Consider the following 42,109-nt stretch of genomic DNA (forward strand, 5'->3'; position numbering starts at 1 on the left):
CCCACCCCCTCCACCGCCCCCTCCCGCAGCGCGTCCCTCTCGCCTTGGGCGGGTGGTGGGGGGGGAGGGGGTGGTGGGCGCGCGGGGCGTTGCCCGCGCGCCCGTGCAGGTGGGTTTCCGGCTCCTTGGGGGTGGTCAGACGGGGATGGTGGGGTGGTGGGTGCTGAGGAGGTGCCAGAAGCGGGGGGTGAGGGGTGGGGTGGGGGTGGTGGGGTGGGTGGTGGTGCCCCAGTGGGAGGGGATGTGGTGTTCCTGGTGGAGGACGGGGAGGACGGCGGCGAGGTCGGGTTCGGGGACGGGGACGAGGCGGGCGATCGGGCGGAGGTGGGGTTGCCAGCGGCCGGCCACGCACTGGCGGAGCAGGGCGTCGAGGGTCTCGCGGCGGCCGGTGGCCTCGACGAGTTCGGTGAGGCGCAGGCCGAGGACCTGGGCGAGGGCGTGGGTCTGGTCCGGGTCGCCGTCCCAGTCGCCGGTCAGTTCGGCCTGGCGGTAGGTGGGCAGGGGGATGCCGACCCGTTCGGCGACGGTTTCCGGGGGGAGTTCCCGGGCGAGGCGGTGGTCGCGCAGGCTGACGGGGTGGCCGGGCATCAGGGCGGCGGCCGGGCACCAGAGGGCGCGGGCCAGGGCGATGAACTCGGTCTCGCCGGGGCGCAGCACGCCGTCCTCCCAGGCGAGGACGTGGCCGGGCAGCAGTCGGACGCCGTGTGCGGCCATGCCCTCGGCGACCTGCTCGGGGGTCAGCCCGAGGCCGGTTCGGTGAGCCCGGGCGGCCTCCGGCGAGAACGGCACCGGGGCGGGGGCGGCGACGGGGGGCTTTCTGCGGCGCATGGCCGAACCGTAGGCGTGGCCTGCGGCGCGGCCCCAGCCGCCGAACGCACGAAGCGGGGGCGCCGGGCTCTCGGTGGTACTGGGCGATCGCACAGGGCGGGGGCGGGTGCGTCGTGTGACCAACCCCTCCGTGACCTCGGTTGACTCCCGGTTCGGGCGCGTGATGGGATCCTGGGGCCAAACGGAGGCATGGAGAGGAAGCCGGTGCGAGTCCGGCGCGGTCCCGCCACTGTCACCGGGGAGCACGCTCGGAAAGTGCCACGGCGGACCGTCAGGGGCCGTTGGAAGGCCCGGGGGTGCGTCGGACCCGGAAGCCAGGAGACTCTCGCCCCCGGTACGTCGATCCAGGGCGCGGACCCTGAGTGAGGACACCCACGCGATGCAGGCTGCCCCGCCCGGTTGGATCCCCGGCTTCTCGATGTTGTGCGCCCGCTGACCCGCGCCGCCGCCTTCGGCCTGGGCGCGCTCGTGGGCTACGCCGCCGACGCCCGGTACGCCGACCCGCGCCGCGGCCACCCCGTCGCCCTGTTCGGCACGGCCGCGGGGCGGCTGGAGCGGCGGCTGTGGCGCGACGACCGGGCAGCAGGAGCCGGGTACACCGCGGTGTGCGTGGGTGCGGTCGCGGCCGGCGCGCTCGCCCTGGACCGTACGGTCGGGCGCCGTCCGCTGGGCCGGGCCGCGTTGGCGGCGGCGGCGACCTGGACGGTGCTCGGCGGCACCTCGCTGACCCGGGAGGCCCGCACCGTCGGACGCTCGCTGGCCGCGGGCGACCTGACGGCGGCCCGGGAGCGGCTGCCGCACCTGTGCGGGCGGGATCCGAGTGCCCTGGACGGGCAGCAGATCGCCCGGGCGGTGGTCGAGTCGGTGGCCGAGAACACGGCGGATGCCGTGGTGAACGCACTGGCCTGGGGTGCCCTGGCGGGCACGCCGGGGCTGCTGGCGTTCCGCGCGGTGAACACCCTGGACGCCATGGTGGGCCACCGCTCGCCCCGCTACGCCCGCTTCGGCTGGGCCTCGGCCCGGCTGGACGACGTGGCGGGCTGGCCGGGCGCCCGGCTGACGGCCCTGCTGACGGTGGCCGCCGCGCCCGAGCCCCGGACCGCCTGGCGGGTCTGGCGCCGGGACGGCTCCGCGCACCCGAGCCCGAACGCGGGCCAGGCCGAGTCGGCCTTCGCGGGGGCGGTCGGGGTCCGGCTGGGCGGGACGTTGCGGTACGGGGAGCGGGTGGAGCACCGGCCCGTCCTGGGTGCGGAGTTGCGGCCGGTGACGGTGGACGACATCGAGCGGGCCTGCACGCTGTCCCGGCGGGTGGGCGCGCTGGCGCTGGGTACGACGGTCGCGGGGCACGTCCTGCTGCGCATGCTGATGAGGAAGAGGGGTGGGGCATGACCAACGCACTGCTGGTCGCGGGGACGACCTCGGACGCGGGCAAGAGCGTGGTGACGGCCGGGATCTGCCGGTGGCTGGCCCGCCAGGGCGTGCGGGTGGCGCCGTTCAAGGCGCAGAACATGTCGCTGAACTCCTTCGTCACCGCCGACGGGGCCGAGATCGGCCGCGCCCAGGCGATGCAGGCGCAGGCCGCCCGGGTGGAGCCGGAGGCGGCGATGAACCCGGTGCTGCTCAAGCCGGGCGCGGACGGCCGCAGCCAGGTGGTGCTGCTGGGCAGGCCGGTGGCCGAGGTGGGCGCGCTGGACTACCGGGAGCGCAAGCCCGTCCTGCTGGAGCGCGCGCTGGAGTGCCTGGCCGATCTGCGCGCCCGCTACGACGTGGTGGTGTGCGAGGGCGCCGGCTCCCCCGCCGAGATCAACCTGCGCGACCGGGACATCGCCAACATGGGCCTGGCCACGGCCGCCGCGCTGCCGGTGGTGGTGGTCGGGGACATCGACCGCGGCGGGGTGTTCGCGGCGATGTACGGGACGCTGGCGCTGCTGTCGGCGGAGGACCAGCGGCACGTGGCCGGCTGGTTCGTCAACAAGTTCCGCGGTGACGCCCGGCTGCTGGCGCCCGGGCTGGAGATGCTGCACGAGCTGACCGGCCGTCCGGTGCTGGGCACGCTACCGATGCTGCCGGGCCTGTGGCTGGACGCCGAGGACTCGCTGGACCTGTCCACCGTGGTGGACCGGGTGGACGGGCGCGGGCCGCTGGGGGCGGACGTGCTGCGGGTCGCCGTGGTGCGCTTCCCGCGCCTGTCGAACTTCACCGACCTGGACGCGCTGGCCCAGGAGCCGGGCGTGCTGGTGCGCTGGGCGACCCGGCCGGAGGAGCTGGCCGACGCCGACCTGGTGGTGCTGCCCGGCACCCGGGCGACCGTGGCGGACCTCGCCTGGCTGCGCGAGCGCGGCCTGGAGCCGGCGTTGAAGGCGCGGGCGGCGGCCGGGCGGCCGGTGCTCGGGGTGTGCGGCGGCTACCAGATGCTGGCGCACTCGATCGAGGACGAGGTCGAGTCGAAGGCCGGTGTGGTCGACGGACTCGGGCTGCTGCCGACCCGGGTGCGCTTCGGCGTCGAGAAGGTGCTGGCGCGGCCGGTCGGCGAGGCGTACGGGCAGCGGGTGGAGGGGTACGAGATCCACCACGGGGTGGTGGCCGTCGAGGGGGGCGTTCCCTTCCTGGACGGTTGCCGGGTCGGCTCGGTCTGGGGCACCACCTGGCACGGCGCGCTGGAGAACGACGGCTTCCGCCGTGAACTCCTGCGCGAGGTCGCCGACTTGGCGGGCCGGGCGTTCGTACCGGCGCCGGACACCTCGTTCGCCGTGGCGCGCGAGTCCCGGCTGGACCGGCTGGGCGACCTGATCGAGGAGCACGCGGACACCGACGCGTTGTGGAAGCTGATCGAGGGCGGGGTGCCGGCGGCCGGATCGCTGCCGTTCCTCCTGCCCGGAGCACCTGGGAGTGACGCATGAGTGAGGTCCGCTATCCGTTCACCGCGATCGTCGGGATGGCCGACCTGCGGCTCGGGCTGCTGCTGAACGCGGTCTCCCCGGCCGTGGGCGGCGTGCTGGTGCGCGGCGAGAAGGGCACCGCCAAGTCGACCATGGTGCGCGCGCTGGCCGGGCTGCTGCCCGCCATCGCCGTCGTGGACAGCTGCCGGTTCGCCTGCGACCCGGCCGGGCCGGACCCGCAGTGCCCGGACGGCCCGCACGCCACCTTTGGGAGCCACCAACGGCCTTCCCAGCTGGTCGAGTTGCCGGTCGGCGTGGCCGAGGACCGGATCGTCGGCTCGCTCGACCTGGAGCGCGCGCTGGCCGAGGGCGTCAAGGCGTACGAGCCCGGCCTGCTCGCCAAGGCGCACCGCGGCGTGCTGTACATCGACGAGGTGAACCTGCTCCAGGACCACGTGGTGGACCTGCTGCTGGACGCCGCCGCGATGGGCCGCTCCTACGTCGAGCGCGAGGGCGTGTCGGTACGGCACGCGGCGCGGTTCCTGCTGGTCGGCACCATGAACCCGGAGGAGGGCGAGCTGCGGCCGCAGCTGCTCGACCGCTTCGGCCTGACCGTCGAGATCGCCGCCACCCGGGAGCCGGCCGAGCGCGCCGAGGTGGTCCGGCGCCGGCTCGCCTACGACGCCGATCCGGCCGGGTTCGCCGACCGGTTCGCGGCGGAGGAGCGGGAGCTGGCCGAACACATCACCGCGGCGCGGGAGTTGCTCCCGAAGGTCGAGCTGACGGATGTGGCGCTGCGTCAGATCACGGCGGTGTGCGCCGCGTTCGAGGTGGACGGGCTGCGCGCGGACATCGTGATGGCCCGCACCGCGGTCGCGCTGGCCGCCTGGGCCGGGCGGACGGAGGTGCTGGAGGAGGACGTCCGCAAGGCCGCCCAGCTGGCCCTGCCGCACCGGCGCCGCCGCAACCCCTTCGACGCCCCGGGGTTGGACGAGGAGCAGCTGGACCGCACGCTGGAGGAGCACGCCCAGCCGGAGGAGCCGGAGGTCGAGCCGGATCCGGAGGGTGACGGGCCGGAGCCCGACGGGGACGGTCCGGACGGGGGCGGTGACGGCGGCCCGGGTGACGGCGGCCCCGACGGCGGCGGCGCGCCCGAGCCGGCCGACGGCGCGGCCCCGGAGCCCGCGGCCACGGACACCGAGGCGCCCGAGCCGCAGCCCGTACCGGCCCAGCACCCCTCCCCCGCCCGGGAGTCGGCACCGGTCGCGGCCGGGGACCCGTACCGGACGCGGCTGTTCACCGTGCAGGGCACCGGCCACGGCGCCCAGGGCCGGCGCTCCCCCGCCGAGACCACCGGCGGGCACACCGTCCGGGCCCGCCGCCCGCAGGGTGCGCTCAGCCGGCTGCACCTGACCGCGACCCTCCAGGCCGCCGCGCCGCACCAGGTGGCGCGTGGGCGGGCCGGCCGGGCGCTGGTGCTGCACAAGGACGACTTCCGCGAGCAGGTGCGCCAGGGACGGGAGTCCAACCTGGTGCTGTTCGTGGTGGACGCCTCCGGCTCGATGGCCGCCCGGCAGCGGATGACCGCCGTCAAGGGCGCGGTGCTGTCGCTGCTGATGGACGCCTACCAGCGCCGGGACAAGATCGGCATGATCACCTTCCGCGGCGCGGACGCCGAACTGGCCCTGCCGCCCACCTCCTCGGTGGAGGTCGGCGCCGCCCGGCTGGAGACCCTGCCCACCGGCGGGCGCACCCCGTTGGCGGCCGGCCTGCTGCGCGCCCACGAGGTGCTGCGGGTCGAGCGGCTGCGCGACCCGAACCGGCGCCCGCTGCTGGTCGTGGTGACCGACGGCCGGGCCACCGGCGGGCGGGACGCGCTCGCCCGCTCCCAGCGGGCGGCCACCCTGTTCGCCGCCCAGGGCACCGCGAGCGTGGTGCTGGACTGCGAGTCCGGGCCGGTCCGGCTGGGCCTGGCCCGCACCCTGGCCGGGCTGCTCGGCGGCAGCGCCGTCAGCCTGGACGAGCTGCGCGCGGAGGGCGTGGCCTCGCTCGTCCGCGCCAACCGACCCGTCTCCACCTCGATCCGAAAGGCGGCCTGAGCCGACATGCCCAAGGGTGTCCCCGAGAGCGTTCCCGACGACGGCCTGACGACCCGTCAGCGCCGTACCCAGCCGATCACCGCCGTGCACACCGGCCCCGGGAAGGGCAAGTCCACGGCCGCCTTCGGCATGGCGCTGCGGGCCTGGAACCAGGGCTGGTCGGTCGGGGTGTTCCAGTTCGTGAAGTCCGCCAAGTGGAAGGTCGGCGAGGAGAACGCGCTGCGCGTGCTCGGCGCCTCCGGCGAGGGCGGCACCGTCGACTGGCACAAGATGGGCTCCGGCTGGTCCTGGATCCAGCGCTCCGCCGAGCAGGAGATGACCAGCGAGGAGGCGGCCAAGGAGGGCTGGGAGCAGGTCAAGCGCGACCTCGCCGCCGAGACCTACCGCTTCTACGTCCTGGACGAGTTCACCTACCCGATGCACTGGGGGTGGATCGACCCGGAGGAGGTCGTCGCGGTGCTCCAGGACCGCCCCGGCAGCCAGCACGTCGTCATCACCGGCCGGTACGCGCCCGAGGCGCTGACCGGGGTCGCCGACCTGGTCACCGAGATGACCAAGGTCAAGCACCCCATGGACGCCGGCCGCAAGGGCCAGCGCGGTATCGAGTGGTGACCTCTTGAACAACGTCCCCCGCCTCGTCGTCGCGGCGCCCTCCTCGGGCGCCGGCAAGACCACCGTCGCCACCGGCCTGATCGCGGCGCTCGCCGCGCGCGGGCTGGCGGTGTCGCCGCACAAGGTCGGCCCCGACTACATCGACCCGGGCTACCACGCGCTCGCCGCCGGGCGCCCGGGCCGCAACCTGGACGCCTTCATGTGCGGGCCGGAGCGGATCGCGCCGCTGTTCCTGCACGGCGCGGCGGGGGCGGACGTCGCCGTGGTCGAGGGCGTCATGGGCCTGTTCGACGGGGCCTCCGGGCGCGGGGAGCTGGCCTCCACCGCGCACGTCGCCAAGCTGCTGCGGGCCCCCGTGGTGCTGGTGGTGGACGGCTCCTCGCAGTCCCGCTCGGTGGCCGCGCTGGTGCACGGCTTCGCCTCCTGGGACCCGCAGGTGCGGCTCGCCGGGGTGATCCTCAACCGGGTCGCCTCCGACCGGCACGAGCACCTGCTGCGCGAGGCCCTGGAGGAGGGCTCCGGGGTGCCCGTGCTGGGCGCGCTGCGCCGCTCGGCGGCCGTGGCCACGCCGTCCCGGCACCTCGGGCTGATCCCGGCGGTGGAGCGCTCGGCGGAGGCCTTGCAGGCCGTTGCCGACATGGGCTCCCTGGTGGCGGCTTCGGTCGATCTGGACGCCGTACTGGAACTCGCCCGTACCGCACCGGCGTTGGACGCCGAAGCATGGGATGCCTCGGCGGAGGTCACGCCGGTCGGCGGGCGGCCGCGGATCGCGGTGGCCGGCGGTGCGGCGTTCTCCTTCTCGTACGCGGAGAACGCCGAACTGCTCGGCGCGGCGGGCACCGAGGTCGTCCCGTTCGACCCGCTGCACGCCTCGATGCTGCCCGAGGGCACCGCCGGACTGGTCATCGGCGGCGGCTTCCCCGAGCTGTACGTCCGGGAGTTGAGCCGGAACGCCGAACTGCGGCGGGCCATCGCCGACTTCGCGGCGGCGGGCGGCCCGATCGCCGCCGAGTGCGCCGGACTGCTCTACCTGGGGCGGGAGTTGGACGGCCTGCCGATGTGCGGCGTGCTGGACAGCGACGCCCGGATGACCGAGCGGCTCACCCTCGGCTACCGGGAGGCCGTCGCCCTGCACGACTCCCCGCTCGCCCCGGCGGGCACCCGGCTGCGCGGGCACGAGTTCCACCGGACGGTCTGCGAACCGGGCGCCGGCGAACACCCCGCCTGGGGCTGGCGCCTGCCGACCGGGCCGCGGACGGAGGGGTTCGCGGGCGGCAACGTCCACGCCTCGTACCTGCACCTGCACTGGGCCGGGGCACCCGGGGTGGCGGAGTCGTTCGCGGGAGCGGCGGCGGTGTTCAATTCCGGGGCGTCCTGAGGGCTTTGCTCCCTAGGATGCGCGCATGGATGTGATCGTTCTCAACGGCGGCTCCAGTTCCGGGAAGTCGAGCATCGCCCGGCGCTTGCAGGAGCTGCTCCCGGAGCCGTGGCTGCACCTCGGCGCGGACACCATGGTGGAGGCGCTGCCGCCGTGGCTGCTCGGCGGCGAGGAGGGCATCGGCGGCCTGACGGACGGGGACGGCACGGTCGAGGTCGGGCCGGCCTTCGCCCGGCTGGACGCCGCCTGGACGCTCGGCGTGGCCGCGATGGCCCGGGCCGGGGCCCCGGTCCTGGTCGACGAGGTGTTCCTCGGCGGCGCCGCCTCCCAGCAGCGGTGGCGCGCGGCGCTGGACGGCCTGGAGGTGCTCTGGGTCGGCGTGCGCTGCGACCCGGCGGTGGCCGCGGCCCGCGAGGCCGCGCGCGGCGACCGGGTCGCCGGGATGGCGGCCGTGCAGGCGTCGGCGGTGCACGAGGGCGTCGCGTACGACCTGGTGGTCGACACCTCGCGGGCCTCGGTGGCGGACTGCGCCGACGCCGTCCTCGCCCGTGTCGCGGCCGCCGGATGAGCCCCGCGCGGGCGGCCCGTTGCGGTTGACTGTCCGGGGACACCCCCTTCCCACGGAGGCACCCCCATGGCCAGGCAGTACGAGTACAGCGCCGAGCTCCACTGGACCGGCAACCGGGGCACCGGCACCAGCGACTACCGGGCCTACTCCCGCGACGTCGAGGTGTCGGTCGAGGGCCTGCCGGGCATCCTCGGCTCCGCCGACCCCGCCTTCCACGGCGACCCGGCCCGTTGGAACCCGGAGCAACTGCTGCTGGTCTCGCTCGCCCAATGCCACCTGCTGTCGTACCTGCACCAGTGCGCGGTGAACGGGGTCGTGGTGACCTCGTACGCGGACCGGCCGGCGGGCACCATGACCGTGACCCAGGAGGGCGTGCGCTTCACCTCGGTGGTGCTGCACCCGCGGGTCGAGGTCGCCGAGCCGGGGATGGTGGAGCGGGCCCTCGGCCTGCACGGGGCGGCGAACCGGGGCTGCTTCATCGCCAACTCGGTGAACTTCCCGGTGCGGCACGAGGCCGAGGTGACGGTAGGGGTCGCGGGGTAGCCGCGGGTCAGAGCGTGAGGGTCTGCCAGCCGCGGGTGATCTGCTCGTGGACGGCCGCCTGGTCCGGCGTGGTCGACCGGGCCACCGCGAGCGCCGCCAGCAGCGCCGTGCCGTCCGCCGGGCGGGCGGCCGGGTCGATGGCCAGGGCACGGGCGACGACGGCCGCGAGCCTCGGGTCGAGGGCCTGGACCGCCGCCAGGGCGGCGGGCTCGGGCCCGCTCTCCACGATCCGGCGGATCACCGCGCCCGTGTTGGTCGCCGCGAACGGGCTGACGCCGTACGCGGCGCAGACCACGCAGCACGCCCAGGCCCACACGTCGGCCGCCGGGCCGGGCCGCTCGTCGCCGAACTGCTCCGGCGCCATGTACGTCAGGGTGCCCGGGCCGCCGCCGGTGGCGGTCAGCCGGGTGCCGTCCACGATCGCCGCGATGCCGAAGTCCAGCAGGCGCGGGCCGGCCGTGGTCAGCATGATGTTGGCGGGCTTGAGGTCCCGGTGCACCAGGCCGAGCCGGTGCACCCCGGAGAGCGCCACGGCCAGCGCCAGGGCCAGGGCGTTCAGCGCCTCGGCGGAGCGGATCGGGCCCTGTTCGCGCAGATGGGCGTCGAGCGGGCGCCCGTCCAGCAACTCCATGGCCAGGTACGGGCGACCGGCGTCCACACCGGTGTCGAGCACCCGGGCGGTGTAGGCGCCGGGGACCATCGCCAGCACCTCGGCCTCGCGCTGGAAGCGGCGCAACAGGTCGCCCTCGGCGAGGAGTTCGGGGTTGATGGTCTTGAGCGCGACCTGGGTCGCGGAGCCCTGGCGCTGGGCGAGGTAGACCGTGCCCATGCCGCCGGAGCCGATCCGGCCGAGCAGCTGGTAGCCGCCGATCGTCCGGGGCTCGTGCGCGCCCAGCGGACTGCCGACGGGCGGGGCGGACGCCACCGGCGGCACCACGGGCGGCATCGGCGGGGCGGGCGGGGCGGGCGGGGCCGGCGGGGTGGACTGCGGGGGGACGTAGGGGCCCTGCGGCGGCTGGGCGGTGGGCGCGTACGGGTTCTGCGCGTCCAGGTACGCCTGGAACGCCTGGGCGGCACCGGCCTCCGGGGCACTCCCCGGCTGCGCACCGACCGCCTTGGGCCGGCCGCTCACGAAGAAGGCGACGAGCTGGAACACCAGGGCCGGGAGGACCAGACCGGCCGGCAGGACGAACACCGCGAGCGCCGCGCGGAGGACCAGCAGGCCGACGACCCGGGCCTGGGTCGCGCCCGCCGACCAGATCTGCGGAGGCAGGTCCGCGGTCAGCAGCCTGCGCTGGGTCAGGTAGCACAGCAGCAGGCAGAGCAGCAGGCAGACAACGAACACGGCGATGTACACGGTCTGCGCCGTGTCGAAGTGCAGACCCACCGAGTAGCCGAGGTACCTCGAGTTGACGGGGTCGAACGGCTCGCCCAGCCCGATGTGCGTCATGTTGCCCACGACGTTGTAGGACAGCAACACCACCACCCCGGCGATGCCCAGCAGGCCCAGCACCAGCTCGCCGACGGTCGCGCCGATCCCGCCCGGCGCACCCCCGCCCGCGTCCGCGCCGGTGGCGGCCAACGCCCTTCGGCGCGCGGCCGTTTGGGCACGCACCAGCACCGGCAGCGTCGCCAGCCGTAGCAGCAGCGCCGCACCGATCATGAGCAGTGCGACGACTTCGAGCACACTCAGCATGCTTCCCCCTGGCTGATCGAGCACACGGAGTATAGGGCCGATGCGGCCCGCGGGCGGAGCTACCGGTCCAGCAGGGCGCCGAGGTAGCGGTCGATCTCCGCGCGCAGCTCCTCCGGCATCGGCACGTGCCAGTGCCCGCTGCCCGCGGTCGCGTTGAACAGCACTCCGTCGCACCAGCGGATCAGCCGGCGGGCGTCGCCCTCGGGGTCGGTGGAGCCGGCGGCGGCGAGCAGGACGGCGCCGAGCTCGGCGAAGCGGGCGCCCAACCGGTCGTAGACGACGCGCAGTTCGGGCCGGCGGGTGGCCTCCAGGGCGAGTTCCAGGCGGGCCAGGGTGAGCCTGCGGCCGCTGGTGAGCGCCTGGAACAGCACCTCGGCGCCGACCTCGGCCAGCATCGCGCGGGCCGGTGCGGCCGCTCGGGGGCGCTCGCCCTCGGTGAAGACCGGGTGGTCGACGGTCTCCCGCTCGACGATCCGGGTGAGCACGAGTTCCAGCAGGGCGGCCCTGGTCCGGGCGAGGTTGGAGGTCGAGCCGGCGGGCAGGCCGGCGGCGTCGTCCACGGCGCGGTGGGTGAGTCCGCGCAGGCCGGCCTCGGCGATCAGGTCGATGGCGGCGTCGGCGATCAGGGTCGGGCGCGGGGGCGTCATGGGTCCGATCATGGCCTTTCCTCGGGGGCTACCCAACTCACTACAGCCGTAGTTTACGGCCCACTACATGTGTAGTACGGTGCCGAGCAGTGGCCACTACAGCTGTAGTGGCCGAGAGCGTGGGAGAACAGGAGCCCCCATGGGCCAGCACCAGGCGATCGTCATCGGCGGCGGCATCGGCGGCCTCACCGCCGCCCTCGCCCTCCACCGGCAGGGCGTCCCCGTCACCGTCCACGAACGCGCCGCGAACCTGGAACCCGTCGGCGCCGGACTCGCCCTCGCCCCCAACGCCCTGCGCGCCCTCGACCTCCTCGGCGTCGGCCCCCGGCTGCGCGCCCGCGCCACCGACCACCCCGCCGTCGGCATCCGCCACCCCTCCGGCCGCTGGCTCGTCCGCACCACCGGCGCCGCCGTCCGGGCCCGCTTCGGCGACTCCGTCGCCGCCGTCGCCCGTGCCGAGGTCATCGCCGCCCTGGTCGACGCGCTGCCCGAAGGCACCGTCCGCACCGACTCCCCCGCCACCGTCACCGACCCCGGCGACCACCACCGGCCCGCCGTCGTCCGCACCCGCGAGGGCGACCGGGCGGCCGCCCTGGTCGTCGCCGCCGACGGCATCCACTCCGCCACCCGCAGCCTGCTCTTCCCCCACCACCCCGGCCCGCGCTACAGCGGCTTCACCACCTGGCGCGCCGTCGTCACACCCGGGGCCCGTCTTCGACCGGCCGCCGCCGGCGAGGTCTGGGGCCCCGGCCGCCTCGCCGGGATCGTCCCGCTCGCCGAGGACCGGGTCTACGTCTACGGCGCCGCCCTCGCCCCGGCCGACGCCCGCGCCGCCGACGAAGCGGCCGAACTCCGGCGGCTCTTCGGCGACTGGTGCGCCCCCGCCCCCCAGCTGTTCGCCCTCGCCGAACCGGACCGGCTGCTCCGCAACGACGTCCGGGAACTCGCCGACCCCCTGCCCGCCCACCACCACGGCCGGGTCGCCCTCCTCGGCGACGCCGCCCACGCGATGTGCCCCTTCCTCGGCCAGGGCGCCTGCCAGGCCATCGAGGACGCCGTCGTCCTCGCCTCGCTGCTCACCCCCGCCGGCGACCCCGCCACCGCCCTCCCCGCCTACACCGCCGCCCGGCTCCCCCGCACCACCGCCGTCGTCACCGCCTCCCGCCGCACCGGCAGCCTGGTCGCCCTCCGCACCCCCGCCGCCACCCTCCTGCGCACCACCGCCCTCACCCTGGCCGGCCTCCTCCCCACCCGCACCCTCCTCGGCCGCACCGGCACCCTCTACGACTGGCAGCCCCCCGCCCTCCACCCGGCGGCCTGAGGGTCGGAGCCCGAGTTCGCCCGGCCCCCGGCAGTCGCCCTCGTACTCCCACTGCGGCAACCCGACACCTTTTAGCCGAAGCGCACCCGCCACTCGTCGCCGACCGGCGGCGGCGCGACCTCATCGCCACGCTCGGGGCTCACGGGGCGACCACCTCACCGTGATCGTCGCCGGGCAGCGGCCTCGTCAGCTCCGCGGTCAACTCCGGGTCGGCGAGGATTCTGGCGGTGGCACGCCATTCCGCTATCACGCGGTGCAGGTTGGCGTGTACGTCGAGCTCCACGACATCACGCGTCGCCTCGACGAGGTCGACGACGAACTCCCGCACCTCCTCGGCGGAGAGGTGCCTGACCCAGGGGAACACGGCGGGAAGCGCCAGCAGCACGGCGCGCGCGCCCTCGTCGCTGCCGATCAGCGCCGTGAAGAGGCGCGTGGTGACATCGGCGGTCTCCTCTCGCAACACCCGACCGGGTTGTCAGCGGGGATCGGGAGGATGGGCGGCATGACGGACTCAGGGCAAGCCATCGCCAACTACTGGGACGCGGCCGCGGCGGTCTTCGACGAGGAGCCGGACCACGGGTTGCGGGCGCCGGTGGTGCGGGAGGCGTGGGCGCGACGGGTGCGGGGGTGGTTGCCGGGCGGGGCGGTGGAGGTGCTGGATGTCGGGTGCGGGACGGGGTCGTTGGCCGAGTTGGTGGCGGCGGACGGGCACCGGGTGACGGGGGTGGACCTGGCGCCGCGGATGGTCGCGCGGGCCCGGGCGAAGCTGGCGGCGGCCGGGCTGGCCGGGCGCTTCCTGGTGGGGGACGCGGGCGCGCCGCCGCTGCGGGAGGGCGGCTTCGACGTGCTGCTGTCGCGGCACCTGGTCTGGACCCTGCCCGACCCGGAACGGGCGCTGCGCGCCTGGGTGCGGCTGCTGCGCCCGGGCGGGCGGCTGGTGCTGGTCGAGGGGCGCTGGCGCGAGGCGGGCGAGCAGGCGGCCCCGTACGTCGCCGGGGCGGAGCGGCTGCCCTGGGGCGGCGGCGTGGGCGCCGACGAACTGGCCGCGGCGGTCCGCCCGTTGGTCGCGGAGCTGCGTGTCGAGCCGCTCAGCGGGGACGCGGCCCTGTGGGGCGGTCCGGTGCACGACGAGCGCTACGCACTGGTCGCAACCACCTGACGGATCTTCACCAGCCGCTCCCGAAGGTCCCGTTGATCGGGTCGCTGCGGTGGCAGGCGGGGCAGCGGAGGCGGGTGTAGATCGCCACCGTGCCCATGCAGACGTCCTCGCGGCCGTCGAGCGGGGAGGCCGACCGGGCCGGCTCGCCGCAGTCCGCGCAGCGGCGGTGGGGGCGGGCGGTGATCGAGCAGGCACGGCAGACCAGGTGGGTGGGGTGCTCGGCGTGGACGACGACGGGCTGCGGGCCGCCGTGCAGCAGGTGGTCGCACCAGGTGCAGGACTCGTCCTCCTGCGCGGCGAGCATCCGCTCCCTGGTCTCCCGCTGCCACTTGGCCGCGTTCTGCAGCGGCACCTGCACCGGCGGCCCCCACCCGGCGGCGGCGAGCCACTGGGCGCCCTCCGCCCCGGCGGCCCGCAGCTGGTCGTCGACGGCGATGTCCCTGGGGGTCCTGTGCTTCATCGGGTCTCTCCTCCGGCGCGTCGTCCCGATGGGTTAACGCGGCCGGGAGGTGGTGGTCACGCGAACGACCCGGCGGTCAGCCCAGCGGCTCGGTGTCGCCGTGGGCGACGAGGAGCTTGCGGAGCAGGGTGTCGAGCTGGGCGCGCTCGTCGGCGTCGAGGGCGGTGAGGAGGCTCTCCTCGTTGCTGATGTGGCCGGGGAGGGCGGCGTCGATGAGGTCCTTGCCGGCCGGGGTGAGGCGGACCAGGACGGCGCGGCGGTCGGTGGGGCAGGGGTTGCGCTCGACCAGGCCCTTGGCGGAGAGCTTGTCGACCCGGTTGGTGATGGCGCCGGAGGTGACCATGGCGGACTTGAGCAGGGCGCGGGCGTTGAGTTCGTAGGGCTCGCCGGAGCGGCGGAGGGTGGCGAGGACGTCGAACTCGGAGGGGTCCAGCCCGCAGGTGAGGAAGTACTCGCGCAGGGCGTTGTCGACCCGGACGTTGAGCCGCCGCAGCCGGCCGATCAGGGCCATCGCCTCCAGCGGCAGGTCGGGGCGGTTCCTGGCCCACTGCTCGGCGATGTCGTCGACGGTGTCGCGCTGCTGCATGCTCTGTCATCTCCCTCGGACGGCCGGGCTGCTGCCGGTGCAGATATCTTAACATTCACATACTTGACGTTCGCCGATCCCGGGCGTAGAAATATCTCAACGTTCAGATAGTCAACGTTGAGGGGATTGGGAACCGCCATGGACCGCAAGCGCGCAGGGATCGCCGTCACCGCCGCACTCGCCCCGGCCGCCTGGGGCACCACCTACCTGGTCACCACCCAGCTGCTGCCCGAGGGCCGCCCGCTGCTGCTCGCCGCGCTGCGGGCCTTGCCCGCCGGGCTGCTCCTGCTGCTGATCGGCCGCAAGCTGCCCAAGGGGCGCTGGTGGGGGCGCGCGGCGGTGCTCGGGATGCTCAACATCGGACTGTTCTTCCCGCTCACCTTCGTCGGCGCCTACCGCCTGCCCGGCGGCGTGGCGGCCACCATCGGGGCGATCCAGCCGCTGCTGGTCGCCGGGCTCTCGGTCGGGGTGCTCCGGGTCCGGCCCGGGCGGCGGGCGCTGCTCGCCGGACTGGTCGGGGTCGCCGGGGTGGCGCTGCTGGTGCTCAAGAGCGGCGCGAAGCTGGACGGCATCGGCATCGCCGCGATGGTCACCGCGATCGGCCTGATGGCCACGGGCACCGTGCTGACCCGCCGCTGGAGCCGCCCGGAGGGCGCCACCATGATCGACCTCACCGCCTGGCAGCTGCTGGCCGGCTCGGTCTTCCTCGTCCCGCTGGCGGCCCTGGTCGAGGGCGCGCCGCCGGCCCTGAGCACCGCCAACCTGGCGGGCTTCGCCTACCTCGGGCTGCTCAGCACCGCGCTCGGCTACGTGCTGTGGTTCCGCGGCATCGAGCGGCTCGGCGCCGGTCCGGTGTCCTTCCTGGGGCTGGTCAACCCGGTGGTGGCCACCGTCGGCGGCCTGGTGGTGCTCGGCCAGACGCTCACCCCGTGGCAGGTGCTGGGGCTGGTGCTGGCACTCGGCGCGATGCTGATCGGCCAGGCCCCGGCCCGCCGGACCACGCCGGTCACCGCGCCGATCCCCGCCCCGGCAGCCGCCTCGGCCCGCGTCCCCGCCACCGCCCCCGAGCGCCGGGCACCGGCGGTCGCCCGCTGAGGGCCCGCACCCTGCGCTCCCGTCCCCGCCCCGTCGGCCACCGGCCGGCGGGGCACGGACGTACCCGGGCTCAGCCCGTGGCGCGGATGTAGATGTCGGCGGCGCCCGGCAGCCCGCCCGGGACGGCGGCCACGTAGATCCGGCGGGCCGACGGGGCCCGGGTGGGGACGGCGGACGGGCTGGTGGTGGGCGTCCAGGTCGGGGTGGGGACCGGGTCGCGGGTGCTGTCCTCGGGGACGTGCGCGGTACCGCCCGCGCCGCCGGTGCCTCCGGAGCCGTCCTCGGCCCCGTCGTCCGTACCGCCGTCCGCACCGGCCTCCGGGACGCCGCCCCCGGAGCCGTCCGGGTCGGGATCGGCCGGGGCGGGATCCGCCGCGACGGCCATCGGCGCGACGCCCGCCCCGGGGGCCACCACGGCAGCGGGGGCGGAGGCCGACGCGGACCCCGACGGCACGGGCGAGGGCGCTCCCGACTCCCCCAGCGACCCCGCCACCCCCACCGACCCCGCCGACTCCACCGCAGGCTCCGGCAGCTCCGGCGCCTCGGACGGCTCGTCGCCCCCGAGGGCGGCCGCGAGGTCCGGCGGCAGCGGGGCGGCGGGTCCGGGCGCCGGGAGGTCGTAGGCGCGCAGGAAGTCGCCGAGCCCGGGCTCCTTGCCGCCGCCGAGGCGGTAGTGGAGGTAGGCGACGGGCGCGCCGTCCGAGGTGCGGGTGTAGACGGCCCCGACCGGGACGTAGTAGCGGCCCGCGCCTGGGTGCTGGGAGGGGTGGAGGCCCGCCAGCCGTTCGGCGCGGTCCCGGTCGGTCTCCCGCCCGACCCGGCCGACGGTGAGCGCGTTGACGCCGCGCACCATCAGGGCGGCGCCGGCGGACACGCACAGCACGAGTCCGACGGCGACGGTGCGCCGCAGGACCGGTCGGCCGTGCAGGGCGGGCCAGGAGTCGGTGACCACGCGCTCGGGTGGGATGCCGTCCACGGTTGCTCGTTCCCCCGCTTCGATCAGGACGTCCGACCGGCACCTCGGGTCGGGACGTCGCACTCTGCTCGACGTGGGACGCTAGCGGAGAGTTCCTCAGCCCAGGTAGGCGGGGGCGACGGCGGCCTTGGTGACCAGCCGCGGGGCACCGGAGCCGTCGGCCGGGACGGTCCACAGGTCGGCGCCGTAGTCGCCGGGCAGGGCGTACACCAGCGTCCCGGTGTCGGACCAGAGCGCCTGGTCGTCGATGTTGCGCTGCTCGGCGGTGGCGGTCTCGGTGCCGGTCGCGAGGTCGAGGACGTACAGCCGCCAGGGGGCGTCGGGCGACAGGCCGGGGACGCGCTTCTTGTACGCGATGCGGGTGCCGTCCGGGGAGAGCGAGGGGCACTCGACGTTGTCGTGCAGGGTGGTGAGGGTGCGGGCGGCGAGGTCGCCGCGGACGAGGTGGGTCTGCCCGGAGCTGGCGAGGGTGGCGTAGAAGGTGTTGTCGTCGGCGAAGGTGACGCCCCAGATGTTGACGTCGTGCGCCTGGTACGGGTGACCGTCCTTGACGACGGCGAAGTCCTCCAGGTTCTCCCGCAGGTTCCAGTCCCGGACGTCGACGATCGAGGTGCGGGTGGAGAAGTCCGAGCCCGCGTAGGAGTCCCCGCTGACGAAGACGGTCCAGGAGGCGAGGTGCCCGGACGGCGAGACCCGGGAGCGGGTGGGGATGCCGGCGGCGGGGAAGGAGCGCCGTTCGTGCAGGTGGTCGTCCAGGACGACGGCCCGGTAGGTGTCGTCGAGCGCGCCGTGCTGGGCCTGGAGGCAGATGCCGGTCCCCGCGGCGGCGTGGAAGCGCAGGCACTGGGTGCCGGAGGCGGTGCGCGGGCCGTCGGGGTGGTCGGCGGGGACGCTGGTGATCTCGTCCCGGTGCGGCCCCCAGGCCATGTTGCGGAAGAGCAACTGTCTTCCGCTGGTCGGAACTCGGAGCGAGACCGGGCCGGGTTCGACGGCCGGCCCGCCGGCCTGGGCGCGGTCCCGTTCGGAGCTGCGGTCGGCGGCGTAGAGGACGGCGCCGGTGCCGACCGCACCGAGCACCAGGACGGCGATCAGCAGCACGAGCACCCGGCTGCGGTTGTTCCAGGGGTTCACGTTCTGCGGGTTCACGTTCTGCGGGGTCACGTTCTGCGGGGTCACGGACTCTCCTCCACGCTCTGCTCCACGACGACGGGTTCCGAACGGCGCAGCACCACCGCCGCGCCGGCCACGCACAGCGCCAGGGCGCCCGCGGACCAGGCGAGGGCGGTCGACCCGCCCACCGCGCTCCACAGCGCGCCGAACAGCAGCGAGCAGGCGAACCGGGCCAGCGCCTGCCCGGTGCCGACCAGGGCGAGCCCGGCGCCGCGCTGTTCGGCGGGGACGGCGTCGGCCGCGGCGGCGGCGAGCACGCCGTCGGTGGCCGCGTAGAAGGAGCCGTGCAGCAGCAGCACGCAGAGCACGGCGGGCAGTCCGCGCAGCGGCGAGAGCAGCAGCCCGTACCCGAGCAGCAGGACCCCGTGGCCGAGCAGGAAGAGGCGGCGGCGCCCGATCCGGTCGGCGAGCGCGCCGAACGGGACGGCGAGCAGCAGGAAGGCGGCCGCGGTGCCCAGCGGCAGCAGCGGGAACAGCGTGACGGACAGGCCGAGCCGGCGCTGGATCAGCAGGTAGAGGAAGGAGTCGCTGACCGTGGTGAGCCCGAGCAGGACGGCGCACAGGGTGAGCCGGCGCAGTCCGGGCAGGCGCAGCAGGGTGAGGCTACTGCGCAGCGAGGGGGTGGCGGTCGACGGCGCCTCGCCGGTCTGCCGGTTCGGCACGAACAGCAGCAGGATCAGCACGCCGAGCGCCGCGACGCAGGCGCTGACCGTGAACACCGCGTCGTAGCCGTGCCGTTCGCCGCCGTCGGCGAGCAGCGGGCTGCCGGCCAGCCGCAGCACCAGGAAGGCGGTGAGCGGGCCGAGCAGGGCGCCCGCGGTGTCCATCGCCCGGTGCACGCCGAACGCCCGGCCGCGGTGGGCGGGTTCGGTGGCCAGCGAGATCATCGCGTCCCGGGGGGCGGTGCGCAAGCCCTTGCCGGTGCGGTCGACGGCGATGACGGCGCCGATCAGCGGCACGGTGTGGACGAACAACAGCAGGGGCCGGCACACCGCGGAGAGCCCGTAGCCGACGGCCGCGACGGCCTTGTGCCGGGCGGCCCCGTCGCGGCCGCGGCGGTCGGCGAGGTGGCCGCCGACCAAACGGACCAGGGCGCTGAACCCGTTCTGGATGCCGTCGAGCAGGCCGAAGCCGAGCGGGGAGAGGCCGAGTCCGGTGAGCAGGTAGAGCGGCAGCACGGCGTTGACCATCTCCGAGGAGACGTCGGTGACCATGCTGACCGCGCCGAGGGCGAGGACCGCCCCCGGCACCGAGCGCAGGGCGGCGCCCCGCCGCACCTGGCCGGTGGCCGGTGCGACGGGGGCCTTCGAGCTGCGGGAGTCCGCGACGTACACGGGCGTCAGTTCCAGATGCCGGTGATGTCGGAGGCCCCGGCGGAGTTGCCGGCGTGGGCGTTGACGCCGGCCAGGTCCTCCAGGGTGTGCAGCACGTCGTAGTGGTTGTACCGGGTGGAGGTGGAGCTGCCGGGGGCGACGTGGGCGCCGTAGACGAGGGTCGGGATGCGGTTGCCCGACAGCTTGTTGTCCTCGTCGAAGGTCACCACCAGCAGGCTGTTGTTGCTCTTGGCCCACTGGGCGTAGGCGTCGAGGTTGTTCTGCAGCCAGGTGTCGCCGGTGCCGACCGAACAGTCGTGCATGTCGTCGCAGAGGTCCGGGGTGACGAAGGAGACCTTCGGCAGGGTGGTGAAGTCGGTCGGGAAGGCGTCCATGCCGTAGGCGGTGGAGGTGGGCACGTTGCCGAAGCCGAACCACGGGTTGTGCTTCTGGGCGTAGTTGTCGACCCGGCAGTCGGTGGCGCCGACCGAGGGCAGGCCCTCGTTGTAGCTGGCCCAGGTCTGGTTGGCGGCGAGCAGCTCGGAGGCGAGGTTGGGCTGCTGCATCGCGCCGACGTCCACGCAGCTGTCGTCCGTGACGCCCTGGGCGCTGCCGGAGAACAGCATGTAGTAGTTGGGCTGGCTGGGGTGGGTGAGCGCGTAGGACTGGGTCAGCGTCGCGCCGCCGGCCGCCAGGGTGTTGTTGAAGTACGGCGCGTTGGAGCTGCCGATCACCTGCGAGTAGGCGTGGTTCTCCATCATCACAACCACGATGTGGTCGGGCGAGGGCAGGGCGGCGGCGGTGTCGGCGGCCGCGTCGCCGCTCGCGGCCCACAGGCCGAGCGAGCCGGCGACCAGGCCGAGGCCGGTGGCGAGGGCGGTGATCGGGCGGAGCCTGCGGCGACGGGCGGGGCGCGGGCCGGCCGTGGGGGTGCCGGGGGTGCGGGGTCGTGCGAAGGCCATGGGGTCCTCCGGGGGTCGGGGCTTCCGGGGCGGGAGCGCCGAGAACAGTAGGATCGCGGCGTGTCGTGTACCGCACAAGAGAAGTGAAGAACAGACGAACAGCTGCGAGGCGGTCCCGGTACGGAGCAACCGGACGCCGGACCACACCGTGCAGGGCAGCTGCCGGGAACCACGGCGCAGGTCACACCCGCCGCGATTGACCCCCCTCCACCGCCCGTGGTGGGATCACGGGGGCCCGCGAGCACCGGGCCGGGGACGGCAAGGAGTGCGGTACGTGATCGGACTGGTCGCCATCTACGGGCCGGGCCGCCCGCTGACCGACGAGCTGCAGGAGCTCTGGCCGGAGAGCAGCCACGCCTACCGGGCCTCGCGCGGCAACTGCTTCCAGGGGCCGGAGGCGATGCAGTTCGCCCTCGACCGCCACCGCCAGGTGATCGCCGTCGGATCGCTCGCCGCCGTCGTCGGACTGCTGACCGACCCCCGCGTCGACGTCCCGCGCGGCGCCGAGGTGCTCTGCGTGGACCCTGGCCGGCGCTGGGTGATCCCGCTGACCCACTCCGACTCCGCAGTGGAGCTGGCCGAGGAGGTGGCCGGCGCCCTCGGCGTCACCCCGGTGTTCACCGGCCCGCAGCCCGACCCCGGGAGCCCGGCCGACGCCGGGAACCCCCTCGACGTGCTGACCCCGCACGCCGTCCGGTACCGCCGGGCCGGTGCCGGCGAGGCCGCGGAGGCGGCGGCGGACGGCCGGCCGGTACGGCTGGTCACCGAGGTGGCGTACCCGCTGCCCGCACTGCCCCCGAACGTACGGCCGGACGCGCCCGAGGACGCCCCCGTCCTGCGGGTCACCGACCGCGAGGACCCGGACGGCGAGGACCTCCTCGTCGTCCCGCGCACCCTGGTCGTCGGCATCGGCGCGGGCAGCGGCACCGGATCGGCCGACGCCATGCGCCTGCTGACGGACGTGCTCAAGGAGACCGGCTACCTGCGCTCGGCGATCGCCCGGATCGCCACCGTGACCGGCAAGGCCGACCACCCGGCGGTGCGATGGGCCGCGCGCTGCCTGAACGTGCCGGTCGACGAGCACCCGGCCGAGGCCCTGGCCCGGCTCACCGTGCCGAACCCGTCCGCGGCGGTCGGCACGGCCGTCGGCACCGCGAGCGTCGCCGAGGCGGCGGCCCTGGCCGGCGCCGACGGCGGCGAACTCGTCGTCCCCAAGCGGAAGTCGGCCACGGCCACGATCGCGATCGCCCGGGCGGCGGTGCGCGGCCGGCTGGCGCTGATCGGCCTCGGGCCGGGCGCCCACGACCTGCTGGTGCCGCGCGCGCTGGCCGAGCTGCGCCGCGCCTCGGTGGTGGTGGGCCGGCCGGCGGACGTCGAGGCGGTGGCCGCGCTGCTCCGGCCGGGGACGCGACAGGTCGTACTGCCGGAGCCCGGGACGGTGCGGAACGCCCGGGGCGCGGTACTGGACCGGGCCGGGGTGGCGACCGACCGGGCCGGCCGGGCGGTCGACCCGGCCGGGGCGGCCGCCACCCTCGCCGCGCACGGGCACGCCGTCGCGCTGGTCGCCCTGGGCGACGGCGCCGGGCTCACCGTGCCCGCCGGGGCGTACGAGCTCCTACGGGTGCCCGGCCTGCCCGGCGCGCCCGGCCTGCCCGCCGACACGGACGGGGTCCCCGCATGACCGCCACCGACCCGACCGCCACCACCGCCACCGCCACCGCCACCACCACCGCCACCGCCACCGCCACCGCCACCGACCCGGCCACCACGGACCCGGCCGCCGCCGAACCCGACCTGCGCCACCACGGCGACGCCGAGGTGCGCGCCGACGGGAGCGGCCTGGTCGACCTCGCCGTCAACGTCCGCACCGGCACGCCGCCCGCTTGGCTGCGCGAGCACCTGGCCGCCACCCTCGGCACCCTCGCCGCCTACCCCGACCAAGGCGCCGCCCGCGCGGCGGTGGCCGCCCGGCACGGGCGCCCGGTCGAGGAGGTGCTGCTCACCTCGGGGGCCGCCGAGGCCTTCGTGCTGCTCGCCCGAGTTCTGACGGCACGTCACATCGTCATGGTGCACCCACAGTTCACCGAGCCGGAGGCCGCACTGCGGGACGCCGGGCACCGGGTGCACCGGGTGCTGCTCTCCCCCGGGGACGGGTTCCGACTGGGCGCCGTCCCCGAGCAGGCGGACCTGGTCGTCCTCGGCAACCCGACCAACCCGACCTCCGTCCTGCACCCCGCCGAAGCTGTCGCCGCGCTCGCCCGCCCCGGGCGCACCCTGGTGGTGGACGAGGCGTTCATGGACACCGTGCCCGGGGAGCGCGAGTCCCTCGCCGCCGCCCGGGACCTCCCCGGCCGGGTCGTCGTCCTGCGCAGCCTCACCAAGACCTGGGGCCTGGCCGGACTGCGGATCGGCTACGCGCTCGGACCGGCGCCGCTGATCGCCGCCCTCGGCGCCGCCCAGCCGCTCTGGCCGGTCTCCACCCCGGCACTGGCCGCCGCCGAGGTGTGCAGCGGCCCGGCGGCGCTCGCCGAGGCGGACCGGGCGGCCGCCGAACTCACCCTGTGGCGCGACTACTTGGTGAAGGGCCTGGCCGCCTTCCCGACCGTACGACTGCACGGCGAGCCGGCCGCCTCCTTCGTCCTGGTCCGGCTGCCGGGCGCGGCGGCGGTCCGGGCGCGGCTGCGCGAGCTCGGCTTCGCCGTCCGGCGCGGGGACACCTTCCCCGGCCTGGGCGAGGACTGGCTGCGGATCGCCGTCCGGGACGAGGAGACCACCGACCGCTTCCTCAGCGCCCTGGAGGCGGCGCTGCGTCCAGCCTGACCGGGTCGCCGGTGCGGATCGCCCCCGGCGCCAGCACCTGGGCGTACACCCCCGCGCAGGGCAGCGCCGGCATGCCCGCCAGCGGGACCAGCCGGTTGCGTGCGGCCGGGCCCCGCAGCGCCTCCGTCCGGCGCGGCAGCGGGCCGTGCCGCAGGGTGGGGACGGCGCAGCGCGGGGTGGGTGCCACGATGCGCAGCCGTAGGCTCTCCCCGACGGTCAACTCCCGCCCCACCCAGGCGTTCTCGACGAATCCCTCGCCCTCGGTGCGGAGCACCAGGTTCGGCCGGTAGCGCTCCGCCTCGACGCCGAAGGCGAGCAGTGTGGAGCTGGTGATCAGGTGCAGCGGGGCGAAGTCGAAGAACCCGCCGTCCGGTGCGGCCCGCCCCAACTCGTTGACGGTCACCGGCACTTCCGCCTCGATCCCGCGCGCCAGCACCTCCTCCGGGACGGCCCGCTCGACCTCCGCGCCGGGCGGGCGCTCGGCGATCAGGGCGAGCTTGCGGCCGAAGGCCTCGGACAGCTCCGCCTCGCCCGCGGCGCGCCCGTCCGGGCCGGTCACCGCCACCCGGCCGTCCGCCGTGGCCGTCGCCGAGTAGTCGAGCAGCCCGGCCCAGCGGTGGGGGTTCTTGGCGCTGGCCACCCGCCCGGTCTCCAGGTCGAGCAGGGCGCGCGCCCGGTCCCCGGCCAGGCCCCTCGTGGACACCTCGGCCGCCGGGAGGTCCTCCCCCAGCAGCGACTTGACCGGGTAGCGCTGCAGCCGCTCGACCCGGCCGACCAGCTCGCCCGCGGATCCGCCGCTCAGCACTCCGCGTCCTCCGCCCACTCCCGCAGGGCCGCGAAGTGCAGGTCCCGCAGCCCCGCCCGGGGGTCGACCCAGAGCGGCAGCGCCTCGGCCGGGTGGTGCGCCGCGATCCACTCGATGTCCTGCGGCCCGAGTTCGTCGTCCAGCCAGACGAACGGCCGCCCGGCGGCCCAGGCCACCAGGTCCCTGGTCTTCCAGTGCAGCCCGTCCGGGTCCTCCCCGCCCTCGCCGAACAGGTCGGTCCAGCGGACGTACGGGAGCTCGGGCAGCCCGAGGCGCGGGCCGATGAAGGTGTTCGCCTCGTCCATCCAGGTGGTCGCCCAGACCAACTCGTACGGCAGCGAGAGCAGTTCCGGCCCGTGCGCCGGATTCAGCCACACCCGCAGCGGCTCGACCTGCTCCCGCGGCTGCGGAGCGTGCCGGGCGACCCAGGACTCGGGCAGCAGCCGGTGGGTGCCGTAGCCCTCGGGGCAGCGGGAGTCCGGTGCGGCGTAGGGGTTGAGCGGCCCGTCCACGTCGATCAGGAGCAACGGCGACCCGGTCATGCGGCGGCCGCCCAGTCCCGCAGGGTCGCGAAGTCGCCGGCGAGCATGCCGACCCGGGGGTTGACGTGCAGGGTGAGCGCCGGGCCCGGGTGGTGCGCCGCGATCCACTCGGCGTCCTGCGGCCCGAGTTCGTCGTCGACCCAGACGAACGGCCGCCCGGCGGCCCAGGCCACCACGTCCTTCGTCTTCCAGTGCAGCCCGTCCGGGTCCTCGCCGAACAGCTCCGTCCAGCGGACGTAGGGGAGTTCGGGCAGCCCGAGGCGCGGGCCGATCAGGGCGTTCGCCTCGTCCATCCAGGTCGTCGCCCACACCAACTCGTACGGCAGCGCCAGCAGTTCCGGCCCGTGCGCCGGGTTCAGCCACACCCGCAACGGCTTCGCCTCGCCGTCGGCGGAGCGCCTGGTCTGCCGATCGGCCCACCAGGTGGGCATCAGCTCGTGCGTCCGGTAGCCGTCCGGCCGCCGCAGCCTCGGCGCGGCGTAGGGGTTGAGGGGTCCGTCCACGTCGAGGAGGAGCAGCGGCTGTCGAGTCATGCCGTGAATTCTCCGGCGGGCGACCGGGATTGACCAGTGGTTTACCCCGCCTGCGGTCGGCGCCACAGGCCGCGGGCGGCCAGCAGCGGCAGGACCCCCTCGCCGAACCAGTAGGCCTCCTCCAGGTGCGGCATGCCCGACAGCACGAACTCGTCGATCCCCAGCTCGTGGTACTCGGCGACCAGGTCGGCGACCTCCCGGTGGCTGCCCACCAGCGCGGTGCCCGCCCCGCCGCGGAGCAGCCCGATGCCGGCCCACAGCCCCGGGTGCACCTCCAGCCGCTGCGCCGAGCCGCCGTGCAGCGCGAGCATCCGCCGCTGCCCCTCCGACTCGCTCTCGGCGAGGGCCCGTTGGGTCTCCCGGACCCGCCCCGGGTCCATGCCGGCGAGCAGCCGTTCGGTCTCCGCCCAGGCCTGCGCGGAGCTGTCCCGGGTGATCACGTGCAGGCGGATCCCGAACCGCACCGTCCTGCCCCGGGCGGCGGCCAGCTCACGGATCCACCCGATCTTCTCCCGCACCTGGGCGGGCGGTTCGCCCCAGGTCAGGTAGACGTCGGCGGAGCGGGCCGCGACCTCGCCGGCCGCCGGGGAGGAGCCGCCGAAGTACACCGGCGGCACCGGGTCGGGCAGCCGGGTCAGGCGCGCCCGCTCGACCCGCAGATGGGGGCCGTCGTGGTCGACGGTCTCCCCCGCCCAGAGCCGCCGGGTGATGTCCAGGAACTCCCCGGTGCGGGCGTAGCGGGCGTCCTTGTCCAGGAAGTCCCCGTAGGCCCGCTGTTCGGCGGACTCGCCGCCGGTCACCACGTTGAGCAGCAGCCGCCCGCCGGACTGCCGCTGGTAGGTCGCGGCCATCTGCGCCGCCAGCGTGGGGCTGAGCTGCCCGGGCCGGAACGCCACCAGGTACTTCAACCGCTCGGTCACCTGGGTCAGCATCGCGGTGGTCAGCCAGGCGTCCTCGCACCAGGCACCGGTCGGCGTGAGCGCCCCCTCGAAGCCCAACTGCTCGGCGCTGCGGGCGATCTGGCCCAGGTAGCCGATGCTCGGCGGCCGGTCGGAGCCGGCCGTCCCGGGCGTCGAGCCGTGCCCGCCGCCGACGATCTGCCGGCTGTCGCCGTTGGTGGGGAGGAACCAGTGGAAGGTGAGAGCCATGGAACGGACACACTCCTGCGGCCGGTGCGGTCTGGGGTCGGTCGGTCCTGCTTGGGTCCTGCTGCTGAGAACTCACCGACAACGACGACAGCCGGCCGCCCACACCCGCGCCAGGTCCACGTGCAGTCGGCGCACGAGGAGGCGGGGACGGGGAGCGGTCATGCGCTCGATTATGCCCGACCCGGCGAACACCGGGCAGGGCAGAGCCCGTAGGCCCTCCCCCGGGCGGGGAAGGGCCTACGGACGGTGCACGCCAGGGGCGGGGATCAGACCTGGCCGGCCTTCTCCAGGGCCGCGCAGCAGGTGTTGATCAGCAGGCGGGTGACGACGTACGGGTCGACGTTGGCGTTCGGGCGACGGTCCTCGATGTAGCCCTTCTGCTCCACCTCGACCTGCCACGGGATGCGGACGGACGCGCCGCGGTTGGAGACGCCGTAGCTGTAGACGTTCCACGGGGCGGTCTCGTGCTTGCCGGTCAGGCGGGACTCGATGTCGGCGCCGTACTGGGTGACGTGGTCCATCACGATCTCCTGGGAGGCGCCGAGCGACTCGCAGGCGGTGATGATGGCGTCGTAGCCCTCGCGCATCGCCTTGGTGGAGAAGTTGGTGTGGGCGCCCGCGCCGTTCCAGTCGCCCCGGGCCGGCTTGGCGTCCAGGGTGGCGTCGATGCCGAACTCCTCGGCGGTGCGGTAGAGCAGGTAGCGGGCGATCCACAGGTCGTCCGAGACGGTCAGGGCGTCGACCGGGCCGATCTGGAACTCCCACTGGCCGGGCATGACCTCGGCGTTGATGCCGCAGATCGCCAGGCCGGCGTCCATGCAGCGGTCCAGGTGCAGCTCGACGATCTCGCGGCCGAAGACCTCCTCGGCGCCGACGCCGCAGTAGTAGCCGCCCTGCGGGGCCGGGAAGCCGCCCTCGGGGAAGCCCAGCGGGCGGGAGCCCTTGAAGAAGGTGTACTCCTGCTCGATGCCGAAGATCGACTCCTGCACGGTGTACTTCTCCTCGACCTCGCGCAGCAGGGCGCGGGTGTTGGACTCGTGCGGGGTGCCGTCCGTCTCCAGGACCTCGCACAGGACGAGGATGTTGTCGCCACCGCGGATCGGGTCCTTGGTGACCTTCACCGGGTCCAGCACGCGGTCCGAGGCGTGGCCCTCGGCCTGGTTGGTCGAGGAACCGTCGAAGCCCCAGGTCGGGATCTTGTCGGCGTTGGGCAGGACGCGAGTCTTGGAACGGAGCTTCGCGGTCGGCTTGGTGCCGTCGATCCAGATGTACTCGGCCTTGATTGCCACGGCGTGTCCCTCGATTGCTGGGTGGTGGATGCCCGCGTAGCGTCGCAAGCCGCCGTTTCCCGGTTGTTCCTCTCGTGTAACGCGCATGTGAACCAACCGTCCGCATCGGCACGGTCACGGTGCGGGAGTGCCGGGCGTGGCACCCCGCACCGCTGCGGGTGCTCAGCCGCGACGGGCGTGCGCGGCCCGGCGGCGCCGGGTGGCCCACAGCGCGGCCGCACCGCCCGCGACCAGGGCGGCGGCCCCGGCGGCCAGCGGGCCGGTGGCGCTGCTGCCGCCGGTGCTGGCGAGCCGCTCGGGCTTCTCCACCGCCGCCTGCGGCACGGCGGCGCGCGAGGTGCCGGCGTCCGCGACCGGCTGGGCGGCGGGCGCGGACGTCGGCACGGCGCTCGGGGTGCCCGGCGTGCTCGGAGTGCCGGTGGCGGCGGGGCCGGACGGCTTCTCGCAGCTGACCGAGGCGACGGTGATCTTCCCGGTGACCTTGGCGACGTTCAGGTTGAGCGGGTTCACCTCCACCTGCACCTCCAGGGCCGAGGCGGCGGCGGTGGTCGTGGTGGTGCTCTTCCTGGAGAACTCCACCGACACGCTGCCGACCAGCGGCACGTCCACCTTGGTCGGGCCGTACAGCCCGACGGTGACGGGCTTGCCCAGCACGGTCAGCTTGGCGGGGGCGACCACGTTCGCGGTCGGCTGCCCGTCGACCGGGCAGGTGGCCTCGGCGCTCATCGCCTCCAGGCCGAGCAGCGCGGTGGCGGGCAGGCCGGGGGCGTGCACGTCGGCGTTGACCAGCTTGACGGAGGCGGTGGCGCCCTTGGCGTCGACCCGGGTGACGGACGTGCCGATGTCCGCCTTGACCAGCTCGACCGGGCCGTTCTGGTCGACGCCCGCGACCTTGGCGGTCAGCACCGAGCCGTCCCTCTGCTCGGGCGTCTCCACCTTGTTGAGCGCGATGTCCACCGGGACGTCGACCGCCTTGTTCAGGAAGCTGACGTCCAGGGCGACCTCGGCGGTGACGGCACGGGCCTTGCCCGACGAGGGAGCGGTCGTGGCCGGCGCGGAGGCGGTCGACCCGGTCGTGGCCGGCGCGGCCTGGACGGGCCCGGCGGTGAGCAGCGTGCTCACCGCCACGGCGGCGGATGCGGAAACGATTCGGCGAGACGGCCGGGACAGCTGGGAAGACCGGAAGGACCGGGAAGACATGGCGAGACCCCCACACAGGTGAAACGATGAGCCGCCAGTCTTCTCAAACGATCCGTCACATGAGCCTCACGGAACGTCATTTCACTCGTTGGGGTGAGATTGACGTCCGGCACTGACCGGGATCTGCTACGGGAGCAACTCCCTTACGGCAGCCGCCAGTCCACCGGCTGCGCCCCCTGCCGCACCAGCAGCTCGTTGGCCCGGCTGAACGGCCGCGAGCCGAAGAAGCCGCGGTCGGCCGACATCGGGCTCGGGTGCACCGACTCCACCGTCGGGATGGTGCCCAGCAGCGGCCGCAGGTTGCGGGCGTCGCTGCCCCACAGGATCGCCACCATCGGACCGCCGCGCGCCACCAGCGCCCGGATCGCCTGCTCGGTGACCGCCTCCCAGCCCTTGCCCTTGTGGGCCCGGGGGTTGCGCGGCTGGGTGGTCAGCGCCCGGTTCAGCAGCAGGACGCCCTGCTGCGTCCAGGGCGTGAGGTCGCCGTTGGACGGCTGCGGCAGGCCGAGGTCGGTGCCGTACTCCCGGAAGATGTTGATCAGGCTCGGCGGGATCGGCCGGACGTCCGGTGCCACCGAGAAGCTCAGGCCGACGGCGTGGCCGGGCGTCGGGTACGGGTCCTGCCCGACGATCAGTACCCGGACGTCGGCGATCGGCTGCTGGAACGCCCGCAGCACGTTCGGTCCGGACGGCAGGTAGGTGCGGCCCGCCGCGATCTCGGCGCGGAGGAAGTCGCCCATCGCGGCGATCTGCCCGGCGACGGGTTCAAGTGCGGTGGCCCAGCCGGGCTCGACGATCTCATTCAGTGGACGCGGTGCCATGGTCGTCACCCTATCGGCCGATACCGACAGGGCGTCACCACGGAGGGTCACCGCGAACGATCACCGGGAGCAGCCACCGGGCCGCCCACCGCCTCGCCGACCGCCGCGCCCGGTCACCCCACCGGCCGCCCCCGCAGCACCACCGTGCGCGGGTCCGCGAGCACCCGGACGTCCGCCCGCGGGTCCTCCTCGTAGACCACGAAGTCCGCCGGAGCGCCCTCCTCCAGCCCCGGCCGCCCGAGCCACTCCCGTGCGCCCCAGCTCGCCGCCGACAGCGCCTCGGCCGGGCTCAGCCCCGCCTTCACCAGCTCCGCCACCTCGTCCGCGACCAGCCCGTGGGCGAGCGAACCGCCCGCGTCGGTGCCGACGAACACCGGGATGCCCGCGTCGTGCGCGGCGCCCACGGTGTCGTAGCGGCGCTCGTGCAGCCGCCGCATGTGCGCCGACCAGGCCGGGAACTTGGCCTCCCCGCCCGCCGCCAGCTGCGGGAAGGTGGCGATGTTGACCAGGGTCGGCACGATGGCCACCCCGCGCTCGGCGAAGGCCGGGATCAGCTCCTCGGTCAGCCCGGTGGCGTGCTCGACGCAGTCGATCCCGGCCGCCAGCAGGTCCGGCAGCGACTCCGCCGCGAAGCAGTGCGCGGTGACCCGCGCGCCCTCCTCGTGCGCCGCCGCGATCGCCTCGGCCAGCGCGTCGCCCGGCCAGCAGGCGGCGAGGTCGCCGCGCTCGCGGTCGATCCAGTCGCCGACCAGCTTCACCCAGCCGTCGCCCCGCCGGGCCTCGGCCCGCACGTAGGCGGCGAGGTCCCCGGGCTCGATCTCGTGGGCGTAGTTGCGGATGTAGCGGCGGGTGCGGGCGATGTGCCGGCCGGCCCGGATGATCCGGGGCAGGTCCTCGCGCCCGTCGATCCAGCGGGTGTCGGCGGCCGAGCCGGCGTCGCGGATCAGCAGGGTGCCCGCGTCACGGTCGGTGAGCGCCTGCTTCTCGCTGGTCTCGGCGTCCACGGCGCCGTGCGCGTCCAGGCCGACGTGGCAGTGCGCGTCCACCAGGCCGGGCAGCACCCAGCCCGTCACCGTCCGGACGTCCCCGGCGGTCGGCGGTCGGGTGAAGCTCACCCGGCCGTCCACCACCCAGAGTTCGTCCCGGACCTCCTCCGGACCGACCAGCACCCGGCCCCGGACGTGCAGCACCGCACCTTCAGTCATGGCCGCACTCTACCGACGGGCGCGTTCCCTGCCACCGGCACGCATGCGGCAGACTCGTTGCCGCACCCACCACCCGCCCCGTGAAAGGCCATGAAGCCGTGAGAGAGCGCAGCGAGCGAACCGTCAAGAGGAGCGCGTGGGCGAACGCCCTCGCCGAGCGAAGCGAGGCGGGCGCGTGAGTTCCTTCCTCGACCTCCCCCCGCTCAGCGCCGCCGGGTTCGCGGCGATCGAGGACCAGGTCGCCGCGCTGCTGCACACCGGGGCCGACGTCATCGTCACCCAGGGCGAGGCCCTGCTGCCGCTGGAGGCCGCGATCCGCGGCGCCGCGCACCCCGGCTCCACCGCGCTCAACATCGTCACCGGCCCGTACGGCCAGACCTTCGGCAACTGGTTGCGCTCCTGCGGGACGACGGTGGTCGACCTCGCGGTGCCCTTCGACAGCGCGGTGAGCCCCGAGCAGGTCGGCGAGGCGCTGGAGAGCCACCCGGAGATCGACTTCGTCTCCCTGGTGCACGCCGAGGCCGCCACCGGCAACACCAACCCGGTCGCCGGGATCGCCTCCGTGGTCCGTGCGCACGGCGCCCTGCTGATGCTCGACGCGGTCGCCTCGGTCGCCGCCGAGCCGCTGCTCACCGACGAGTGGGGCATCGACCTGTGCGTGATCGGCGGCCAGAAGGCGATGGGCGGCCCGGCCGGGGTCTCCGCCGTCTCCGTCTCCGAGCGCGCCTGGGAGCGGATCGCCGCCAACCCGGCCGCCCCGCGCCGCTCCTACCTGTCCCTGTTGGACTGGAAGGAGCGCTGGACGGACGCCGGCCGCACCGTACTGCCGCACGCCCCGGCCCAGTTGGAGATGCTCGCGCTCGGCGCCTGCCTGGACCGGATCGCCGCCGACGGCCTGCCCACCGTGATCGCCCGGCACCGCGCCGCCTCGGCCGCCACCCGGGCCGGCGCCCGCGCCCTCGGCACGCTCAGCCCCTACGTCCACCAGGACGCCGCCGCGGCTCCGGTCGCCACCACCCTGCGCACCCCGGCCGGGGTGCACGCCGCCGAGCTCGCCGCCGCCCTCGACCCGGCGCTGCCCGTCCAGCCCGGCGGCGGGGCGCTGGCGGCCTCCATGCTCCGCGTCAACCACTACGGCACGGCGGCCTCGCTGGACACCGTCCGGGCCTGCCTGACCGCCCTCGCCACGGCCACCGGGGGCGACGCCGACGCGGCGCTGGAGGCGGCCGGGGCGGCGTGGAAGGCCGCCGCCTAGGAAACGCCGAACGGCCCCCGAATCACTTCGGGGGCCGTTCTCCCGGCTGCGCTCAGTGCCCGCCCGCGTCCACCACCTCGACGCCCCGGATGTTCCGCTCGATCTCCTCCGCCGGCAGCGCGACGGACAGCGCCCAGTAGTAGATGAGCAGCGAGAACACCACCACGACCCCGATGTCCCACCACAGCGGCAGGTTCCCCTGGGCGCCCACGCCGAAGGTGCCCTGCCAGGAGACGATCCCCATCCCGACCAGGTAGACCGGCAGCCACTGCCCGGCCTTGAAGTCCATCCGCGGCGCGTTCGGCACCCCCTTCGAGGCGGCGTACGCCGAGTACCCGCCGAGCAGCGCGTACCCGATCAGGATCGCCAGCCCGAGGCGCCACAGGGTGTCCCAGCCGGACCAGTAGATGACCAGGCTCGCCACCGCGAAGGCGATCGGCGAGATGACCGTGCCGGCCGGCAGGTGGTACGAGCGCTCCATCCCGGGCAGCCGCTTGCGCAGCACCCCGAAGGCCAGCGGCGCGCCCGCGTACATCAGCACCACCGCCGAGGTGATGAAGCCGACCAGCTTCTGCCAGCTCGGGAACGGCAGGAAGCAGACCACCCCGGCGACCCAGGCGATCAGCAGCCCGAGCCAGGGCACCGAGTTGCGGTCGGTGTACTGCAGGGCCTGCGGCGCGTAGCCGTTGCGGCTGAGGCCGTAGGTGACCCGGGAGCTGGAGGTGATGTAGACCAGCCCGGTGCCCGCGGGCGAGATCACCGCGTCGATGAACAGGATCGTCGCCAGCCAGCCGAGGCCGATCAGCGTGGCGAGGCCCGCGAACGGGCCGCTGATCCCCGGGTAGTCGAGCTTGGCCCAGCCCCCGGCGAAGGTCTCCGGCGGCAGGGCGCCGATGAACACCACCTGGAGCAGCACGTAGATGATCGTGCCGATCACCACCGACCCGAGGACGGCCCGGGGGATGTCCCGGCGGGGGTTGCGGCTCTCCCCCGCCCACTGGATGGCCTGCTCGAAGCCGAGCAACGCGAAGATCACGCCGCTGGTGCTGATCGCGGCGAGCACGCCCTTGGCGCCGTCCGGGGCGAAGCCGTGCACGGTGAAGTTGGAGCCGTGGAAGTCCTGGATGCCGAGCGCGAAGATCGCCAGGATCGGGATCGCGACCTTCCACACGGTGGCCACGCTGTTGGTGTGGGCGAGGAGCCGGACGCCGAGGAAGTTGATCGCGACGAACACGCCCATCAGCACGGCCGCGACCAGGAAGCCCGTCCCGGTCAGCGTCAGGTCCTTGTTGAGGAAGCCGTCCGCCCAGGTCCAGTGCCGGGCGTAGTTGATCATCGCCTGGACCTCGATCGGCGCGATGGTCGCGGCCTGGAGCCAGGTGAACCAGCCGAAGGACATCCCGGCGAAGCCGCCGAAGGCGTAGTGGGGGTAGCGGGCCGTGCCGCCGGCGACCGGGAACAGTCCGCCCAGCTCGGCATGGATCAGCGCCAGCAGGACGATCGCCACCGCGCCGATGCCCCAGGACAGCAGCGCGGCGGGCCCGGCCGCCACCGCCGCCTTCTGCGCCCCGAACAGCCAGCCGGAGCCGATGATCGCGCCGACCGAGGCGAAGAGCAGCCCGGCGACGCCGACCTCGCGCTTCAGCCCGCCGTGCCCCGTGGGGGGCGATGCCGTCGTCTTGGAATGGGCCATGGCGCCACGCCTCTCACCTCGGGGAATCCCCCCGACAGTGCCGCAGCGGCATCCGCACCCACCGAGAAACGCGCCGCGCCCCACGCCCCCTCACCCGAACGGCCGGAGCGGACGGCACCTGGCCGCCGGTCGGCGCGGCACCATCCGCCCGGCCCGGCCCCGCCCCAACGGTTTTCGGTCACTCCCCCCGACACAGTTCCCCGGGCGTTCATCCGACCGGCACGCGGAACTCACCGGGGACCGGCAGGCTCCGCCCAGAGCCGAAGTTGGCTAGACAACTTACCGCCGAGGAGGAGACCGTGACCGAGCTGCCGCCGTACTGGCTGCGCGACAACTGCCCCTGCGCCGACTGCCGGGACCCGCGCAACGGCCAGAAGCTGTTCCAGATCGACGACCTCCCGCCGGACCTCGCGATCGCCGCGAGCACGGAGACCGACGGCCACCTGGAGGTGCTCTGGTCCGACGGCCACCGCTCCCGCTACCCGCTCGCCTGGCTGGCCGAGCCGGCGGGCGGCGACGGTCGCACCGAGCAGGACAAGCGGCTCTGGACGGCCGCCGACTTCGCCCACGGCATCCCCGAGGCCGACTGGGAGGCCTACCTCACCGACCCCGCCGAGCAGGCCGCCGCCCTCGCCGCCGTCCGGCGCAGCGGCTTCGCGGTGCTGCGCGGGGTGCCCACCGTGGAGCGGCAGGTGCTGCGGGTGGCCGAGAGCTTCGGCTACGTGCGGGTCACCAACTACGGCGAGCTGTTCGACGTCCGGGTCGAGCCGGACCCCAACAACCTCGCGTTCACGAACAGGACGATCGCCCCGCACACCGACAACCCGTACCGCGACCCGGTGCCGACCCTCCAGCTGCTGCACTGCCTGGAGAACTCGGCGACCGGCGGCGACTCCGGCCTGGTGGACGGCTTCCAGGCAGCCGCGATCCTCCGGGACGAGGCCCCCGAGGACTTCGCGACGCTCACCCGCACCCCCGTCCCCTTCGTCTTCCGCGACCGCCGCACCGAACTGCGCGCCGACCGCCCGCTGATCGACGTGGACCCGCTGGGCCGGATCCGCGAGGTCCGGTTCAACAACCGCTCGATCGGCACGCTCCGCGGCGACGACCGGGAAGCCTTCTACGCCGCCTACCGCCGGTTCGCCGCGATCACCCTGCGCCCCGAGCTCCAGCTGACCTTCCGGCTCGGCCCGGGCGACTGCCTGGTCTTCGACAACACCCGCCTGCTGCACGCCCGTACGGCCTTCCAGCAGGACGGCCACCGGCACCTCCAGGGCTGCTACGCGGACCTGGACTCCCTGCACAGCACCCTCGCCGTGCTGCACCGCCGCACCGCCGCCCTGGACGAACTGGCCGGGCTGTTCGCGGGCGAGGGCGCCGGGGAGTACCTGGGCGAGGCCGTCACCATGGCCGAGCACATGCTCCAGGCCGCGGCCGCCGCCGAGGCCGCCGGGGCCCCCGGCCACCTGGTCGCCGCGGCCCTGCTGCACGACGTCGGACACTTCTTTGATGAGCACGGCCACGGCCCGCTGCACGGACGGGATCTGATGGAAGGTCAGGACAACCGGCACAGCCACACCGGCGCCGACCGGTTGGCCGCCTGGTTCGGCCCGGAGGTCACCGAGCCGGTCCGGCTGCACGTGGCCGCCAAGCGCTACCTGTGCGCGGTCGAGCCCGGCTACCGCGCCCGGCTCTCCGAGGCCTCCGAGTACACCCTCACCGTCCAGGGCGGCCCGATGGACGCCGAGGAGGCCGCCGCCTTCGCCGAACTCCCGGGCGCCGTCCACGCGGTGGCCGTGCGCCGGTGGGACGAGCAGGCGAAGGAGCCGGGCCTGCGGACGCCGGACTTCGAGCACTACCGCCCGCTGCTCGCCTCGCTCATGCGCTAGGACGCGCAGGACGCGCAGGACGCGCAGGACACGTAGGACGCGCAGGAACCCCGAACGACGCCCGGGAGCTCAGTCCAGCTCCCGGGCGTGCCGCGAAAGCGCCGACGTGGCCAGCGAGTTGTGCACGCTGAACGCCACCGTGCCGGGCAGGTAGCGGTCCTGGGACCACTCCACCGGTGTGCCGGTCGGGTCGGTGGTGCGCCGTCGCTCGCGCAGCAGCGGGCCGCCCCGGCGGCAGCCGAGCAGTCGGGCGTCCTCGGCGTTGGCCGCGACGATGTCGATGGTGTGGTCGGCGTCGGTGAACAGGATGCCGTGCTCGCGCAGCACCTCGGTGTGCGAGACGACGTCCGGCGGCAGCTCGGCGACGATCTCGCCGACCCGCGGCGGGTAGATCGTCCGCTCGACCATCACCGGGGTGCCGGACAGCGTCCGCAGCCGGACCGTGACGTACACCTCGGCGCCGGGCTCCAGCCGCAGTTGCTCGCGCTCGGCCGCGTCGGCCGGGCGGCGCACCAGGGAGTCCAGGATGCCGCCGGGCTCCTCGCCCATCGAGTACGCCCAGTGCGTGAAGCTGAGCAGTTCCGAGAAGCTCTGCACCCGGGCGCCGCCGAGCACCACCCGTCGGGTGCCGCGGCGGGAGGTGACCAGCCCGTCGGAGCGCAGCACGGCGAGCGCCTGGCGGACGGTGCCGCGGGAGACCCCGTACTGCTCGGCCAGCGCGCCCTCGGCGGGCAGCCGGCCGGCCTCGCCGTACGCGCCGGTGGTGATGGCCTCGCGCAGATCTGCGGCCACCTTGCGGTACAGGGCTCCGGCCGTGCGCTCGACTGGGCGCCCGGGCTCTACTGCCACGTCACTCAATTGACCCTCCAGGGGCGGTGTCCAGCGCAGCCGTACCGGCACGGACAGCCCGACCTTATCCCGCTGCGCCGTTCGAGCATCGCACCGAACGGATCACGCACCGATGGCCGGATTCCACCGTTCCCGCAGCCGACCCCGGTTCTGGGCCGTCCGTTCACCTTCCCGTCACCGAACTTCGGGTTACTTACCTCCGTCAGCGAAGTTGGCTAGTCAACTCGGACGGTTCCGAACGGATACCGGACGAACGCGGCAAGGAACCCCGACGGATCTCCCGACGGGCCACCGACGGATCCGCGCCCCGGCCACTCGCACGATCGATCCCCCGATCAGATCGGACACCACTCCCGTGCAGCACCCCCTTCGCAGTACACCCGATCAGGAGACTGACCCGTGTCCGTGCACCGTGCCCGCTCCGCCGCCTTCGCGGCCGTCCTGACCGCCGCCGCGCTGTCCCTCACCGCCTGCGGTTCCGCCGGCTCCTCCACCGCGAAGTCCGGCAGCGACGCCGCGGGCGGCAAGAGCGCCAAGACCGCCACCTCGGCCGCCGACTTCGGCGGCATGGACGCCCTGGTCGCCGCCGCCAAGAAGGAAGGCAAGCTGCACGTCATCACGCTGCCGCGCGACTGGGCGAACTACGGCAAGCTGATGGACGGCTTCAAGGCGAAGTACGGCATCGACATCGAGGACGAGAACCCGGACGGCTCCAGCCAGGACGAGATCAACGCGATCACGTCCCGTAAGGGCCAGGACCGCGCCCCCGACGTGGTCGACCTGGGCGCCGCGTTCGCCACCTCCGGCGGCAAGCAGGGCCTGTTCGCCCCCTACAAGGTCGCCGACTTCGACAAGATCCCGGCCTCCATGAAGGACGCCAACGGTCTGAGTTACAACGACTACGGCGGCTACGTCTCGATCGCCTGCGACGCCAAGAAGGTGTCGGCCTGCCCGAAGACCTTCGCCGACCTGCTCAAGCCCGAGTACAAGGGCATGGTCGCGCTCAACGGCAACCCGACCAAGGCGAACGCCGCGTACAGCGCCGTCATGGCCGCCGCCCTGGCCAACGGCGGTTCGCTGGACAACATCCAGCCCGGCATCGACTTCTTCGGCAAGCTCAAGCAGGCCGGGAACTTCAACCCGGTCGAGGTCACCCCGGCGACCATCGAGAAGGGCGAGACCCCGATCAGCGTCGACTGGTCCTACCTGAACGCCGGCTACACCGACAAGTTCAAGGACAAGGGCATCGACTGGCAGGTCAGCATCCCGTCCGACGGCATCTACGCCGGCTTCTACAACCAGGCCATCAACAAGGACGCGCCGCACCCGGCCGCCGCCCGCCTGTGGGAGGAGTACCTCTACAGCGCGGAGGGCCAGAACGGCTACCTGGGCGGCTACGCCACCCCGGCCCTGTTCGACGCCATGAAGGCCGCGGGCACCCTGGACGCGGCCGCCGCCGCCAAGCTCCCGGCCATCGAGAAGCCCTTCACCACCTTCCCGACCGACGACCAGACCACCGCGGCCAAGAAGGTCGTGACGGAGAACTGGGCCAAGGCGATCTCGGGCTGATCTGACTGATGACTACGGCTCCCACCCCGGTGCCGGCCAGCGCCTCCGCCGCCCAGAGCGGCGGGGGCGCCCCCGGCCCCGTCTCCCCCGCCCCGGCCCCGGTCACCGCCACCACGGTGCACACCGAGGCCCCCCGCCCGGCCGCGCGCCGGGCCCGCGGCAGCCGCGCCTGGCTCGCCGCCCTCCCCCTGATCCTCTTCTTCGCGATCGGCTTCGGCCTGCCCGCCGTCGCGATCGTCATCGGCGCCTTCACCACCTCCTCGGACGCCCCCGACGGCGGCGGCGCCTTCACCCTCGACAACCTCACCGGCTCGCTCCAGGGCGCCTACTGGACGGCCCTGTGGGGCAGCGTGAAGCTCTCCCTGCTGACCGCGCTGATCGCCACCGTGGTCGGCCTGCCGCTGGCCCAGGCCGTGGCGACCTCCCGGTTCCGCGCCTTCCGCGAGGCCGTGATGTCCGCCTCCGGCGTGCTCGCCAACTTCGGCGGCGTCCCGCTGGCCTTCATGTTCGTCGCCACCCTCGGCAACTCCGGCGAGGTCACCAGGAAGCTCGGCCTGACCGCGCACGGCTGGAACCTCTACACCTTCTCCGGCCTGTCCGTGGTCTACCTGTACTTCCTGGTGCCGCTGATGGTCATCACCATCACCCCGGCCCTGGAGGGCCTCAAGGTCCAGTGGCGCGAGGCCGCGTACAACAACGGCGCCACCGGCCTGCAGTACTGGCGGCACGTGGCGCTGCCCGTCCTGCTGCCCTCGCTGCTCGGCGGCTTCGTGCTGCTGTTCGGCGCCTCCTTCGCCGCGTACGCCACCGCCGAGGCCATGGTGGGCAGTTCGGTGCCGCTGATCTCGATGCAGATCGGCGACGCGCTGTCCGGCAACGTCCTGGTCGGCCAGGGCAACCTCGCCCTCGCCCTCGGCCTCGACATGATCGTGGTCGCCTGCCTGGTGATGGCCGTGTACCTGCCCCTTCAGCGCCGGAGTGCCAAGTGGCTCGCCTGATCAATCGCATCCGTTTCGGCCGCGGCCTGGTCCTGCTGCTCTGCGGGATCTACTTCGCGGTGCCGCTGGTCTCGTCGGTGGTCTTCAGCGTCGACGACCACAAGAACGGCACCACCTTCCGCGCCTACACCGAGCTGCTGAACGCCCCCGGCTTCACCGACAGCCTGGTGCTCAGCCTCGAACTGGCCGTCGTCACCGTGGCGGTGCTGCTGCTCCTGCTCGTCCCCGCGGTGCTCGCCGCCCGGCTCGGCGCGCCGAAGCTGCGCCCGGTCATCGAGGTCATGTGCTCGATGCCGCTGGTCGTCCCGGTGGTGGCCCTCACCACCGGCATCATCGGCGTGCTGCGCTGGGGCCCGGACTACCTCCAGGACACCCCGTTCTTCCAGACCATGGTGGCCATCCAGAACCCGGACTTCCCGATCGTCCTGGTCATCGCCTACGTGCTGATGGCCCTGCCGTTCGCCTACCGGGCCATCGACGCCGGACTGCGCGGCGTGGACGTGGTCACCCTGGTCGAGGCCGCCCGCAACTGCGGCGCCGGCTGGCTGCGCGCGGTGTTCACCGTCGTCCTGCCGAACCTGCGCAGCGCGCTGCTGAACGGCGCCGTGCTCACCGTCGCCCTGGTGCTCGGCGAGTTCACCACCGCCTCCATCCTCGGCTTCGGCCCCTTCTCGGTGTGGATCAACTCCAACGGCAAGAGCGACGGCCAGATGTCCGTCGCGGTGTCGATGCTCAGCCTGCTGATCGTCTGGCTCGTCCTGCTGCTGATGTCCGCCGTCGGCCGCGGCCGCAAGGCCGCCCGGTCCTGAACCACCCCCCGTTCTCCAGGAGTTACCAGCCATGACCACGGCCACCGCCACCGCCTCCCGGGCCGCGACCGCCGCCGGCGGCGCCACCGTCGAGTTCCGCTCGCTGCGCCGCGCGTTCGGCGCCACCACCGCCCTCGACGGTCTGGACCTGACCGTCCGGCCCGGTGAACTGCTCGCCCTGCTCGGCCCGTCCGGCTGCGGCAAGACCACCGCGCTGCGCATCCTGGCCGGCTTCGAGCAGCACGACTCCGGCGAGGTGCTGGTCGACGGACAGGACATCACCTCGATCCCCGCCCACAAGCGCGACGCGGGCATGGTGTTCCAGTCGTACAGCCTCTTCCCGCACCTGACCGCGCTGGACAACGTCGCCTTCGGGCTGCGGATGCGCGGCACCGGCAAGGCCGAGCGCCGCAAGCGCGCCCAGGAGCTGCTGGAACTGGTCGGCCTGCCGCACCGCGCCGAGCACTACCCGCACCAGATGTCCGGCGGCCAGCAGCAGCGCATCGCGCTCGCCCGCGCGCTCGCCCTCCAGCCGCGCGTGCTGCTGCTGGACGAGCCGCTGTCCGCGCTGGACGCCAAGGTCCGCCTCCAGCTGCGCGAGGAGATCCGCCGCCTCCAGCAGGAGCTGGGCATCACCACCCTGTTCGTCACCCACGACCAGGAGGAGGCGCTGTCCATGGCCGACCGGGTCGCCGTGCTGCGGGCCGGGAAGCTGGAGCAGTGCGCCACCCCGTCCGAGCTGTACGGCCGGCCGGCCACCCCCTTCGTCGCCGAGTTCGTCGGCACCATGAGCCGCATCCCGTGCACCCGCACCCCGGACGGCGTCGAGGTGCTCGGCCGCCGGCACGCGGTCGACGGCACGGCGCCCGCCGACGGCGAACTCCAGGTGCTGGTCCGCCCGGAGAACGTCGTCCTCACCCCGTCCGCGACCGGCCCGGCCCAGGTGGTCACCGCGTCCTTCCTGGGCGCCGTCACCCGGCTCACCGTCCGCCTCGACGACGGCACCGAGGTCAAGGCCGACCTGCCCACCGAGGCCGCCGCCGCCCTCCCGGCCGGCGCGCGCGCCGAGCTCACCCTGCCGGAGCGCCCGGTACTGGTGGACCGCCGCACCGCCTGAGCGGCCCGTCTGGGATCCTCGTTACCGCCTCTGCACCCTCAGAAGAACCACCGAAGGTACCGCCATGCCTGAAACCGTCCCGCCCGTTCCCACTCCCTCCGCCCCCGTCCCCCTCCCCGCCGCCGTCCTCTTCGACATGGACGGCACCCTGGTCGACACCGAGCAGCTGTGGTGGAAGGCCGCCGCCGAACTCGCCGAGGAGCTGGACCACCCGCTCACCGACCAGGACGCCCCCGAGGTGCTCGGCCAGGCCGTCGAGCACACCGCCGCCCACCTGCACAGGGTCAGCGGCACCAGCCGTCCCGAGGCCGAGCTCGCCACGGTGCTCGGCGAGTCCTTCGCCGCCAAGGTCGCCGCCGAGACGGTGCCCCGCCCCGGCGCGCTCGCCCTGCTGGCGGCCCTGCGCGACGCACAGGTGCCCACCGCGCTGGTCTCCGCCTCCCCGCGCCTGGTGGTGGACCTCGTCCTGTCCTCCATCGGCCGCGACTGGTTCGCCGTCACCATGGCCGCCGAGGACACCCCCCGCACCAAGCCCGCGCCGGACCCGTACCTGGCCGCCGCCGAGCGGCTCGGCCTCGACCCGGCCACCTGCGTCGCCGTCGAGGACACCCCCACCGGGGTCACCTCCGCCGCCGCGGCCGGCTGCGCGGTGCTCGCCGTCCCCTCCAGCGCCGTCCCGATGCCCGACGGCCGGCGGATCACCCTGCTGGACAGCCTGGAGCGCGCCGACCTGGCCCTGCTGGGGAAGCTCTCCACCGCCCCGGCCGTTTGACAGCGACATGCCCTACGTCCTGCTCGCCCTCGCCATCCTGAGCGAGGTCTGCGCCACCAGCTGCCTCAAACTCACCGAGGGCTTCACACGCCTCTGGCCCAGCCTCGGCGTCGGGGTCGGCTACGCGCTGTCCTTCTACCTCCTCGGCCGCGCCCTCAAGCACATCCCGGTCTCCGTCGCCTACGCCGTCTGGTCGGGCGCCGGAACGGCCGCGGTCGCCGGAATCGGCGTGGTCGCCTTCGGCGAATCACTGGGCAAGGTGCAGATCCTCGGCATCGCCCTGATCATCGTCGGAGTCGTCGTCCTCAACCTCAAGGGCGGCCACTGACTAGGTTCTGTCCGGCGGATCATGGTCGGAGCCAGAGGCGGATCGCTGCGACGGTGACCGTGCCATGGAAGACGTAGGCTCGCTTGTCGTAGCGGGTTGCGACGGCCCGGAAGGTCTTGAGCCGGTTGATCGTGCGCTCGACCTCGTTGCGGCGCTTGTAGGTCTCCTTGTCGAA

At 74.4% G+C, this 42,109-nt stretch carries 40 protein-coding genes, 1 pseudogene and 1 riboswitch; of the genes and pseudogenes, 20 read left to right on the plus strand and 21 right to left on the minus strand.

The features are described from left to right. Positions 1 to 135: 135 nt before the first annotated feature. Entirely contained in the window at positions 136 to 828 is a 693-nt protein-coding gene (locus tag ACFXOZ_RS30470) for a transcriptional regulator (protein ID WP_380525162.1), read from the minus strand. Positions 829 to 1,021: 193 nt separating this feature from the next. Further along, a riboswitch (cobalamin riboswitch) is annotated at positions 1,022 to 1,153 on the plus strand. A gap of 107 nt (positions 1,154 to 1,260) precedes the next feature. On the opposite strand from ACFXOZ_RS30470, the gene ACFXOZ_RS30475 reads away from it, so the two are divergent. The 7 genes from ACFXOZ_RS30475 to ACFXOZ_RS30505 all read left to right on the plus strand — a co-directional run bounded on the left by ACFXOZ_RS30475 (position 1,261) and on the right by ACFXOZ_RS30505 (position 8,907). Then, positions 1,261 to 2,217 (plus strand): cobalamin biosynthesis protein, encoded by a 957-nt coding sequence (locus ACFXOZ_RS30475; RefSeq protein ID WP_380593400.1) that lies wholly within the window; start codon positions 1,261 to 1,263, stop codon positions 2,215 to 2,217. Further along, the gene (locus ACFXOZ_RS30480) at positions 2,214 to 3,728 is read left to right on the plus strand and encodes a cobyric acid synthase (protein WP_380525164.1); all 1,515 of its coding nucleotides are present in this window, start codon (positions 2,214 to 2,216) and stop codon (positions 3,726 to 3,728) included. Before ACFXOZ_RS30475 ends, ACFXOZ_RS30480 begins: the two co-directional genes overlap by 4 nt. Beyond that, positions 3,725 to 5,806: a putative cobaltochelatase gene (locus ACFXOZ_RS30485; RefSeq protein WP_380593382.1), complete on the plus strand. Its 2,082-nt coding sequence runs from the start codon at positions 3,725 to 3,727 to the stop codon at positions 5,804 to 5,806. Before ACFXOZ_RS30480 ends, ACFXOZ_RS30485 begins: the two co-directional genes overlap by 4 nt. 6 nt (positions 5,807 to 5,812) lie before the next feature. Further along, positions 5,813 to 6,418, plus strand: a complete 606-nt coding sequence (cobO, locus tag ACFXOZ_RS30490; RefSeq protein WP_375894599.1) for a cob(I)yrinic acid a,c-diamide adenosyltransferase — start codon at positions 5,813 to 5,815, stop codon at positions 6,416 to 6,418. Between the two features lie 4 nt (positions 6,419 to 6,422). Beyond that, the gene (locus ACFXOZ_RS30495) at positions 6,423 to 7,796 is read left to right on the plus strand and encodes a cobyrinate a,c-diamide synthase (protein ID WP_380593383.1); all 1,374 of its coding nucleotides are present in this window, start codon (positions 6,423 to 6,425) and stop codon (positions 7,794 to 7,796) included. A 25-nt stretch (positions 7,797 to 7,821) separates the two neighbouring features. Then, complete coding sequence (gene cpt, locus ACFXOZ_RS30500; protein WP_380593384.1) at positions 7,822 to 8,364, plus strand: chloramphenicol phosphotransferase CPT; 543 nt, start codon at positions 7,822 to 7,824, stop codon at positions 8,362 to 8,364. Between the two features lie 66 nt (positions 8,365 to 8,430). Then, complete coding sequence (locus ACFXOZ_RS30505; protein ID WP_375894593.1) at positions 8,431 to 8,907, plus strand: OsmC family protein; 477 nt, start codon at positions 8,431 to 8,433, stop codon at positions 8,905 to 8,907. A gap of 7 nt (positions 8,908 to 8,914) precedes the next feature. Here the strand turns inward: ACFXOZ_RS30505 and ACFXOZ_RS30510 are convergent, their stop codons facing one another. Further along, entirely contained in the window at positions 8,915 to 10,603 is a 1,689-nt protein-coding gene (locus ACFXOZ_RS30510) for a serine/threonine-protein kinase (RefSeq protein WP_380593385.1), read from the minus strand. 59 nt (positions 10,604 to 10,662) lie between these two features. Continuing rightward, positions 10,663 to 11,262 carry a TetR/AcrR family transcriptional regulator gene (locus tag ACFXOZ_RS30515; RefSeq protein ID WP_380593386.1) on the minus strand — a complete coding sequence of 200 codons (600 nt, stop codon included), beginning with the start codon at positions 11,260 to 11,262 and terminating at the stop codon, positions 10,663 to 10,665. Positions 11,263 to 11,389: 127 nt separating this feature from the next. Between ACFXOZ_RS30515 and ACFXOZ_RS30520 the strand changes: the two genes are divergently transcribed. Continuing rightward, positions 11,390 to 12,571 carry an FAD-dependent monooxygenase gene (locus ACFXOZ_RS30520; protein ID WP_380593387.1) on the plus strand — a complete coding sequence of 394 codons (1,182 nt, stop codon included), beginning with the start codon at positions 11,390 to 11,392 and terminating at the stop codon, positions 12,569 to 12,571. 139 nt (positions 12,572 to 12,710) lie between these two features. Here ACFXOZ_RS30520 and ACFXOZ_RS30525 read toward each other — a convergent pair whose 3' ends face one another. Continuing rightward, on the minus strand, positions 12,711 to 13,034 hold the full coding sequence (locus tag ACFXOZ_RS30525; protein ID WP_380593388.1) for a prevent-host-death family protein: 324 nt from the start codon (positions 13,032 to 13,034) through the stop codon (positions 12,711 to 12,713). A 39-nt stretch (positions 13,035 to 13,073) separates the two neighbouring features. On the opposite strand from ACFXOZ_RS30525, the gene ACFXOZ_RS30530 reads away from it, so the two are divergent. Continuing rightward, positions 13,074 to 13,730 (plus strand): class I SAM-dependent methyltransferase, encoded by a 657-nt coding sequence (locus ACFXOZ_RS30530; protein WP_380593389.1) that lies wholly within the window; start codon positions 13,074 to 13,076, stop codon positions 13,728 to 13,730. Positions 13,731 to 13,737: 7 nt separating this feature from the next. On the opposite strand, the gene ACFXOZ_RS30535 is transcribed toward ACFXOZ_RS30530, so the two are convergent. Both ACFXOZ_RS30535 and ACFXOZ_RS30540 read right to left on the minus strand, forming a co-directional pair. After that, a complete protein-coding gene (locus ACFXOZ_RS30535) occupies positions 13,738 to 14,190 on the minus strand; it encodes a hypothetical protein (protein ID WP_375894577.1) in 453 nt (150 codons plus the stop codon). A 76-nt stretch (positions 14,191 to 14,266) separates the two neighbouring features. After that, a complete protein-coding gene (locus ACFXOZ_RS30540) occupies positions 14,267 to 14,776 on the minus strand; it encodes a MarR family winged helix-turn-helix transcriptional regulator (protein WP_375894574.1) in 510 nt (169 codons plus the stop codon). 138 nt (positions 14,777 to 14,914) lie between these two features. Between ACFXOZ_RS30540 and ACFXOZ_RS30545 the strand changes: the two genes are divergently transcribed. Continuing rightward, complete coding sequence (locus ACFXOZ_RS30545) at positions 14,915 to 15,871, plus strand: EamA family transporter (RefSeq protein WP_380593390.1); 957 nt, start codon at positions 14,915 to 14,917, stop codon at positions 15,869 to 15,871. A gap of 70 nt (positions 15,872 to 15,941) precedes the next feature. Here ACFXOZ_RS30545 and ACFXOZ_RS30550 read toward each other — a convergent pair whose 3' ends face one another. The 4 genes from ACFXOZ_RS30550 to ACFXOZ_RS30565 form a co-directional block, all read right to left on the minus strand. Further along, complete coding sequence (locus ACFXOZ_RS30550) at positions 15,942 to 16,847, minus strand: hypothetical protein (protein WP_380593391.1); 906 nt, start codon at positions 16,845 to 16,847, stop codon at positions 15,942 to 15,944. Positions 16,848 to 16,943: 96 nt separating this feature from the next. Further along, positions 16,944 to 17,978: a TolB family protein gene (locus tag ACFXOZ_RS30555; RefSeq protein WP_380593401.1), complete on the minus strand. Its 1,035-nt coding sequence runs from the start codon at positions 17,976 to 17,978 to the stop codon at positions 16,944 to 16,946. A 41-nt stretch (positions 17,979 to 18,019) separates the two neighbouring features. Beyond that, positions 18,020 to 19,351, minus strand: a complete 1,332-nt coding sequence (locus tag ACFXOZ_RS30560; protein ID WP_380525178.1) for an MFS transporter — start codon at positions 19,349 to 19,351, stop codon at positions 18,020 to 18,022. 5 nt (positions 19,352 to 19,356) lie between these two features. Then, a complete protein-coding gene (locus ACFXOZ_RS30565; RefSeq protein ID WP_380593392.1) occupies positions 19,357 to 20,292 on the minus strand; it encodes an alkaline phosphatase family protein in 936 nt (311 codons plus the stop codon). Positions 20,293 to 20,566: 274 nt separating this feature from the next. Here ACFXOZ_RS30565 and ACFXOZ_RS30570 point away from each other — a divergent pair, with 274 nt between their 5' ends. Further along, entirely contained in the window at positions 20,567 to 21,973 is a 1,407-nt protein-coding gene (locus tag ACFXOZ_RS30570) for a cobalamin biosynthesis protein (protein WP_380593393.1), read from the plus strand. Continuing rightward, a complete protein-coding gene (gene cobC, locus ACFXOZ_RS30575) occupies positions 21,970 to 23,112 on the plus strand; it encodes an Rv2231c family pyridoxal phosphate-dependent protein CobC (RefSeq protein WP_380593394.1) in 1,143 nt (380 codons plus the stop codon). The genes ACFXOZ_RS30570 and cobC overlap by 4 nt, the downstream gene beginning before the upstream one ends. Here cobC and ACFXOZ_RS30580 read toward each other — a convergent pair. The 8 genes from ACFXOZ_RS30580 to ACFXOZ_RS30615 form a co-directional block, all read right to left on the minus strand. After that, the gene (locus ACFXOZ_RS30580; RefSeq protein ID WP_380593395.1) at positions 23,078 to 23,917 is read right to left on the minus strand and encodes an MOSC domain-containing protein; all 840 of its coding nucleotides are present in this window, start codon (positions 23,915 to 23,917) and stop codon (positions 23,078 to 23,080) included. The genes cobC and ACFXOZ_RS30580 overlap by 35 nt on opposite strands. Next, entirely contained in the window at positions 23,911 to 24,459 is a 549-nt protein-coding gene (locus ACFXOZ_RS30585; protein WP_380593396.1) for a hypothetical protein, read from the minus strand. The genes ACFXOZ_RS30580 and ACFXOZ_RS30585 overlap by 7 nt, the downstream gene beginning before the upstream one ends. Continuing rightward, on the minus strand, positions 24,456 to 24,992 hold the full coding sequence (locus tag ACFXOZ_RS30590) for a hypothetical protein (RefSeq protein ID WP_375894546.1): 537 nt from the start codon (positions 24,990 to 24,992) through the stop codon (positions 24,456 to 24,458). The genes ACFXOZ_RS30585 and ACFXOZ_RS30590 overlap by 4 nt, the downstream gene beginning before the upstream one ends. Positions 24,993 to 25,033: 41 nt before the next feature. Continuing rightward, positions 25,034 to 26,140, minus strand: a complete 1,107-nt coding sequence (locus ACFXOZ_RS30595; RefSeq protein ID WP_380593397.1) for an LLM class flavin-dependent oxidoreductase — start codon at positions 26,138 to 26,140, stop codon at positions 25,034 to 25,036. Positions 26,141 to 26,406: 266 nt separating this feature from the next. Next, positions 26,407 to 27,429, minus strand: a complete 1,023-nt coding sequence (glnII, locus tag ACFXOZ_RS30600) for a glutamine synthetase GlnII (RefSeq protein WP_375894540.1) — start codon at positions 27,427 to 27,429, stop codon at positions 26,407 to 26,409. A 162-nt stretch (positions 27,430 to 27,591) separates the two neighbouring features. Then, entirely contained in the window at positions 27,592 to 28,557 is a 966-nt protein-coding gene (locus ACFXOZ_RS30605) for an SCO1860 family LAETG-anchored protein (protein ID WP_380593398.1), read from the minus strand. 215 nt (positions 28,558 to 28,772) lie between these two features. Next, positions 28,773 to 29,450, minus strand: coding sequence for a uracil-DNA glycosylase (locus tag ACFXOZ_RS30610; RefSeq protein ID WP_380525186.1), 678 nt, complete (start codon positions 29,448 to 29,450; stop codon positions 28,773 to 28,775). A 113-nt stretch (positions 29,451 to 29,563) separates the two neighbouring features. Then, positions 29,564 to 30,655 carry an amidohydrolase family protein gene (locus tag ACFXOZ_RS30615; RefSeq protein WP_380525187.1) on the minus strand — a complete coding sequence of 364 codons (1,092 nt, stop codon included), beginning with the start codon at positions 30,653 to 30,655 and terminating at the stop codon, positions 29,564 to 29,566. 175 nt (positions 30,656 to 30,830) lie between these two features. Here ACFXOZ_RS30615 and ACFXOZ_RS30620 point away from each other — a divergent pair, with 175 nt between their 5' ends. Then, on the plus strand, positions 30,831 to 31,910 hold the full coding sequence (locus tag ACFXOZ_RS30620) for a pyridoxal-phosphate-dependent aminotransferase family protein (RefSeq protein WP_380525188.1): 1,080 nt from the start codon (positions 30,831 to 30,833) through the stop codon (positions 31,908 to 31,910). A 52-nt stretch (positions 31,911 to 31,962) separates the two neighbouring features. Here the strand turns inward: ACFXOZ_RS30620 and ACFXOZ_RS30625 are convergent, their stop codons facing one another. Beyond that, positions 31,963 to 33,603, minus strand: coding sequence for an APC family permease (locus tag ACFXOZ_RS30625; RefSeq protein ID WP_380525189.1), 1,641 nt, complete (start codon positions 33,601 to 33,603; stop codon positions 31,963 to 31,965). A 299-nt stretch (positions 33,604 to 33,902) separates the two neighbouring features. Between ACFXOZ_RS30625 and ACFXOZ_RS30630 the strand changes: the two genes are divergently transcribed. Continuing rightward, on the plus strand, positions 33,903 to 35,492 hold the full coding sequence (locus ACFXOZ_RS30630) for a TauD/TfdA family dioxygenase (protein WP_380593399.1): 1,590 nt from the start codon (positions 33,903 to 33,905) through the stop codon (positions 35,490 to 35,492). A 69-nt stretch (positions 35,493 to 35,561) separates the two neighbouring features. On the opposite strand, the gene ACFXOZ_RS30635 is transcribed toward ACFXOZ_RS30630, so the two are convergent. Continuing rightward, entirely contained in the window at positions 35,562 to 36,341 is a 780-nt protein-coding gene (locus ACFXOZ_RS30635; protein WP_375894522.1) for a GntR family transcriptional regulator, read from the minus strand. 399 nt (positions 36,342 to 36,740) lie between these two features. Here ACFXOZ_RS30635 and ACFXOZ_RS30640 point away from each other — a divergent pair, with 399 nt between their 5' ends. The 6 genes from ACFXOZ_RS30640 to ACFXOZ_RS30665 all read left to right on the plus strand — a co-directional run bounded on the left by ACFXOZ_RS30640 (position 36,741) and on the right by ACFXOZ_RS30665 (position 41,934). Next, a complete protein-coding gene (locus ACFXOZ_RS30640) occupies positions 36,741 to 37,910 on the plus strand; it encodes an ABC transporter substrate-binding protein (protein WP_375894520.1) in 1,170 nt (389 codons plus the stop codon). Between the two features lie 8 nt (positions 37,911 to 37,918). Further along, complete coding sequence (locus ACFXOZ_RS30645) at positions 37,919 to 38,908, plus strand: ABC transporter permease (protein WP_380525191.1); 990 nt, start codon at positions 37,919 to 37,921, stop codon at positions 38,906 to 38,908. Beyond that, complete coding sequence (locus tag ACFXOZ_RS30650) at positions 38,908 to 39,717, plus strand: ABC transporter permease (protein ID WP_375894617.1); 810 nt, start codon at positions 38,908 to 38,910, stop codon at positions 39,715 to 39,717. The genes ACFXOZ_RS30645 and ACFXOZ_RS30650 overlap by 1 nt, the downstream gene beginning before the upstream one ends. A 31-nt stretch (positions 39,718 to 39,748) precedes the next feature. Beyond that, a complete protein-coding gene (locus ACFXOZ_RS30655) occupies positions 39,749 to 40,834 on the plus strand; it encodes an ABC transporter ATP-binding protein (protein WP_375894514.1) in 1,086 nt (361 codons plus the stop codon). A gap of 64 nt (positions 40,835 to 40,898) precedes the next feature. Continuing rightward, on the plus strand, positions 40,899 to 41,606 hold the full coding sequence (locus tag ACFXOZ_RS30660; RefSeq protein ID WP_380525192.1) for an HAD family hydrolase: 708 nt from the start codon (positions 40,899 to 40,901) through the stop codon (positions 41,604 to 41,606). Positions 41,607 to 41,613: 7 nt separating this feature from the next. Next, the gene (locus ACFXOZ_RS30665) at positions 41,614 to 41,934 is read left to right on the plus strand and encodes a DMT family transporter (protein WP_375894509.1); all 321 of its coding nucleotides are present in this window, start codon (positions 41,614 to 41,616) and stop codon (positions 41,932 to 41,934) included. Positions 41,935 to 41,953: 19 nt separating this feature from the next. Here the strand turns inward: ACFXOZ_RS30665 and ACFXOZ_RS30670 are convergent. Continuing rightward, positions 41,954 to 42,109: pseudogene (locus ACFXOZ_RS30670) on the minus strand (IS5/IS1182 family transposase); the annotation flags it as partial.

The organism is Kitasatospora sp. NPDC059160, assembly GCF_042755465.1.
In the GTDB taxonomy this organism is placed as follows: Bacteria; Actinomycetota; Actinomycetes; order Streptomycetales; family Streptomycetaceae; genus Kitasatospora.

Bases quoted from the DNA above. Each gene is read 5' to 3' on its own strand.
- ACFXOZ_RS30480 (WP_380525164.1), top strand. From the start codon at position 2,214: ATGACCAACGCACTGCTGGTCGCGGGGACGACCTCGGACGCGGGCAAG.
- ACFXOZ_RS30505 (WP_375894593.1), top strand. From the start codon at position 8,431: ATGGCCAGGCAGTACGAGTACAGCGCCGAGCTCCACTGGACCGGCAAC.
- ACFXOZ_RS30625 (WP_380525189.1), bottom strand. From the start codon at position 33,603: ATGGCCCATTCCAAGACGACGGCATCGCCCCCCACGGGGCACGGCGGG.
- ACFXOZ_RS30610 (WP_380525186.1), bottom strand. From the start codon at position 29,450: ATGGCACCGCGTCCACTGAATGAGATCGTCGAGCCCGGCTGGGCCACC.
- ACFXOZ_RS30545 (WP_380593390.1), top strand. From the start codon at position 14,915: ATGGACCGCAAGCGCGCAGGGATCGCCGTCACCGCCGCACTCGCCCCG.
- ACFXOZ_RS30535 (WP_375894577.1), bottom strand. From the start codon at position 14,190: ATGAAGCACAGGACCCCCAGGGACATCGCCGTCGACGACCAGCTGCGG.
- ACFXOZ_RS30510 (WP_380593385.1), bottom strand. From the start codon at position 10,603: ATGCTGAGTGTGCTCGAAGTCGTCGCACTGCTCATGATCGGTGCGGCG.
- cpt (WP_380593384.1), top strand. From the start codon at position 7,822: ATGGATGTGATCGTTCTCAACGGCGGCTCCAGTTCCGGGAAGTCGAGC.
- ACFXOZ_RS30520 (WP_380593387.1), top strand. From the start codon at position 11,390: ATGGGCCAGCACCAGGCGATCGTCATCGGCGGCGGCATCGGCGGCCTC.
- ACFXOZ_RS30660 (WP_380525192.1), top strand. From the start codon at position 40,899: ATGCCTGAAACCGTCCCGCCCGTTCCCACTCCCTCCGCCCCCGTCCCC.
- cobC (WP_380593394.1), top strand. From the start codon at position 21,970: ATGACCGCCACCGACCCGACCGCCACCACCGCCACCGCCACCGCCACC.
- ACFXOZ_RS30540 (WP_375894574.1), bottom strand. From the start codon at position 14,776: ATGCAGCAGCGCGACACCGTCGACGACATCGCCGAGCAGTGGGCCAGG.
- ACFXOZ_RS30645 (WP_380525191.1), top strand. From the start codon at position 37,919: ATGACTACGGCTCCCACCCCGGTGCCGGCCAGCGCCTCCGCCGCCCAG.
- ACFXOZ_RS30615 (WP_380525187.1), bottom strand. From the start codon at position 30,655: ATGACTGAAGGTGCGGTGCTGCACGTCCGGGGCCGGGTGCTGGTCGGT.
- ACFXOZ_RS30515 (WP_380593386.1), bottom strand. From the start codon at position 11,262: ATGATCGGACCCATGACGCCCCCGCGCCCGACCCTGATCGCCGACGCC.
- ACFXOZ_RS30655 (WP_375894514.1), top strand. From the start codon at position 39,749: ATGACCACGGCCACCGCCACCGCCTCCCGGGCCGCGACCGCCGCCGGC.
- ACFXOZ_RS30595 (WP_380593397.1), bottom strand. From the start codon at position 26,140: ATGGCTCTCACCTTCCACTGGTTCCTCCCCACCAACGGCGACAGCCGG.
- ACFXOZ_RS30565 (WP_380593392.1), bottom strand. From the start codon at position 20,292: ATGGCCTTCGCACGACCCCGCACCCCCGGCACCCCCACGGCCGGCCCG.
- ACFXOZ_RS30485 (WP_380593382.1), top strand. From the start codon at position 3,725: ATGAGTGAGGTCCGCTATCCGTTCACCGCGATCGTCGGGATGGCCGAC.
- ACFXOZ_RS30585 (WP_380593396.1), bottom strand. From the start codon at position 24,459: ATGACCGGGTCGCCGTTGCTCCTGATCGACGTGGACGGGCCGCTCAAC.
- ACFXOZ_RS30590 (WP_375894546.1), bottom strand. From the start codon at position 24,992: ATGACTCGACAGCCGCTGCTCCTCCTCGACGTGGACGGACCCCTCAAC.
- ACFXOZ_RS30470 (WP_380525162.1), bottom strand. From the start codon at position 828: ATGCGCCGCAGAAAGCCCCCCGTCGCCGCCCCCGCCCCGGTGCCGTTC.
- cobO (WP_375894599.1), top strand. From the start codon at position 5,813: ATGCCCAAGGGTGTCCCCGAGAGCGTTCCCGACGACGGCCTGACGACC.
- ACFXOZ_RS30530 (WP_380593389.1), top strand. From the start codon at position 13,074: ATGACGGACTCAGGGCAAGCCATCGCCAACTACTGGGACGCGGCCGCG.
- ACFXOZ_RS30665 (WP_375894509.1), top strand. From the start codon at position 41,614: ATGCCCTACGTCCTGCTCGCCCTCGCCATCCTGAGCGAGGTCTGCGCC.